This is a genomic window from Streptomyces sp. NBC_00669, from assembly GCF_036226785.1.
Classification (GTDB): domain Bacteria; phylum Actinomycetota; class Actinomycetes; order Streptomycetales; family Streptomycetaceae; genus Actinacidiphila.
This window is the reverse complement of record NZ_CP109018.1, coordinates 7,015,150-7,071,917: the sequence shown is the minus strand read 5'-3', so window position 1 is coordinate 7,071,917 and position 56,768 is coordinate 7,015,150. Positions and strand designations below refer to the sequence as shown.

General features: G+C 73.1%; 51 protein-coding genes (2 of these 51 only partly in view). 34 read left to right on the top strand and 17 right to left on the bottom strand.

All coding sequences use genetic code 11. The features are described 5' to 3' along the window. The 9 genes from OG896_RS29825 to OG896_RS29785 form a co-directional block, all read left to right on the top strand. Positions 1-121: the 3' portion of a leucyl aminopeptidase gene (locus OG896_RS29825; RefSeq protein WP_329370306.1), read on the top strand. Its footprint begins 1,394 nt before the window's first position; 121 of the gene's 1,515 nt are visible here — the last part of the coding sequence; the start codon falls outside the window, past its left edge; it ends in the stop codon at positions 119-121. 247 nt (positions 122-368) lie between these two features. Next, complete coding sequence (gene lpdA / locus OG896_RS29820) at positions 369-1,757, top strand: dihydrolipoyl dehydrogenase (protein WP_329370305.1); 1,389 nt, start codon at positions 369-371, stop codon at positions 1,755-1,757. A gap of 50 nt (positions 1,758-1,807) precedes the next feature. Further along, positions 1,808-3,604: a 2-oxoglutarate dehydrogenase, E2 component, dihydrolipoamide succinyltransferase gene (gene sucB / locus OG896_RS29815; protein WP_329370303.1), complete on the top strand. Its 1,797-nt coding sequence runs from the start codon at positions 1,808-1,810 to the stop codon at positions 3,602-3,604. A gap of 196 nt (positions 3,605-3,800) precedes the next feature. Beyond that, entirely contained in the window at positions 3,801-4,439 is a 639-nt protein-coding gene (locus tag OG896_RS29810) for a GntR family transcriptional regulator (RefSeq protein WP_329370301.1), read from the top strand. Positions 4,440-4,702: 263 nt separating this feature from the next. Next, on the top strand, positions 4,703-7,387 hold the full coding sequence (gene aceE, locus OG896_RS29805; protein ID WP_329370299.1) for a pyruvate dehydrogenase (acetyl-transferring), homodimeric type: 2,685 nt from the start codon (positions 4,703-4,705) through the stop codon (positions 7,385-7,387). Positions 7,388-7,574: 187 nt separating this feature from the next. After that, positions 7,575-8,609, top strand: coding sequence for a GNAT family N-acetyltransferase (locus OG896_RS29800; protein WP_329370297.1), 1,035 nt, complete (start codon positions 7,575-7,577; stop codon positions 8,607-8,609). Positions 8,610-8,871: 262 nt separating this feature from the next. Further along, positions 8,872-9,384 carry a DUF4240 domain-containing protein gene (locus tag OG896_RS29795; RefSeq protein WP_329374368.1) on the top strand — a complete coding sequence of 171 codons (513 nt, stop codon included), beginning with the start codon at positions 8,872-8,874 and terminating at the stop codon, positions 9,382-9,384. Between the two features lie 22 nt (positions 9,385-9,406). After that, positions 9,407-10,321 carry a TIGR01777 family oxidoreductase gene (locus OG896_RS29790; protein ID WP_329370295.1) on the top strand — a complete coding sequence of 305 codons (915 nt, stop codon included), beginning with the start codon at positions 9,407-9,409 and terminating at the stop codon, positions 10,319-10,321. A 280-nt stretch (positions 10,322-10,601) separates the two neighbouring features. After that, positions 10,602-11,858: an FAD-dependent oxidoreductase gene (locus OG896_RS29785; protein ID WP_329370293.1), complete on the top strand. Its 1,257-nt coding sequence runs from the start codon at positions 10,602-10,604 to the stop codon at positions 11,856-11,858. Positions 11,859-12,038: 180 nt separating this feature from the next. On the opposite strand, the gene OG896_RS29780 is transcribed toward OG896_RS29785, so the two are convergent. Further along, positions 12,039-13,691, bottom strand: a complete 1,653-nt coding sequence (locus tag OG896_RS29780) for a regulator (protein WP_329370291.1) — start codon at positions 13,689-13,691, stop codon at positions 12,039-12,041. Between the two features lie 311 nt (positions 13,692-14,002). On the opposite strand from OG896_RS29780, the gene lipB reads away from it, so the two are divergent. The 4 genes from lipB to OG896_RS29760 all read left to right on the top strand — a co-directional run bounded on the left by lipB (position 14,003) and on the right by OG896_RS29760 (position 17,217). Next, positions 14,003-14,779, top strand: a complete 777-nt coding sequence (gene lipB, locus OG896_RS29775) for a lipoyl(octanoyl) transferase LipB (RefSeq protein WP_329370289.1) — start codon at positions 14,003-14,005, stop codon at positions 14,777-14,779. A 167-nt stretch (positions 14,780-14,946) separates the two neighbouring features. Next, positions 14,947-15,936 carry a lipoyl synthase gene (lipA, locus tag OG896_RS29770; protein ID WP_329370287.1) on the top strand — a complete coding sequence of 330 codons (990 nt, stop codon included), beginning with the start codon at positions 14,947-14,949 and terminating at the stop codon, positions 15,934-15,936. A 327-nt stretch (positions 15,937-16,263) separates the two neighbouring features. After that, entirely contained in the window at positions 16,264-16,503 is a 240-nt protein-coding gene (locus tag OG896_RS29765; RefSeq protein ID WP_329374367.1) for a hypothetical protein, read from the top strand. Between the two features lie 33 nt (positions 16,504-16,536). Continuing rightward, positions 16,537-17,217: a DUF4191 domain-containing protein gene (locus tag OG896_RS29760; RefSeq protein ID WP_328463149.1), complete on the top strand. Its 681-nt coding sequence runs from the start codon at positions 16,537-16,539 to the stop codon at positions 17,215-17,217. Positions 17,218-17,489: 272 nt separating this feature from the next. On the opposite strand, the gene OG896_RS29755 is transcribed toward OG896_RS29760, so the two are convergent. Next, positions 17,490-17,957, bottom strand: a complete 468-nt coding sequence (locus OG896_RS29755) for an RDD family protein (RefSeq protein ID WP_328463150.1) — start codon at positions 17,955-17,957, stop codon at positions 17,490-17,492. Between the two features lie 252 nt (positions 17,958-18,209). On the opposite strand from OG896_RS29755, the gene glnA reads away from it, so the two are divergent. Next, the gene (gene glnA, locus OG896_RS29750; RefSeq protein ID WP_329370284.1) at positions 18,210-19,619 is read left to right on the top strand and encodes a type I glutamate--ammonia ligase; all 1,410 of its coding nucleotides are present in this window, start codon (positions 18,210-18,212) and stop codon (positions 19,617-19,619) included. A 283-nt stretch (positions 19,620-19,902) separates the two neighbouring features. Beyond that, positions 19,903-20,766: a PhzF family phenazine biosynthesis protein gene (locus OG896_RS29745; protein WP_329374366.1), complete on the top strand. Its 864-nt coding sequence runs from the start codon at positions 19,903-19,905 to the stop codon at positions 20,764-20,766. Between the two features lie 145 nt (positions 20,767-20,911). Here the strand turns inward: OG896_RS29745 and OG896_RS29740 are convergent, their stop codons facing one another. The 3 genes from OG896_RS29740 to OG896_RS29730 all read right to left on the bottom strand — a co-directional run bounded on the left by OG896_RS29740 (position 20,912) and on the right by OG896_RS29730 (position 22,532). Beyond that, the gene (locus OG896_RS29740; RefSeq protein ID WP_329370282.1) at positions 20,912-21,316 is read right to left on the bottom strand and encodes a VOC family protein; all 405 of its coding nucleotides are present in this window, start codon (positions 21,314-21,316) and stop codon (positions 20,912-20,914) included. Beyond that, a complete protein-coding gene (locus OG896_RS29735; RefSeq protein ID WP_329370280.1) occupies positions 21,313-21,435 on the bottom strand; it encodes a hypothetical protein in 123 nt (40 codons plus the stop codon). Before OG896_RS29735 ends, OG896_RS29740 begins: the two co-directional genes overlap by 4 nt. 161 nt (positions 21,436-21,596) lie before the next feature. Further along, positions 21,597-22,532: an SDR family oxidoreductase gene (locus OG896_RS29730; protein ID WP_329370279.1), complete on the bottom strand. Its 936-nt coding sequence runs from the start codon at positions 22,530-22,532 to the stop codon at positions 21,597-21,599. Between the two features lie 148 nt (positions 22,533-22,680). Between OG896_RS29730 and OG896_RS29725 the strand changes: the two genes are divergently transcribed. The 3 genes from OG896_RS29725 to OG896_RS29715 all read left to right on the top strand — a co-directional run bounded on the left by OG896_RS29725 (position 22,681) and on the right by OG896_RS29715 (position 25,632). Next, a complete protein-coding gene (locus tag OG896_RS29725) occupies positions 22,681-23,352 on the top strand; it encodes a TetR/AcrR family transcriptional regulator (RefSeq protein ID WP_329370277.1) in 672 nt (223 codons plus the stop codon). A gap of 5 nt (positions 23,353-23,357) precedes the next feature. After that, on the top strand, positions 23,358-24,224 hold the full coding sequence (locus tag OG896_RS29720; protein ID WP_329370275.1) for an Fpg/Nei family DNA glycosylase: 867 nt from the start codon (positions 23,358-23,360) through the stop codon (positions 24,222-24,224). A 241-nt stretch (positions 24,225-24,465) separates the two neighbouring features. Continuing rightward, positions 24,466-25,632 (top strand): Gfo/Idh/MocA family protein, encoded by a 1,167-nt coding sequence (locus OG896_RS29715; protein WP_329370273.1) that lies wholly within the window; start codon positions 24,466-24,468, stop codon positions 25,630-25,632. Between the two features lie 230 nt (positions 25,633-25,862). Here OG896_RS29715 and OG896_RS29710 read toward each other — a convergent pair whose 3' ends face one another. From OG896_RS29710 to OG896_RS29700, 3 genes are all read right to left on the bottom strand, one after another. Beyond that, the gene (locus OG896_RS29710; protein WP_329370271.1) at positions 25,863-28,289 is read right to left on the bottom strand and encodes a hypothetical protein; all 2,427 of its coding nucleotides are present in this window, start codon (positions 28,287-28,289) and stop codon (positions 25,863-25,865) included. Between the two features lie 402 nt (positions 28,290-28,691). Beyond that, positions 28,692-29,450 (bottom strand): response regulator transcription factor, encoded by a 759-nt coding sequence (locus OG896_RS29705; protein WP_329370270.1) that lies wholly within the window; start codon positions 29,448-29,450, stop codon positions 28,692-28,694. Then, positions 29,447-30,772: a sensor histidine kinase gene (locus OG896_RS29700; protein ID WP_329370267.1), complete on the bottom strand. Its 1,326-nt coding sequence runs from the start codon at positions 30,770-30,772 to the stop codon at positions 29,447-29,449. The genes OG896_RS29705 and OG896_RS29700 overlap by 4 nt, the downstream gene beginning before the upstream one ends. Positions 30,773-30,905: 133 nt before the next feature. Here OG896_RS29700 and OG896_RS29695 point away from each other — a divergent pair, with 133 nt between their 5' ends. Both OG896_RS29695 and OG896_RS29690 read left to right on the top strand, forming a co-directional pair. Then, positions 30,906-31,862, top strand: a complete 957-nt coding sequence (locus OG896_RS29695; protein WP_329370266.1) for an ABC transporter ATP-binding protein — start codon at positions 30,906-30,908, stop codon at positions 31,860-31,862. Then, positions 31,859-32,731 (top strand): ABC transporter permease, encoded by an 873-nt coding sequence (locus tag OG896_RS29690; protein ID WP_329370264.1) that lies wholly within the window; start codon positions 31,859-31,861, stop codon positions 32,729-32,731. The genes OG896_RS29695 and OG896_RS29690 overlap by 4 nt, the downstream gene beginning before the upstream one ends. A gap of 158 nt (positions 32,732-32,889) precedes the next feature. Here the strand turns inward: OG896_RS29690 and OG896_RS29685 are convergent, their stop codons facing one another. After that, complete coding sequence (locus OG896_RS29685; protein WP_329370262.1) at positions 32,890-33,150, bottom strand: type B 50S ribosomal protein L31; 261 nt, start codon at positions 33,148-33,150, stop codon at positions 32,890-32,892. Between the two features lie 5 nt (positions 33,151-33,155). Next, positions 33,156-33,320: a 50S ribosomal protein L33 gene (rpmG, locus tag OG896_RS29680; RefSeq protein WP_328463179.1), complete on the bottom strand. Its 165-nt coding sequence runs from the start codon at positions 33,318-33,320 to the stop codon at positions 33,156-33,158. 139 nt (positions 33,321-33,459) lie between these two features. On the opposite strand from rpmG, the gene OG896_RS29675 reads away from it, so the two are divergent. The 3 genes from OG896_RS29675 to OG896_RS29665 all read left to right on the top strand — a co-directional run bounded on the left by OG896_RS29675 (position 33,460) and on the right by OG896_RS29665 (position 38,890). Further along, positions 33,460-35,430: an ABC transporter ATP-binding protein gene (locus OG896_RS29675; protein WP_329370261.1), complete on the top strand. Its 1,971-nt coding sequence runs from the start codon at positions 33,460-33,462 to the stop codon at positions 35,428-35,430. Next, a complete protein-coding gene (locus tag OG896_RS29670) occupies positions 35,427-37,355 on the top strand; it encodes an ABC transporter ATP-binding protein (RefSeq protein ID WP_329370259.1) in 1,929 nt (642 codons plus the stop codon). Before OG896_RS29675 ends, OG896_RS29670 begins: the two co-directional genes overlap by 4 nt. A 335-nt stretch (positions 37,356-37,690) precedes the next feature. Further along, the gene (locus tag OG896_RS29665) at positions 37,691-38,890 is read left to right on the top strand and encodes a serine hydrolase domain-containing protein (RefSeq protein WP_329370258.1); all 1,200 of its coding nucleotides are present in this window, start codon (positions 37,691-37,693) and stop codon (positions 38,888-38,890) included. 39 nt (positions 38,891-38,929) lie between these two features. On the opposite strand, the gene OG896_RS29660 is transcribed toward OG896_RS29665, so the two are convergent. Next, positions 38,930-39,562 (bottom strand): NAD(P)-dependent oxidoreductase, encoded by a 633-nt coding sequence (locus tag OG896_RS29660; RefSeq protein WP_329370256.1) that lies wholly within the window; start codon positions 39,560-39,562, stop codon positions 38,930-38,932. A gap of 283 nt (positions 39,563-39,845) precedes the next feature. Further along, a complete protein-coding gene (locus OG896_RS29655) occupies positions 39,846-40,847 on the bottom strand; it encodes an EamA family transporter (RefSeq protein WP_329370255.1) in 1,002 nt (333 codons plus the stop codon). Between the two features lie 45 nt (positions 40,848-40,892). Between OG896_RS29655 and OG896_RS29650 the strand changes: the two genes are divergently transcribed. The 4 genes from OG896_RS29650 (at position 40,893) to OG896_RS29635 (ending at position 43,874) form a co-directional block, all read left to right on the top strand. Next, positions 40,893-41,585: a MarR family winged helix-turn-helix transcriptional regulator gene (locus OG896_RS29650; protein WP_329370253.1), complete on the top strand. Its 693-nt coding sequence runs from the start codon at positions 40,893-40,895 to the stop codon at positions 41,583-41,585. Between the two features lie 167 nt (positions 41,586-41,752). After that, positions 41,753-43,033 carry a serine hydrolase gene (locus OG896_RS29645; protein WP_329370250.1) on the top strand — a complete coding sequence of 427 codons (1,281 nt, stop codon included), beginning with the start codon at positions 41,753-41,755 and terminating at the stop codon, positions 43,031-43,033. 168 nt (positions 43,034-43,201) lie between these two features. Continuing rightward, positions 43,202-43,396 (top strand): helix-turn-helix domain-containing protein, encoded by a 195-nt coding sequence (locus OG896_RS29640; protein ID WP_328463190.1) that lies wholly within the window; start codon positions 43,202-43,204, stop codon positions 43,394-43,396. 7 nt (positions 43,397-43,403) lie between these two features. Then, the gene (locus OG896_RS29635) at positions 43,404-43,874 is read left to right on the top strand and encodes a Clp protease N-terminal domain-containing protein (protein ID WP_329370248.1); all 471 of its coding nucleotides are present in this window, start codon (positions 43,404-43,406) and stop codon (positions 43,872-43,874) included. A 145-nt stretch (positions 43,875-44,019) separates the two neighbouring features. On the opposite strand, the gene OG896_RS29630 is transcribed toward OG896_RS29635, so the two are convergent. Continuing rightward, on the bottom strand, positions 44,020-45,027 hold the full coding sequence (locus OG896_RS29630) for an NADPH:quinone reductase (RefSeq protein ID WP_329370246.1): 1,008 nt from the start codon (positions 45,025-45,027) through the stop codon (positions 44,020-44,022). Positions 45,028-45,192: 165 nt separating this feature from the next. Between OG896_RS29630 and OG896_RS29625 the strand changes: the two genes are divergently transcribed. Further along, entirely contained in the window at positions 45,193-45,639 is a 447-nt protein-coding gene (locus OG896_RS29625; protein ID WP_329370244.1) for a group II truncated hemoglobin, read from the top strand. Between the two features lie 141 nt (positions 45,640-45,780). Here OG896_RS29625 and OG896_RS29620 read toward each other — a convergent pair whose 3' ends face one another. The 3 genes from OG896_RS29620 to OG896_RS29610 form a co-directional block, all read right to left on the bottom strand. After that, positions 45,781-46,149 (bottom strand): hypothetical protein, encoded by a 369-nt coding sequence (locus tag OG896_RS29620; protein WP_329370242.1) that lies wholly within the window; start codon positions 46,147-46,149, stop codon positions 45,781-45,783. Positions 46,150-46,281: 132 nt separating this feature from the next. Next, entirely contained in the window at positions 46,282-47,151 is an 870-nt protein-coding gene (locus OG896_RS29615; protein WP_329374365.1) for a Gfo/Idh/MocA family protein, read from the bottom strand. Between the two features lie 2 nt (positions 47,152-47,153). After that, positions 47,154-47,528, bottom strand: a complete 375-nt coding sequence (locus OG896_RS29610; protein ID WP_329370240.1) for a 5-carboxymethyl-2-hydroxymuconate Delta-isomerase — start codon at positions 47,526-47,528, stop codon at positions 47,154-47,156. Positions 47,529-47,751: 223 nt separating this feature from the next. Here OG896_RS29610 and glnII point away from each other — a divergent pair, with 223 nt between their 5' ends. Further along, entirely contained in the window at positions 47,752-48,771 is a 1,020-nt protein-coding gene (glnII, locus tag OG896_RS29605; protein ID WP_328463203.1) for a glutamine synthetase, read from the top strand. A 158-nt stretch (positions 48,772-48,929) separates the two neighbouring features. Beyond that, positions 48,930-51,050, top strand: coding sequence for a hypothetical protein (locus OG896_RS29600; protein WP_329370237.1), 2,121 nt, complete (start codon positions 48,930-48,932; stop codon positions 51,048-51,050). 48 nt (positions 51,051-51,098) lie between these two features. Here the strand turns inward: OG896_RS29600 and OG896_RS29595 are convergent, their stop codons facing one another. After that, positions 51,099-51,635, bottom strand: coding sequence for a GNAT family N-acetyltransferase (locus OG896_RS29595; protein WP_329370236.1), 537 nt, complete (start codon positions 51,633-51,635; stop codon positions 51,099-51,101). 804 nt (positions 51,636-52,439) lie between these two features. On the opposite strand from OG896_RS29595, the gene OG896_RS29590 reads away from it, so the two are divergent. The 4 genes from OG896_RS29590 to OG896_RS29575 all read left to right on the top strand — a co-directional run. Then, complete coding sequence (locus tag OG896_RS29590) at positions 52,440-53,735, top strand: extracellular solute-binding protein (RefSeq protein WP_329370234.1); 1,296 nt, start codon at positions 52,440-52,442, stop codon at positions 53,733-53,735. A gap of 126 nt (positions 53,736-53,861) precedes the next feature. Beyond that, positions 53,862-54,860, top strand: coding sequence for a carbohydrate ABC transporter permease (locus OG896_RS29585; RefSeq protein ID WP_402445287.1), 999 nt, complete (start codon positions 53,862-53,864; stop codon positions 54,858-54,860). 13 nt (positions 54,861-54,873) lie between these two features. Further along, a complete protein-coding gene (locus OG896_RS29580; RefSeq protein ID WP_329370233.1) occupies positions 54,874-55,779 on the top strand; it encodes a sugar ABC transporter permease in 906 nt (301 codons plus the stop codon). A 150-nt stretch (positions 55,780-55,929) separates the two neighbouring features. Continuing rightward, on the top strand, positions 55,930-56,768 hold the 5' portion of the coding sequence (locus tag OG896_RS29575; RefSeq protein WP_443057173.1) for a glycoside hydrolase family 13 protein. Its footprint extends 985 nt past the window's final position; only the first 839 of its 1,824 coding nucleotides appear in the window; it begins with the start codon at positions 55,930-55,932; its stop codon lies off the right edge, out of view.

Here is a 56,768-nt window from a genome sequence, read left to right as displayed (position 1 = left end):
CGCCGGCCCCGCCTTCCACGAGGGCGCGCCGTTCGGCTACACCCCCAAGGGCGGCACCGGCACGGCCGTCCGCACCCTGGTCGGCCTCGCCCGCACGGCGGCAGAGGGCAACCTCTTCTGACAAGTCGGACCCGTGGCGGCAATTCAAGGCCGACCGGGTGAGATGTGTCACGTACGGCCCTGGGTGATCTGCCCGGGGCCGTACCTGCTACGTCACACCGCATGGCCCGATGCCTCACCGCCCGCCAACAAGTGCGAAGATGTGGGTCGGCACGACAGGGCCCCCTTTGAGACAAAGCGGCCGAACCAAAGCCGCCGTCCGGTCTAGGTGGACCGGCTCCGGCGAACCCATGCATGGAGGACGTGACGTGGCGAACGACGCCAGCACTGTTTTCGACCTAGTGATCCTCGGCGGTGGCAGTGGCGGTTACGCGGCTGCCCTGCGTGCCGCACAGCTTGGACTCGACGTCGCCCTGATCGAGAAGAACAAGCTCGGGGGCACCTGTCTGCACCAGGGCTGCATTCCCACCAAGGCGCTGCTGCACGCCGGCGAGATCGCCGACCAGGCTCGTGAGAGCGAGCAGTTCGGTGTGAAGGCGACCTTCGAGGGCATCGACATCGCGGCCGTCCACAAGTACAAGGACGACGTGATCTCCGGCCTCTACAAGGGCCTGCAGGGCCTGGTGGCCTCGCGCAAGGTGACGTACATCGAGGGCGAGGGCCGGCTCTCCTCCCCCACCTCGGTGGATGTGAACGGGCAGCGCATCCAGGGCCGGCACATCGTGCTGGCGACCGGGTCCGTACCGCGCTCGCTGCCGGGCCTGACCATCGACGGCAACCGCGTCATCTCCTCCGACCACGCCCTGGTCCTGGACCGGGTGCCGCAGTCGGCGATCATCCTGGGCGGTGGCGTGATCGGCGTCGAGTTCGCCTCGGCGTGGAAGTCCTTCGGTACCGACGTGACGATCGTCGAGGGCCTGCCCCACCTGGTGCCGGTCGAGGACGAGAACAGCTCGAAGCTGCTGGAGCGGGCCTTCCGCAAGCGCGGCATCAAGTTCAACCTGGGCACCTTCTTCCAGGGCGCCGAGTACACCGACAACGGCGTCAAGGTCACCCTGGCCGACGGCAAGACCTTCGAGGCGGAGGTGCTGCTGGTCGCGATCGGCCGCGGCCCGGTCTCGCAGAACCTCGGCTACGAGGAGCAGGGCGTCGCCATGGACCGCGGCTACGTCCTGGTCGACGAGTACATGCGCACCAACGTGCCGACGATCTCCGCGGTGGGCGACCTGGTGCCCACCCTCCAGCTCGCGCACGTCGGCTTCGCCGAGGGCATCCTCGTCGCCGAGCGGGTGGCCGGCCTCAAGCCCGTGCCGATCGACTACGACGGTGTGCCGCGGGTGACGTACTGCCACCCCGAGGTCGCCTCGATGGGCATCAGCGAGGCGAAGGCCAAGGAGGTGTACGGCGCGGACAAGGTCGTCACGCTCAAGTACAACCTGGCCGGGAACGGCAAGAGCAAGATCCTCAAGACCGCGGGCGAGGTCAAGCTCGTCCAGGTGCGCGACGGCGCCGTCGTGGGCATCCACATGGTCGGCGACCGGATGGGCGAGCAGGTCGGCGAGGCGCAGCTCATCTACAACTGGGAGGCGCTGCCCGCCGAGGTCGCGCAGCTCATCCACGCCCACCCGACGCAGAGCGAAGCTCTCGGCGAGGCCCACCTGGCGCTCGCCGGCAAGCCGCTGCACTCGCACGACTGACCCTCGAACACGCCACCCATCCGCACAGATCGTTAGGAGCAACCGCAACCATGGCGGTTTCCGTAACCCTGCCGGCGCTCGGCGAGAGCGTGACCGAGGGCACCGTCACCCGCTGGCTGAAGGCCGAGGGCGAGCGTGTCGAGGCCGACGAGCCCCTGCTCGAGGTCTCGACCGACAAGGTCGACACCGAGATCCCCTCTCCCGCGTCCGGCGTCCTGGCGTCCATCAAGGTCGCCGAGGACGAGACGGTCGAGGTCGGCGCCGAGCTGGCCGTGATCGATGACGGCTCGGGCGCCCCCGCGGCGCCCGCGGCCCCCGCCGCGCAGCCGGCCCCCACCCCGGAGCCGGAGCCGGCCCCCGCGCCGACCCCGGCCGCCGCCACCCCCTCCACCGAGGCCGCGGCTCCCGCCCCCGCCCCGACCGCGCAGGCGGCCGCGGGTGGTTCCGGCGCGTCCGGCACCGACGTGGTGCTGCCCGCGCTGGGCGAGTCCGTCACCGAGGGCACCGTCACCCGCTGGCTGAAGTCGGTCGGCGACAGTGTGGACGCCGACGAGCCGCTGCTCGAGGTCTCCACGGACAAGGTCGACACCGAGATCCCGTCGCCCGCGTCCGGCACCCTGCTGGAGATCCTGGTCCAGGAGGACGAGACGGCCGAGGTCGGCGCGAAGCTGGCGGTCATCGGTGCGGCCGGTGCCGCTCCGGCGGCGGCTCCCGCGCCTGCCGCGCCCGCCCCGGCCCCCGCGGCCCCGGCTCCCGCTCCCGCCGCCCCTGCTCCGGCACCGGCTCCGGCCGCGCCGGCTCCGCAGGCCGCCGCTCCGGCTCCGGCCGCCCCGGCGCCTGCCCCGCAGGCCCCGGCTCCCGCACCGGCTCCGGCTCCGGCTCCGGCCGCCCAGCCCGCTCCCGCCGCTCCGGCGGCTGCCGCGGGTGCCGGCGACGGCGCCTACGTCACCCCGCTGGTCCGCAAGCTCGCCGCCGAGAGCGGCGTGGACCTCGGCGCGGTGCGGGGCACCGGCGTCGGCGGCCGTATCCGCAAGCAGGACGTGCTCACCGCGGCCGAGGCGGCCAAGGCCGCCGCGACCCCGGCGGCGGCCGCGCCCAAGGCGGCGAAGTCCGTCGAGGTCTCGCCGCTGCGCGGCCAGACGGTCAAGATGACCCGGATGCGCAAGGTCATCGGCGACAACATGATGAAGGCCCTGCACTCGCAGGCGCAGCTGACCAGCGTGGTCGAGGTGGACGTCACCCGGGTCATGCGGCTGCGCGGGCTGGCCAAGGAGTCCTTCGCGGCACGCGAGGGCGTGAAGCTCTCCCCGATGCCGTTCTTCGTCAAGGCCGCCGCCCAGGCGCTCAAGGCCCACCCGGTGATCAACGCCCGCATCAACGACGACGAGGGCACGATCACCTACTTCGACACCGAGAACATCGGTATCGCGGTGGACTCCGAGAAGGGCCTGATGACCCCGGTCATCAAGGGCGCCGGCGACCTGAACATCGCGGGCATCGCCAAGAAGACCGCCGAGCTGGCGGGCAACGTCCGGGCCAGCAAGATCACCCCGGACGACCTGGCGGGCGCGACCTTCACGATCAGCAACACCGGTTCGCGCGGCGCGCTGTTCGACACGGTCATCGTGCCTCCGAACCAGGCCGCGATCCTCGGCATCGGCGCGACCGTCAAGCGCCCGGTGGTCGTGGAGACGGCCGAGGGCACGGTCATCGGCGTCCGGGACATGACGTACCTGGCGCTGTCCTACGACCACCGGCTGGTGGACGGTGCCGACGCGGCCCGTTACCTGACGGCGGTCAAGGAGATCCTGGAGGCGGGCGAGTTCGAGGTCGAGCTCGGCCTGTGAGCGCCTCCCGCCCCTGAGCGGTACCGCGTCAACGGCGCCCCCGCCCCGTCCACCGGGTGCGGGGGCGCCGGCGCGTCCCGCCGCTGTCCAGGCAGGTCCCGGCCGCCGCGTGGGAGCCGGATACGTCCCGGCGGGCGGCAGGCGCACCGCCGCGTCGTATCGTCATAGGCACGCAACAGTGAAGGAGCGCGCCCCCATGGCCCAAGCCGCCGCCCCTCATCTGGTCGTGCACAGCCTGCGCGAGCAGATCCGCGAGCACATCCTCGACGGCATCGTCAGCGGGCGCTGGAAGCCGGGCGAGCGGATCGTGGAACGGCGGATCGCGGTCGAGCTCCAGGTCAGCCAGACGCCGGTACGCGAGGCGCTGCGCGAGCTGGAGACGCTGCGGCTGATCGAGTCGGCGCCGAACAAGGGCGTGCGCGTGCGCGGGCTCACCGCGGCGGACGTCAAGGAGAGCTACCCGGTGCGGGCCGGCCTGGAGCAGGTCGCGGCGGAGCTGGCGGCCGGCACCCTCGCGGAGGACCCGAGCGCGCTGGAGCGCGAGGTGGCCGCGCTCCGGGCGGCCGACACCGCCCTCGACGACGAGGCGCAGGTGCGGCACACCGTCGCCTTCCACCACGAACTGGTCCGCGCGGCCGACAACGGCGTGCTGCTGCACGTCTGGGAGTCGCTCGGGATCGAGGTGTGGACCACGCTGTCGATGCGGTGGCTGAGCCCGGCGCCGCGCGCGTACGCCGACGAGCACCAGGAGCTGGTCGACGCGTTCACGGCCCGCGACCCCCGGATCGGCGAGCTGATCAAGTCCCACGTGCTGAGCTGCGCCCCGCAGGTGTAGGGCTGCCGAAGGGCCGCGGGGAGCCCCGCCGCCCTTCGGTAGGCTCGGGTCCGTGCCCGTTCCGCCACCGTTTCCAAGGCGAAGCCCGCCTGTCACTGGGTGCCTTAAAGGCTGGCACCCCGTGCCGACCTCCAGTTACTTGCCCGCGGGCCATTGATCGATCATCGATCGAAGCGTAACGTCGGTCAGTGGGGAGCAACCTGTCGTGCCCGACTCACACTTCCCACCCCCTCCCTCCGTTGTCTGGAAGGCGGCACACACCCATGCCTGACGCCGTAGGCCGTACCCGGCCGAGTCAGCTCGACCAGATCCCCGACGTCGACCCGGAGGAGACCGCGGAATGGCGCGCGTCCCTGGACGCGGTCGCCAAGGCCGCGGGTCCGCACAGGGCGGCGTACCTGATGCGCCGCACCCTGGAGAGCGGTAGCGAAAGCGGCCTCGCGCTGCCGACGCCGCTGGAGACCGAGTACATCAACACCATCCCCACCGCCGCCGAGCCCGCGTACCCGGGCGACGAGGCGATGGAGGCGCGGATCACCGCCTGGAACCGCTGGAACGCGGCGGCGATGGTCACCCGCGGCAGCAAGCTCGGCCTCGGCGGCCACATCGCCACCTTCGCCTCGGCCGCCTGGCTCTACGAGACCGGGTTCCAGCACTTCTTCCACGGCAAGGAGGGCGCCGGCAGCGGCGACCAGCTCTACATCCAGGGCCACGCCTCGCCCGGCATCTACGCCCGCGCGTTCCTCGACGGGCGGCTGACCGAGGCCCACCTGGACCGCTTCCGGCAGGAGGCCGGCGGCGACGGCCTGCCGTCGTACCCGCACCCGCGGCGGCTGCCGTGGCTGTGGGAGTTCCCGACCGTGTCGATGGGCCTCGGCCCGCTCTCGGCGATCTACCAGGCGCGCTTCAACCGCTACCTGGAGCACCGCGGCATCAAGGACACCTCGGCCTCGCATGTGTGGGCCTTCCTCGGCGACGGCGAGATGGACGAGCCGGAGTCGACCGCCGCCCTGGCGCTCGCCGCCCGCGAGGGCCTGGACAACCTGACCTACGTCATCAACTGCAACCTCCAGCGGCTGGACGGCCCGGTCCGCCCGAACTTCAAGATCGTGCAGGAGCTGGAGGCGCAGTTCCGCGCGGCCGGCTGGCACGTGGTGAAGGCGCTGTGGGGCGCGGCCTGGGACGAGGTGCTGGCCCAGGACACCGACGGCGCGCTGATCCGGCGGCTGCGGGACACCCCGGACGCCCAGTTCCAGACCTACGCCACCAGCGACGCGGCCTACCTGCGCGAGCACTTCTTCGGCGCGGACGCCTCGCTGCGCGCGATCGGCGGGCGGCTGACCGACGCGAAGCTGCTGGAGCTCTTCCAGACCTCGCGCGCCGGCCACGAGCCGCGCAAGGTGTACGCGGCCTACCGCGCGGCGCTGGAGCACAAGGGCGCCCCCACGGTGATCCTCGCGCAGACCGTGAAGGGCTACACGCTCGGCGCGGGCTTCGAGTCCCGCAACGCCAACCACCAGATGAAGAAGCTCACCGGCGCGCAGTTCCGCACCATGCGCGACCTGCTGGAGCTGCCCATACCGGACAGCGCGCTGGACGCCGACGTGGTGCCGTACTGGCACCCGGGCGAGGACTCCCCCGAGATGCGCTACCTGCGCGAGCGCCGGGCGGCGCTGGGCGGGCCGGCGCCGGCCCGCAAGGTCGTGGCGGCGCCGCTGCCGCTGCCGCCGGAGAAGGCGTACAAGTCCCTGGAGAAGGGCTCCGGCACCCAGGAGATCGCCACCACCATGGCGTTCGTCCGGCTGGTGAAGGACCTGATGCGGGAGAAGGAGACCGGGCGCCGCTGGGTGCCGGTCGTGCCCGACGAGGCCCGCACCTTCGGCATGGAGTCGCTCTTCCCGTCCGCCGGGCTGTACTCCCCCAAGGGGCAGACGTACGACCCGGTCGACCGCGACCAACTGCTGTACTACAAGGAGGCGAAGGACGGCCAGATCCTCAACGAGGGGATCACCGAGGCCGGTTCGCTCGCCGACTTCACCGCCGCGGCCACGTCGTACGCCACGCACGGCGAGCCGATGATCCCGTTCTACATCTTCTACTCGATGTTCGGGTTCCAGCGCACCGCCGACCAGTTCTGGGCGCTCGCCGACCAGCTGGGCCGCGGCTTCGTGATCGGCGCCACCGCCGGCCGCACCACCATGACCGGCGAGGGCCTGCAGCACGCCGACGGCCACTCCCACCTGCTCGCCTCCACCAACCCGGCGGCGCTCTCCTACGACCCGGCGTTCGCGTACGAGGTCGCGGTGATCGTCCGCGAGGGCCTGCGGCGGATGTACGGTCCGGCCGTCGAGGGCGAGGACCAGGACGTCTTCTACTACCTGACGGTGTACAACGAGCCGAAGGTGCAGCCCGCCATGCCCGAGGGTGTGGAAGAGGGCATCATCAAGGGCCTGTACCGCTACCAGCAGGCGGCACCGGCCGCCGCCGACGCGCCCCGCGCGCAGTTGCTGGCGTCGGGCACGGCGATCCACTGGGCGCTGGAGGCGCAGCGGCTGCTCGCCGAGGACTGGGGCGTGGCCGCGGACGTGTGGTCGGCGCCGAGCTGGACGCAGTTGCGGCGCGAGGCGCTGGAGTGCGACGCGGCGCGGCTGCGCGGCGAGGACCGGGTGCCGTACGTGACGCGGACGCTGGCCGGTGCGCCGGGTCCGGTGGTGGCCGTCAGCGACTGGATGCGGGCGGTGCCGGACCAGATCGCGCAGTGGGTCGAGCAGGACTGGACGTCCGTGGGCACCGACGGGTTCGGCCTGTCCGACACGCGTGACGCGGCCCGCCGGCACTTCGGCGTGGACCCGCAGTCGCTCACCGTGCAGGCGCTGGCCGCGCTCGCCCGGCGCGGCGAGGTCAAACCGGAGACGGTGAAGGAGGCCGCGGAGCGCTACGGGCTCTGAGGCACCGAGTGTCCTGACAGGGCTCGCGGCGGGGCCTTCACGCAGTCCCCGCCGCGGGTCCTGACGCGGCGTGTCCGGCGGCCGCCCCTCGGAACGGCGTGTTCCGAGGGGCGGCCGTCGTGACGTGCGGAATGTACCCGCCGGAAGGGATTGCGGGCTGCTACACCAACCGGTTAAGTTCCCCCGGATGCCTACCAAACAACGGCGGCTGACCTCCCCCACCGCTGACGACGTCCGCGCGTGGCACCGGGTGCGGTCCGCGGCGCTCGCTCACGACCGCCCGGGAGACCCGCTGCCGACCCTGGCCCATGTGCGGGCCTCGCTGACCACCGTCGGTCCCGGCAGTCGCTTAGCCCTGTGGCTGGTGCACGGCGCGAACGACGAGGGCGTGGCCACGGCGAAGCTCCGGCTGCCGGCCGCCGAGGGCGGTGGCCGCCTCGCGTCGGTGGAACTGACGGTCCATCCCGCGCACCGCAGGATGGGCATGGGGTCGCGGCTGCTGGCCACGGTGGTGGCCGCGGCGACCGAGGAGAACTGCCGCCGGCTGTCGACGGAAGTGCTGGCCGGCACCCCGGGGGAGAGCTTCCTCGCCACCCGGGAGTTCGTACCCGCGCTGCGGCTGACCTGGCAGCGGCTGGTGCTGGCCGAGATCCCGGAGCGGATCGTGAAGCTGCCGGACGTGCCGCACCCCGGCTACCGGCTGGCGGCCTGGGAGGGCGCGCCGCCGGACGCCCTCGCGGAGTCCTTCGCGGCGGCCCGGGCGGCCCTGGCGGACATGCCGAGCGGCGGCCTGGAGGTCAGCAGGACCCGCTGGGACGCCGAGCGGGTGCGGATGACCGCGGAGTTGGCGGCCCGGCGCGGTGAGCGGCTGCTGAACCACGCGGCGATCAGCGAGGCCGACGGTTCGGTGGCCGGGTACACGAAGCTGACGCTGCCGGCCGAGGCGGACGAGGGTGGCGACGGCGGGGCCGGGGACGCGAGCAGCGCCCGTGCCCGCGCGAAGCAGCTCGACACGGCCGTGGTGGCCGCCCACCGCGGTCACGGGCTCGGCCTGTGGCTGAAGTCGGCGATGCTGCGGCACCTGCTGGACGCGCACCCCGAGGTGACCGAGGTCGTCACCAACACCGCCGACGACAACCGCCACATGCTGGCGGTGAACGCGGCGCTGGGCTTCCGCCCCCTACGGCGCACCGTGGCGTATCAGCTCACGCTGCCGGCGTAACCCCCCGGGGGGGGTGCGGTTCTGTACGTCGGGGGACCTCGCGGCCGGTGGTGGGCCGGTCGCGCGGTTCTCCGCGGCTCTGGTTCCGCGCGGCTCTGGTTCCGCGCGGCTCCTTCCGCGAAAAAGGGGGCATCCGCCAAGGGGCGCGGGGTACCTCGCGACCAGCCACCCATCGGCGGACGGTCCCGCAACCGAACAGCAACCAAGCACCCTGGGGGGTCGCGTTGCACAGGGCACCCTGGGGCGGGAAGCTGTACGCGTGATGGACGAGACGGAGTTCTGGGAGATCGTCGACAGCACCCGCGAGGCGTCGGACGACGATCCGGAGGAGCACGCCGACCTGATGGTCGAGCGGCTGGCCGGGCTCGATCCGGACGCCGTGCTGGACTTCGCCCGGCACTTCGAGACCCGCTTCAACCGGGCCTTCTCGTGGGACCTGTGGGGCGCCGCCGACATCATGCTGGGCGGCGCCGACGAGGACGCGTTCGACTTCTTCCGCTGCTGGCTGATCGGCCAGGGCCGGCACGTCTTCGAGGGCGCCCTGCACTCCCCCGACGACCTGGCCTTCCTGGTACCGGAGTTCGACCCGGAGGCGGACGGCGACGCCGAGGACCTGGGGTACGCCGCCGACGAGGCGTACGAGCAGTTGACGGGTGTGCGGCTGCCGGATCTGGAGCTGCCGCGGCAGGACGGCCCGGAGGGCGAGCGCCCGGAGTTCGACGACGACCAGGCGATGGCGGCCCGCTTCCCCCAGTTGTGGGCGCGCTTCGGGTAGGCCGGCGGCCCGACCGGGCACAATGGCCCGCATGCGTATCGCAGTCACCGGCGCCTCCGGGCTGATCGGCTCCGCCCTCACCGCCTCGCTTGCGGCCGACGGCCACGAGGTCGTCGCGCTGGTCCGGCGCGGCCCGCACGGCCCGGGAGAGGTCCGCTGGGACCCGTCCGCGGGCACCGTGGACCCCGACGGGCTGGCCGGCTGCGAGGCGGTCGTGCACCTGGCGGGCGCGCCGGTCGCGGAGCGGCGCTGGAGCGACAAGCGCAAGAAGGTCCTCCTCGACAGCCGGGTGGACGGCACCGCCACGATCGCGAAGGCGATGGCCGCGCTCGACCCGAAGCCGCGGGTGCTGGTGGCCGGCAGCGCGATCGGCTTCTACGGCGACACCGGGGACCGTTTCGTGGACGAGGACAGCCCGGCGGGCGAGGGGTTCCTCGCCGACCTGGTCCAGGCGTGGGAGGCCGCGGCCGACCCGGCGCGCGCGGCCGGCATCCGTACGGTGCACGCCCGTACCGGCCTGGTGGTCTCCCCGCAGGGCGGCGCGTGGGGGGCGCTGTTCCCGTTCTTCCGGGCCGGGCTGGGCGGGCGGCTCGGCAGCGGGCGGCAGTACTGGAGCTTCATCTCGCTGCGGGACGAGGTCGCGGCGCTGCGGTACGCCATCGACAACGAGGAGCTGTCGGGGCCGGTGAACCTGACCGGCCCGGAGCCCCGTACCAACAGCGAGGTCACCAAGGCGATGGGGCGGGTGCTGCACCGCCCGACGGTGCTGCCGGTGCCGTCGTTCGCGCTGCGCGCGGTGCTGGGCGAGTTCGCCGGCGATGTGACGGGCAGTCAGCGGGTGCGCCCCAAGCGGCTGCTGGACGCCGGGTTCTCCTTCGCGCACCCCGACCTCGACGACGCGATCAAGGCGGCGCTGCCGCCGCGCAACCGGGTCTGAGGGGCGGTCCGAGGGCCCCGGCGCCGTCCGGGCGGGCCCGCGGCCGGAAAACGCACCGGAAAGGGCCGGATCGGACCGGTCCGCCCCGCATCCTTTGCCTTTGATGAGGGCATGACCTTTAGCAGCGTTTCGCGCGAGCCGAGCCCACCTGCCGACCACCTGGTCGCAGTGGGTATATGACGGTGCGTCAACGGATCAGGGCCCCCGCTCGTCGCTCCGGTCCGCCACGCCCGTCGCGCAGACGCCAGCGGGGACCGGACCCGACCTCGGGAGGGGCATCGTGCTCTCACCAGCACGCCCGAAAGGCGTGGCCGCCGCCACGGATGTGATCGTCATCGGCGCGGGCCCGGCGGGCCTGGCCGCCGCACACCATCTGACCGAAGGGGGCCTGAGCGTCACCGTCCTGGAGTCCACCGAACGCGTCGGCGGGCGGATGGCCACCGACACCGTCGACGGCTTCCGGCTCGACCACGGGCCCCAACTGCTCAACACCGCCTACCCCGAGCTGCGCCGCGCCAGCGGCCTGCGCGGCCTGCCGCTGGCCCATCTCGCCCCCGGCGCGCTCGTCCGCTCCGGCGGGCACGCCTACCGGGTCGGGGGCCCGCGCGGCGCCCGCGCACCGCTCGGCTCCGCCCGCGACCGGGCCCGGCTCGGCACCGCGCTGGACCGGCTCGCCGCCACCCCCACCCACCGCATCACCGCGCGCCCCGAGAGCACCGCCGCCCTCGCGCTGGCCGGCCGCGGCTTCGCGCCCCGCACCGTCGAGCACTTCCTGCGGCCGCTGCTCGCCGCGCTGCTGTGCGACGCCGAACTCGGCACGTCCAGCCGGGTCGCCGACATCGTGCTGCGCGGGTTCGCCCGCGGCCGCGCCTGCCTGCCGGTCGGCGGCGCCGCCCGCCTGCCCGAGCGGCTGGCGGCCACGCTCCCGCCCGGCACCATACGGTTCGGGGTCCGCGCCGCCCATGTCGCCGCGAACGCCGTGCACACCACCGACGGCGCCGAACTCCCCTGCCGCGGCGTGGTCGTCGCCACCGACGCCCACGCGGCCGCCGCGCTCCTGCCGGGCCTGCGCGTGCCCGGCTTCCACCCGGTCACCGTGGTCCACCACGCCGCGCCCGCCGCGCCCCTGCGCGAACCCGTGCTCGTCCTCGACGCCGACCGCCTCGGGCCGGTCTCCCACACCTACGCCGCCACCGCCATCGACCCCACCCGCGCGCCCACCGGCCGCACCCTCGTCACCTCCGTCGTCCTCGGCCCCCCGCCGGACGGCTCCGACGACAAGACCATCCGCTCCCACCTCGCCGACCTCTACGACACCTCCACCGACCGCTGGGACCTCCTCTCGCTGCGCACCACGCCCCACTCCGTCCCCGCCATGCCGCCGCCCCACGACCTGCGCCGCCCGGTCCGCCTCCTCGCCGGCCTCTACGTCTGCGGCGACCACCGCGACACCTCCACGATCCAGGGCGCCCTCTTCTCCGGCCGCCGCGCCGCCGCGGCCGCACTCCGCGACCTCGCGACGGGCTTCCCGGCGTGATCCCGGCCCGGGGTGGCGAGCGGGGCGTACGGGGCCGGGTGGACTCACCCGCCCCCGTACGCTCCCAGGTCCCCCCGGGCCGGAAACCTCCCGTGCCCGCCCCCGGAGGCACAGGTGGAGCCGCCCGGCGATGGAGGGAAGGCGGGGGAGGTCAGCGCGGTAACGCGGCCACGCGGTCGATCAGCGCGGTAACGCCGCCACGCGGTCGAGGAACGCGCGGACGGCGACCGTGTCGCGGAAGGGCTCCAACCGCCCCCGGAACTCCCGGACGTACTCGCCCGCGCGGACCGACCGCATCTCGCTCGCCCCGCGAACGACCTCCACCCCGTGCGCACAGGCGACCTCCACCTCGCCCAGCCCGAGCCGCGCGGACGCCAGCACGGTGCGGCAGAACAGCCTGCTGCGCGCGTACGCCGCCGCCCTGAGCTGCAGCGACCGCTCGGCGTACTGCACCGCCGCCCGGTACTGGCGCAGGTCCCGATGGCAGTGCGCGAACTCGTCCGCGAGCTGCGCCTCGTCGAAGAACCGCGCCCACCCGGGCACCTCGTCCCCGCCGCGGGCGGCGGACAGCGACCGCTCGGCGCGCGCCAGCGCCCCCGCACAGGCCCGCGCCTCCCCGATCAGCCCGTGCCCGCGCGCCTCGGCCGCGTGCAGCAGCGCGTGCACGACCGCGGGCGCCCCCGACCCGACCCCCTGCTGGGCGACCCGGGCGAGTTGCACCGCCTCGCGCCCGTGCCCGAGGTAGACGGCCTGACGGCTCATCGTGACCAGGACGTAGCTCCCGTAGACCCGGTCCCCGGCCGCCTGCGCCAGCCGCAGCGACTGCACGAAGTAGCGCTGCGCGAGACCGTGCGCCCCGATGTCGTACGAGGTCCACCCGGCGAGCCGGGTGAGGTCGGCGACGGAGGCGAACAGCCGGCGGCCGAGCGCCTCGCCGTAGGACCCGCGCAGCAGCGGCTCGGCCTCGTGCTCCAGGTAGCGGACGAGGGCCTGCCGGGCGTGCCCGCCGCCGTAGGCGTGGTCGAGGGAGCGGAAGAGGTCGCCGACGGCTCGTACTGCGGCGATGTCGCCCGCGCCGACCCGACCGGGCACGCCGCCGCCGGTCCCGGCTCCCGCATGGCCCCCGAGCAGCACGACCGGCTCGCCCTCGCGCGCCCCGCGGCTCTGCGTCGGCACCCGCGCGGCCCGGGCCGCCCAGGCGCCCTGGACCGCCACGGCCCCGCCCCCGGGCTCCTCCGCCCCGGCCGCGCGCTCCCCGTCGCCGTCCGCCGGGCCCGCCTCCGCCGCCACGGACGGCACCGGGGCCACCGGATGCTGCGGCCCCTGCCCCACCCGCGCGTCGGCCCGCCCGATCAGCCAGTCCCGGCTCGGCACCACCAGCCCCGCCGGGGTGAACGCGATCTTCCGCAACTCGGCCTGGTTCCCGGTGTCCTTGCGCCACAGCCCGCTGACGATGTCCACCGCCTCCTCGGGCGTGGCCGCGTACTCCAGCCCGGCGTAGACCGGCGCGCACGCGTCGAGCCCGAGGTCGGGCGCGGCCAGCCGGCGGCCGAGCCGCTGCGTGAAGACCTCCGCGATCAGCGCCGGCGTGGTGCCCCGGGGTTGCTGCCCGCGCAGCCAGCGGGTGATCGACGTCTTGTCGTAGCGCAGGTCGAGGCCGTGCTCGACGCCGAGTTGGTTGACCCGGCGGGCGAGTCCCGCATGCGAGAAGCCTGCTTCCGCGATGATCTCGGCGAGTTTGGTGTTGGCTCGGTTCTGCCGTTCGGTACGCGCCTGGCGGGGCGCCGCGCTGGTCGGAAGGTTCGGCGTTCGCTGCGTGGGGCGGTCCGTCATCGGCAGTACGGTCCACTTCCTCTGGGCGGTCTCAAGAACGGCGTGAATGTAACGGTCAGTGCCGGGAAGCTCACCGTAAGAGCCGTATATTCGCCCGAATGGACTACAACTGGCCGCATTCCGGACAGTTCCTGTGCGGCGGGATCGCGTTCGCGGCGGCGGTCGGGAAGGGGCCGGCCCCCGGCCGCGCAGGGCCCGCGGCACGGCCGCTTCGCGCGCCGCCGTACAGTGGCTGAGGTGCGCCCGGCCGCACCACCAGCCGTGGCCGGCAACGCGCCTCCGTCGCGTACCGCAGAGGAGTAGGAGTAGCCGTGAGCGAACTGCGCTTCGTCCACCTGGGGTTCGGCGCCGACGCCGTCGAGTACGAGGAAGCGTGGCAGGAGCAGCGCCGTGTGCACGCGGCCCGGTTCCTCGACGAGGTGCCCGACACCTGCCTGCTGCTCGAACACCCGCCGGTCTACACCGCCGGACGCCGCACCGCCGACAACGAGCGCCCCCTCGACGGCACCCCCGTGGTCGACGTCGACCGCGGCGGCAAGATCACCTGGCACGGCCCCGGCCAGATCGTCGGCTACCCGATCATGAAGCTCCCCCGCCCCGTCGACGTGGTCGCCCACGTCCGCCGGCTGGAGGAGGCGCTGATCCAGGTGGCCGCCGACTTCGGCCTGGAGACCTCGCGGGTGGAGGGGCGCAGCGGCGTGTGGGTGCTGGGCGACCCCGTGGAGCAGCGCCCGGGCGGCCTCACCCTGGACTTCGACCCGCGGCTGGCCGACGAGGAGTTCGACCCGCGGCTGAACGGCCCGGAGTACGCCCCCTCCAACGCCGGCCAGCGCCGCGAGGACCGCAAGCTCGCCGCGATCGGCATCCGCGTCGCGAAGGGCGTGACCATGCACGGCTTCGCGCTCAACTGCAACCCCGACAACACCTGGTACGACCGGATCGTGCCGTGCGGCATCCGCGACGCGGGCGTCACCTCGCTCTCGGCCGAACTGGGCCGGGACGTGCCGGTGGCCGAGGTGCTGCCGGTGGTCGAGAAGCACCTCACCGCGGTGCTCGGCACGGCCGTCCCGCTGCCCCGCGCGGTGTGAGCCGACCGGACGGCGTCGGCCCGGCGCGGTGTGTGCCGGGCGGACGGCGGCCCGGCGGGGACGGGAATGCCCCGTCCATGCCGCAGGTTGCATCGATGATGAGCCGTGGGAAGTACGGGCGTACGCTGGTGTTCGCCGTAGAATCGAAGCTTTAGAGGGAGCCGGTCGTGTCTGCAGTCGCACCCGACGGACGCAAGATGCTGCGCCTTGAGGTCCGCAACAGCCAGACCCCCATCGAGCGCAAGCCCGAGTGGATCAAAACCCGGGCGAAGATGGGTCCCGAGTACACGCAGATGCAGAAACTCGTGAAGAGCGAGGGCCTGCACACCGTGTGCCAGGAGGCGGGCTGTCCCAACATCTACGAGTGCTGGGAGGACCGCGAGGCGACCTTCCTCATCGGCGGCGACCAGTGCACGCGGCGCTGCGACTTCTGCCAGATCGACACCGGCAAGCCGCAGGCCCTCGACCGCGACGAGCCGCGCCGGGTCGGCGAGTCCGTGCTCACCATGGACCTGAACTACGCCACCATCACCGGCGTCGCCCGCGACGACCTGGAGGACGGCGGCGCCTGGCTCTACGCGGAGACCGTCCGGCGCATCCACGCGATGACCGCGGACCGCGCGGGCGGCCGTACCAAGGTCGAGCTGCTCATCCCCGACTTCAACGCCGAGCCCGCGCAGCTCGCCGAGGTCTTCGGCGCCCGCCCCGAGGTCCTGGCGCACAACGTGGAGACGGTGCCGCGGATCTTCAAGCGCATCCGCCCCGGCTTCCGCTACGAGCGCTCGCTTGAGGTGATCACCCGCGCCCGCGAGGCCGGCCTGGTCACCAAGTCCAACCTGATCCTGGGGATGGGCGAGGAGCGCGAGGAGGTCAGCCAGGCGCTGCAGGACCTGCACGACGCGGGGTGCGAGCTGATCACCATCACGCAGTACCTGCGGCCCTCCGCGCGGCACCACCCGGTGGAGCGCTGGGTGAAGCCGGCGGAGTTCGTGGAGCTGAAGGAGGAGGCCGAGGAGATCGGCTATGCGGGTGTGATGTCCGGGCCGCTGGTGCGTTCGTCATACCGCGCCGGGCGGCTCTTCCAGCAGGCCATCGACCGGCGGGCCGGCCAGGACGCCCCGGCACACGCCGGCGGTGCGGCTTTCATACGCGATTGACCGGAAGGTCACCGGCTGGTAACACGGTGTGGCGAGACTTGTTCTCGCCGCACCGTTGTCGTGTCGGGCAGCGCGGCGCCGCCGTAGGTCCCGCACCGCACGCGTTCCGTAGCTCCGCAGGGCCCTCCGCAAGTCCCGCACCGCAGGTTTCGCACCGCAGGGTTTCGCACCGCCCGTAGGTCCCGCACCGCCGTACGTCCGCCAGGCCCCGTACTGCCGCCAGACCCGTACCGCCGCTCTTCCCGCTCCGTCCACCGCCTTCCTCCTTCCTCCCGAGGGGACGCCATGTCGTCGTCGTCCGAGCAGGTGCACGTTCCCGGCCGCCTCCTGACCGGCCGCCGGCCCCTTTTCCGCCGCGGTCAGCGGCATGCGCCGGCGGTGCCGGTGGCGGGCGCGCTGCGCGCGGTGGAGACCTTTCTGCTGAGCGGCGGCCAGCAGACCGCCCGCAGGAACGCGTGGGCGGCCGTCGTGGCGGACCGGCAGCGCGCCAAGGACCGGCGCGAGGCCGAGCACGAGATCGCGGCGCTCGCGGGCGCGGAGCGCGGCGGGGCCGCCCGGCCGCGGTGACGGCGTACCGACAGGCCACGTATCCTTTGCCACATGGCGAGGAAGGAAACATCCGAGAGCAGTTCTGGACGGCTCGCGCAGATCGTCCAGACATACAAGATGACCAGGCAGGCCGATTCGAAGATCGGTCTTGTCCTTGCGGCTGTGGGAATCGTCACCTTCGGTGTCATCCTCGCCCTCGGCTTCTTGATCAACCACCCCATCTACGCGGGCATCCTGGGTCTCCTGGTGGGCCTGCTGGCGACCGCGGTGGTCTTCGGCCGCCGTGCCGAGCGGGCCGCCTTCGGGCAGCTCGACGGCAAGCCGGGCGCGGCAGCCGCCGTGCTGCAGAACGTGCGGGGCTGGACCGTGACCCCCGCGGTGGCGATGAACAAGAGCCAGGACGTCGTGCACCGGGCGGTCGGCAAGGCCGGCATCGTCCTGGTCGGCGAGGGCAACCCGAACCGGGTGAAGGGGCTGCTGGCCGCCGAGAAGAAGAAGGTCGCCCGGGTCGTCTACGACGTGCCGGTGCACGACTACATCGTCGGTGACGACGAGGGCCAGCTTCCGCTGAAGAAGATCCGTACGACGCTGCTGCGGCTGCCGCGGTCGCTGAGCGGTCCGAAGACCACCGAGGTGAACGACCGGCTGCGGGCGCTCGGGGACCTGATGAGCAACATGCCGATTCCGAAGGGCCCGATGCCGAAGGGCATGCGGATGCCGCGCGGGCGCTGAGCGCTTCGCCCGTCGGAGCCGAGCGCGTCGCCCGTCGGAAGCCGAGCCGCTTCGCCTGCCGAAGCCGAACACGCCGAAGGGGCGCCGGGGAGATCCCGGCGCCCCTTTTCGTGCGCCCGCGCTGTTCGTGTCGGCGCGTTCCCGTTCTCACGTTCCCGGGGCGCGCTCCCGCGTTCCCGTCCTCGCGTTCCCGTTTCCGCGTTCCCGGGGCGCGCTCCCGCGTTCCCGTCCTCGCGTTCCCGTCCTCGCGTTCCCGTTCCCGCGTCCCGCCGTCAGATCCGGACCTGGACCGCCTTGGCGGCCTTGTCGTGCAGCCCCCGGGTGTCGCGGTCCCAGACCACCGCCGGGACGACCAGGAGCAGCAGCACCGTACGGATCAGCGCGGCGAGCGGGCTGAGCCGGCGGCCGTCAACGCCGATCACCCTCAGCCGGGTGATCAGTTTCCCCGGGGTGCTGCCGACCAGCGCGAGCCCGATCAGGCTGACCGCGCCGAAGACGACGAGCGCCCAGTTGTTCGCGGTGTGCACATTACGGTGAGCGATCAGGCCGTATGCGATCACCACGCACAGCACCCAGTCGATGAAGATCGCCGCGACCCGGCGGCCGATGGACGCGATGGACCCCGGTCCGTCCTCGGGCAGGCCCAGCCGCTCACCGCGGTAGCCGAACTCCACGCCCATCTGTTCCGCGGCCGCGCGCGGCCCGGAGAGCCACGATCCCACTACTTCCCTGTTGTCCACGGCATCCACGGTAACCCCGCGCACGAACGGACCACCGGGCGGGCACCTGACGCCCCTCCCGGCTGCCCTTGCGGGCGCTGGGCGGCGGGCGGCCGGGGGCGATTCCGGGGCATCGCGGTTAACCTCTGCGAAACAAATGGGTCATGCTGGAGAAATCCCTGATCCCTAAGGTCAGGGCAGTGTGCGCCACCGCACTGGCCGCACATCTCGATCGCCAACCCGACCCGCGGGGCCGGGCCTAGGAGGAGTTGGATGTTCCAGAACGCCGACGACGTCAACAAGTTCATCAAGGACGAGGACGTCAAGTTCGTCGACGTCCGCTTCTGCGACCTGCCCGGCGTGATGCAGCACTTCACGGTCCCGGTCTCGACGTTCGACCCGACCGAGGAACTGGCCTTCGACGGCTCGTCCATCCGCGGGTTCCAGGCGATCCACGAGTCCGACATGGCGCTGAGCGCGGACCTGTCGACTGCCCGCGTCGACCCGTTCCGGCGGGACAAGACGCTGAACATCAACTTCTTCATCCACGACCCGATCACCGGCGAGCAGTACAGCCGTGACCCGCGGAACGTCGCGAGGAAGGCCGAGGCGTACCTCGCCTCCACCGGCATCGCCGACACCGCGTACTTCGGTCCCGAGGCCGAGTTCTACGTCTTCGACAGCGCCCGCTTCCAGACCTCCGCGAACGAGTCGTTCTACCACATCGACTCCGAGGCGGCCGCGTGGAACACCGGCGCCACCGAGGACAACCGCGGCTACAAGGTCCGCTACAAGGGCGGCTACTTCCCCGCCCCGCCGGTCGACCACTTCGCCGACCTGCGCGCCGAGATCTCCCTCGAACTCGAAGCGGCCGGGCTCCAGGTGGAGCGCCAGCACCACGAGGTCGGCACCGCCGGTCAGGCCGAGATCAACTACAAGTTCAACACGCTGCTCGCCGCGGCCGACGACCTGATGCTCTTCAAGTACATCGTCAAGAACGTCGCCTGGCGCAACAACAAGACCGCCACCTTCATGCCCAAGCCGATCTTCGGTGACAACGGCTCCGGCATGCACGTCCACCAGTCGCTGTGGCAGAGCGGCACCCCGCTCTTCTACGACGAGCAGGGTTACGCGGGCCTGTCCGACACCGCCCGCTTCTACATCGGCGGCATCCTCAAGCACGCCCCCTCGCTGCTGGCGTTCACCAACCCCACGGTGAACTCCTACCACCGCCTGGTGCCCGGCTTCGAAGCCCCGGTGAACCTCGTGTACTCCCAGCGCAACCGCTCCGCCGCGATGCGCATCCCGATCACCGGCTCCAACCCGAAGGCCAAGCGCGTCGAGTTCCGCGCGCCGGACCCGTCGTCCAACCCCTACCTCGCCTTCTCCGCGCTCCTCCTCGCGGGCCTGGACGGCGTCAAGAACAAGATCGAGCCGGCCGAGCCGATCGACAAGGACCTCTACGAGCTCGCCCCCGAGGAGCACGCGAGCGTCGCCCAGGTCCCGACCTCGCTCCCCGCGGTCCTCGAGGCCCTCGAGGCCGACAACGAGTACCTCCAGGCCGGCGGCGTCTTCACCTCCGACCTGATCGAGACCTGGATCGACTACAAGCGCGCCAACGAGATCGCGCCCCTCCAGCTCCGCCCCCACCCGCACGAGTTCGAGCTCTACTTCGACATCTAAACCGCGAGGTCGGGTGCGCCGGGGTCTCACGGTCCCCGGTCCCGGAGATTCCCCAGGTCGGCACTTCGCCGGCCTGGGGATCTCTGCGTCATGGGGTTCGCATCGCCCGCGCCGCCAGTTCGGTGCCCGGCGAACGATCCGGGACAGCGACGTCCTCGGCCGTGCCTTCCGCGACGGGGCGCGACGCGTTGCGGGCTTGGCGGGTGGCGTGGCGCGGGTTCGGGGTTCGGGGTTCGGGGTTCGGGGTTCGGGGTTCGGGTTAAGGGGAGGGGAGTTGACGGGTGTGCGGGGGTCGGCCGTGGTGATCGTTCGCGCTTGTGTGCGTGGAGGTCGAGGGGGGAGCCCCACCGCGGTGGTGGACGACGTGGCGTTGACCGATGAGGAGCGTCGGCGGGTGGCGGTGACGGCGGGGACGTCGCATGCCGTCTTCGTCTCGGTGGACGACGGTCGGCAGGGCGTGCCCGGGGCGTCGCTGCGCTTCTTCACCGCCGAGGGGGAACTGCCCGCTTGCGGCCACGGAACGGTTGCGGCGTTGGCGTTCCTCGCCGAACGCGCCGGGGGCGTGGAGTACCTGGCCACGCTTCGTACGGCGGGGCGGGTCTTCAACGGCTGGTGTCTACGGGAGAAGGCGCATTTCAGGGCGGCGTTCGAGCCCGGCCCTGTGGACCTGCGCGAGGCCACGCCCGTCGAGCGCGAACTCGTCCTGCCCGCGCTCGGGGTCACCGCGGACTCGCTCGCGCCGGGTATCCGCGTAGCCTCGGTGGGACGGCCTCGGTTGCTGGTACCCATCGCCACGCGGCCGGCTCTCGCGGCGCTCGACCCGGACTTCGTACGGCTCAGGGCCGGCTGTGACCGTCTCGGTTTGCTGGGCTGCTACGTCTATTCCGTGCCGACGCCCGACGGCCGCGTCGCCGCCCGCATGTTCGCCCCGTCGATCGGCGTGGCCGAGGACATCGCCAACGCCAACAGCACCGCCTGCCTGGCCGCTGACCTGGCTGGTCGGGGCATCACCGACATCGCCGTGGACATGGGCGACTCGCTCGGCAGCCCCTCCACGATCACGGCCACCACGCGGCACGGCTCATCGGGTTCGCTGGTACGCGTGGGCGGTGCCGCGCAGATCACCGCGACGGCCCCCTTGCCGTAGTCGAGCGGGAATCCGCGCGTACGGCGGCGGCCCCGTCACCGAGTGGGTTGCCGGGCCGCCGTACGACCGACGGGCTCTCGCCGAAGGTCGTCGGCTCCGCCTGCGAACCGGTGCGCAAGCCGGATGCTCCGGTCGGGGGCGGTGGTCAGGCGATCGCGATGAGTTCGGCCTCGAAGCCGTCGTCGTTCTCCAGGTAGGCGGCGTACTGGTCCGGGCCGCCGGCGTGGGGGTGGCGGTCGGGGAACATCAGGCGCCAGCCGTGGTGGCGGGACTCGGCGGCCAGCGCCTCGACGGTGGGCGGGTCGGCGACGTGGAACGCCAGGTGGTTCAGGCCGGGGCGGCAGCGGTCGTGGGCGGCTGCGGTGAGGGCGGGGGACTGTTCGATGACGAGGTAGGTCGTACCGAGCTGCCAGCTCCGCCCCCGGTCCCAGTGCTGGAAGGGCGTGTGGCCGAGGGCTTCGAGCAGCCAGCCGAACGACGTGATCGCACGGTCGAGGTCGGGGACCCAGAGTTCGACGTGGTGGAGCGCGCCCGGGGTCGGGGCGGTCATGACGCCGCCGACCGGTCGGGCATCGCGGTGGTCCCGCGGTGGCGGTCGTGGCGTCGGTCGCGGTCGTGGTCGTGGTCGCGGCGTCGGTCGCGGTCGTGGTCGCGGTCGTGGTGGCGCACCGGCAAGTCCCCTTCTTCGTCGGCGGGTTCGCCGATCCGGGCGGGCCGGGTTCGCGGGGCGGCCCGACCGGAGTGGCGATTGTACGGCGCCGGGGCCGGGGCTGGAGGTGCGCCGGCGCGTCAGGCGAGGCGGCCCGGGGGCGTCATGCCAACCCGGGGCGTCATGCGAAGTAGTGGCCCTCCTTGAGGTCGGCGATCAGGCCCGGGCGGGTCGGTTCCCACCCGAGCAGGTCGCGGGTGAGCCGCGCCGAGGCGGGCCCGTCGGTGCCCCAGAAACCGCCGAGCCAGCCGACGTACTCCCCGGCCCGCTCGGGCGGGACGGAGACCGCGGGGATGCCGAGGCGTTCGGCGAGGACTTCCGCTACTTCGCGGATCGGTACGCCCTCGTCGCCGACCGCGTGCAGCGCCGACCCGGCCGGCGCGGACTCCAGCGCGAGGCGGAACAGGCGGGCGGCGTCGTCGCGGTGGACCGACGGCCAGCGGTTGGCGCCGTCGCCGACGTAGGCGGCCGCGCCCTTCTCGCGTGCGAAGCCGATCACGGTCGGGATGAACCCGTTGTCGCCGTTTCCGTGCGTGGCAGGGGGCAGCCGTACGACCGAGGAGCGCACGCCGCGGTCGGCGAGGGCGAGCGTGTAGTGGGCGTTGGCGATCCGCGCGTTGGCGCCGGCGATCGGGGCGCCCCGCTCCGCGGCGGGAGCGGCCAGCCCGTCGCGTTCGGTGGCGACGGCGCCGGGCGGGAGCCCGAGCACGCCGAGGATGCCGGAGGCGATGACGAACGGCTTGCCGGTGCCGGCCAGGGTCTCCCCGAAGGTCTCGATCGCCGCGCGGTCGGCGCCGGTGGCCCCGGCGAAGTCGCCCGCGAAGGCGATGTCGTGCTTGAAGGCGAGGTGGACGACGCCGTCGGAGTCGGCGGCGGCGCCGCGCAGGGTGTCGAGGTCGTCGAGCGAGCCGAGGCGGACTTCGGCGCCGGCGTCGCGCAGGGCGCGGGCCGAGTTGTCGGAACGGGCCAGCCCGGTGACCGTGTGGCCGGCGGCGATCAGGTCGGGGACGAGCCCGCGGCCGATCCAGCCCGATGCTCCGGTGACGAAGACGTGCACGGGGAACCTCCAGAGGGTCTTATTATTTGTACGGTCGTGCTAGAAATATTCTGTGTACAGTCGTACCAGAAATGTCAAACCGAGGCCACGCCCGGCGGCGGAAGCGCCGAGGGCGGCGGGGCGGTGTCGGGAGCAACAGGAGGAAGCGATGGCGGGGCGCCCGGTCGACCATCAGCGGCGGGCGGAGCTGCTCGACGCGGTGGTGGACTACACGGTCGAGCACGGGTTCTCCGAGCTGTCGTGGCGGCCGGTCGCCGCCGCGCTCGGCGTGTCGACCACGACCCTGGTGCACCGCTTCGGCACCAAGGAGCAGATGCTGGAGGCCATCCTCGGTCGGCTGCGGGAGCGCATCTTCGCGGCCACCAACGACACCCTCGGCGAGCAGCCCGACCTGGCGACGGCGGTGCGCGCGGTCTGGACCCGGACCTCGGACCCGCGGCGGGGGGCGGAGTTCAGGCTGTTCTTCGCCGTCTACGGGCGCGCGCTCCAGGCGCCGGAGCAGTTCGCGGAGTTCCTGGACCGGGTGGTCGCCGACTGGATGAACGCGCTGTGCGAGACGCAGGGGCCCGGCACCGACCCGGTGACCGCGAAACGCACGGCCACCCTCGTGATCGCGACGATCCGCGGCCTGCTGCTCGACCTGCTCGCCACCGGCGACCGGGCCCGGGTCCAGGACGCGGCGGAGAGCTTCCTCGCCACCCTTGAACGGCGTGACGGGAACGCGCGGGCCGGGGAAGCGCGGGACGGGACAGCACGGGTCGGGACAGCACGGGTCGGGAAGGTGCGGGACGGGGAAACGCGGGACGCGGAGGCATCATAGGGGGTATGCCTGAATTGCCCGAGGTCGAAGCGCTGCGCTGGTTTCTCGATGACCACCTGGTGGGGCGGACCGTCGAGCGGGTGTACCCGCTGGCGGTGAGCGCCCTCAAGACGTACCGCCCGGGGGTCGCGGACCTGGAGGGGCGGGCGTTCGACGCGGTCGCGCGGCACGGCAAGTTCCTCGACCTGGCGGCCGGTGACCTGCACCTGGTGATGCACCTGGCGCGGGCGGGCTGGGTGCGCTGGAACGACAACCTGCCCGACGCGCCGCCCCGGCCCGGCAAGGGGCCGCTGGCGCTGCGGGTACGGCTCGCGGAGCCGGCCGGGACCGGCTTCGACGTGACGGAGTTCGGCACGCAGAAGCGGCTGGCGGTCTACGTGGTGCACGACCCGGCGGAGGTGCCGGGCGTGGCGCGGCTGGGGCCGGACCCGCTGGCGGCGGACTTCACCCCCGAGGCGTTCGCGCGGCTGCTGGCGGGCGAGCGGCGGCAGATCAAGGGGGTGCTGCGCGACCAGAGCGTGATCGCGGGGATCGGCAACGCCTACTCCGACGAGATCCTGCACGCGGCGAAGATGTCGCCGTACAAGCTCGCGGCGAAACTGTCGGGGCAGGAGGCGGCGCTGCTGTACGACATGATCGGCAGCACGCTGCGGGACGCGGTGGAGCGCTCGCGGGGGCTGCCGCTGCGGGATCTGAAGGCCGAGAAGAAGAGCGGGTTGCGGGTGCACGGGCGCAAGGGCGAGCCGTGCCCGGTGTGCGGGGACACCGTTCGCGAGGTGTCGTTCAGCGACTCGGCGCTCAATTACTGCCCGACCTGCCAGACCGGCGGGAAGCCGCTGGCGGACCGGCGGATGTCGCGACTGCTGAAGTAGCGCCCCGGCGGCGCACAGGGTGAGCCGGGCCCGGGTCGGCCCGGGTTGCCGTGCGTACGGCCGTGCGGCCCGATGGGGGCGCCCGCGGCGGTGGGCTGGCGTTGCCGGGCGCAGGACGGGGCGGCGGGACCGGGTGACGGGACCGGATGTCGGTGCGTGGGGCGTTGACCGTATGGTTTTCCAGCAGTGAGGCGGGACGGTGACGTGCCCGCGGGCAAGCGAGCGGCTGGAGGCCGGCGCGATGGGTGACGTGGACACGGCGCCGATACGGTTCGGCATTGTCGGTAGCGGTTGGCGGTCGGAGTTCTTCGTACGGCTCGCCCGGGCACTGCCCGAGCGGCTCGCGGTGGCCGGGGTGGTGACCCGCTCGGCGGAACGGGCCGAGCAGGTCCGCACGGCATGGGGCGTGCCCGCCTACCGTACGGTCGGTGAACTGCTCGCGGCCGAACCGGAGTTCGTGATCCCGTCGGTGCCTTGGGACGTGACTCCCGGGGTGGTGCGGGACCTGGTGGAGCAGGGCGTGCCGGTGCTGGCCGAGACGCCGCCGGCGCCGGACGCGGCAGGGCTCCGGGAGCTGTGGAGCGCGGTGGGCGGCGCCCGCCGCGCCGCTACCGGCGGGGGCGGGGGCATGGCTTCGGCTTCGGCTTCGGCTTCGGCCGCGGACGGCGGCGCGCTGGTGCAGGTCGCCGAGCAGTACGTGCTGATGCCCGGGCACGCGGCCAGGATCGCCCTCGTCCGCGACGGCGTGATCGGCGCGGCCACCTCGGTCCAGCTCTCCTCCACGCACATGTACCACGCGATGTCCCTGATCCGGCACACCCTCGGCATCGGCTTCGGGCCGGCGACGGTGACCGCGCGCGCCTTCACCGCACCGCTGGCCGACCCGCTCTCCCCCAAGGGCTGGTCGGACGACCTGACGCCCAAAGACGCGACGACCACCCTCGCCCTGATCGACTTCGGCGCCGGCCGCACCGGCCTGTACGACTTCACCGACAACCAGTGGTGGAACCCGCTGCGCGCCCGCCGGGTCGTCGTCCGCGGTTCGCTCGGCGAGATCGTGGACGACAGCGTGGTGCGGATGGCCGACCCGCGGACCCCGGTGGAGTCCGCGCTGGTCCGCCGCCGCACCGGCACCGACCTCAACCTCGAGGGCGCCGAGGTGCACCACATCTCCTTCGACGGCCGCGTGGTGTGGCGCAACGACTACGTCGGCGCGAGCCTGTCCGAGGACGACCTCGCGGTGGTGGACCTGCTGTGCCGGACCGGCGCCTGGGTGCGCGGCGAGGGGCCCGAGCCCTACCCGCTGGCCGAGGGCTGCCAGGACCACCTGCTCGCCTTGGCCGTCGAGGAGTCCGCTCGCACAGGGGCGCCGGTGACCACCGCGGAGGAGGCGTGGGCCACCGCCTGAGGGTGGGGCCGGCCGGGCTCGGCGGACTCCGCGGGCTCGGCGGACTCGGCTGCTCGGTGTGGCGGTCGGCTCGGGCGGGCGCCGGTCGGGCCGGTCTTCGCACCGAGCCGGTCGGACAGGCAGGCCTGCGGACCGGGGACATGGCGAGCCGGTGCGCGGGCCCGCACCCGGCCCGCACTCTGCCCCTCCGTAAACTGCCGCGCCCCGCGGCCGAGTTCGGAACCAACGAGTCATGAGCTGCCCGGGGCGAAGTGCACGCTGGTGGTGACATCACCACCCGGGGTGGGGTCGCACTCGTCCACCGAACCGGCGCACGGACCGGTCCAGGTGTCCGGCTGATACGGCTCGCTCACGGTGCCGCCGGCCCCGGACGATCCACCGGACGCACCGGAACCCCCGGACGTGCTCGAATCGCCCGCATCACCGGCGCCGCCTATGCTCCCCGCCGTGCTCGAACCGCCGCTATCGCTCACGCCGGCTGTGGCGCCGGTGTCCCCGGCGGCGCCGGAGCTGTCGGCGCCCGCGGGGTCGCCGTGGGCTTTGAGGGAGAGCGGGGCCCTCGCGTCGAAGTAGCGGACCGTGCAGGGCGTGGGCTGGTCGCACTTGGTGGTGGTTCCGTCGGCGGCGATGTCGACGTAACCGTGTCGCCGGCCGCCGGTGTCCGGGGTGACGGTCACCTTGACCGTGGCGAAGGCGCGGCCGGTGAGACGGGCGGTGCTCCTGCCGTCCTTGCCGTAGCTGACCGTGAGGGTGCCGGCGCGCCTGCCGAGCGCGGTGGGCGCGAACCGCACGCTCACGCTGCAACTGGTGCCCGCCGCCAGCCCTTTGGCCGGTGCCGGACCGCCGCCCGCCTCGTCGTCGAGGAACCCGGGCGACATGCCCTCGCCGGTGTGGCACGAGCCCGTGGTGATGGCGAAGTCGGAGCGGGCGGACAGGCTGATCGCGTCCAGCGGGACCGGGCTGCCGTTCGGGTTGGTGATGGTCAGCTTGGCGACCGGGGCGGCGGCCGAACCCTCGTGCACGTCACCGTAGTCTCCCGTGCCCTTGATCGTCAGGGGTTTCAGTGCGGCGCCCGGGTCGGCCGGGTCGTCGGACCCGGTGGGGAGGGTGCCGCCGGGGGCGTCCTGGTCCTTGGTGCCGCCGTCGATCCGGTGGGCGCCGGGCAGGCCGCCCGACGCCGCCGGGCCGCCCTTGGCCCCGGCCGCCGAGGCGTTGTGGTGCCAGCCCGAGCCGCCCGCTCCGCCCAGGCTGTCCCTCCCGACGGCGCCGACCGCGACCGCCACACCGGCCGCGAGGACCACGGTCGCCGCACCCATTCCCACGAGTGCTCTGCGCCGCCGACGTGCCCGGGCCCGCGCCCGGCGGCTCGCCGCACGGCCCATGCCCGCCAGCCGCCCGCCGAGAGAGGCCCGCGGGACGCCCGCGCCGCCCGCACCTCGCCAGTCGCCGGAATCGTCCGCGACGAGCGCCAGGTTGGCCCGGGTCTCCTCCGCCGCGCTGCCTTCCGCGGCCCTCGCATGGCGGGTGCGCAGCTCCAACGCGTGGGCCAGCGCGTCCCTGGCCGCATCCGGACGGCCTTCCAGGAGGTGGAGTGTGCCTTCCTGGTGGGCGAAGTGGGCCTCCGCCACGACGTCCGGCAGTTCGAGGGCCGCGATGCGCCCGATCTCCAACGTCCGCTGCCAGGACCTCCAGTGCCCCTGGATACACAGCACCGGCTCCACGATCGCGGCGAGCGCGATCACCGTGTCCCACTCGCGGCGGCCGGCCGCCGTGTCCAGCAAGGGCACCGCCGCGTCCGCTGCCTGGCTCGCCTCGGCGCCGCACGGGTCGCGCGCCTCAATCCAGCTGCCGAGGGCCCGCAGCGAGACGCCGAAGTCGAGGTGGCGGTGGAGCAGTCGCAGGTAGGGCTCGGGGAGCCCGGTCGGCAGGCCGAAGCGGTCACCGCGCTTCTCGGCGAGCCCCCGCGCGCACAGCCGGTCGAACCGCTCGGCGCCGGCCGGCACTTCCGCCATCGCCGCGACCAGTCGGGCGGGCAGGTGGGCGCCGCCGAGCAGTGCGAGCACCGCCAGCGCCCGCTTGGACTCCGGGTCGAGCGCGGCGATCGCCAACTCGTCGAGCACCCCCGGGTCCAGCTCGACCTCCTGCGCCAACTCGGCGAAGCGGCGGCCTTCGTACCGCACCAGCGCGGCGGCCTGGCGCAATGCGAGCGGTCTGCCGCCGACCGCGGCCACCAGTCGTCGCGCGTGCGGCAGTTCGGACTCGGAGACGATCCGGTCGAGGTCGCGGGAGAGCAGGGTCATCGCGTCCGCGGAGGTGAGGCCGGGCAGCGGGTGGGACACCCCGAGCCGCCCGATTCCCGGGCGGACCGCGCCCATCAGCACCGCGCACCCGCGTAACGCGTCCCGCAGATCGGCGAGCTGCAACGGGCTGTATCCCACGTCGTCCAACGCGACGACGGCGACGACCTGCTCGAGGGCGCGCCGGCACTCGTCCGTGGTCAACCGGGGTGCTCCCGGCGGGTACTCGTAGAATTCGCGGACCATGTCCTGGAGGAAATCCTCAAGATCGGCGGCACCGACGCGGATATATGCATCCGGCGCGACGGCGCGCAGCAGAGAGGTCTTTCCCGAGCCGCATTTCGCGGTGAATTCGACCATGCGGCGCGATCGCACGGCGCTGCGCATCAGCCCCAATTGCTCTTCCCGCCCCACCAGCGTGCCCACCGCGCCCGTGTGCGGATGGTTCGCCCGCCGCCGCGGCACGCGCTGAGCCGGGTCGGCTTCGCCCTCACCCCCGCCCCGGCCGCCGCCTCGCCGACCGCCTTCGGGCGCGGCGCGCTCCACTCTCACGCCGTGGCCGCGGCCGCCGACCACCACGCGGAACTCTCCGAAAACGAACCCGTCCATTTCTACCCCCGGCACCCCTGGTATCCCCCGTCATCCCCGGCTTCCCGGACGGGAATGAACGCGGTGCTCCCTGCACCACGCGAGAACCACGTTACGGGCTGCGTCCGCCTCCGTGCGCAAAGTTATCCACAGCCCGCAGGAGAAGTCCGATATTCAGCCCACGAGCCCTGTCTCATACGAGATGATCACCAGCTGGACCCGGTCGCGCGCGCCGAGTTTGGAGAACAGCCGCGCCACGTGGGACTTGGCCGTCGCCACGCTGATGAACAGGGTCTGCGCGATCTCGGTGTTGGACATCCCGCGTCCGACAAGCGTCAGCACCTCCCGTTCACGGTCGGTGATGCCGCGCAGTCGCTCGTCCCGCCCGTCCTGCCCCTCTTGCCCGTGCGGCTCGTCCTGCCCTCCGTGCCCGGCCTCCCGGCGCCGCCCGCTCCGACCCGCTTCCCCTCCCCGTGACGGTACGCGTGCCGGTGCGCCGGCGAACGGCGGCCGCCGGGCGAACTCCTCGATCAGCCGCCGGGTCACGGCGGGCGCGATCAGCCCCTCGCCGGCCGCGACGACGCGGATGCCGTCGAGGATGGTCTCCAGTCGCATGTCCTTGAGCAGGAACCCGCTCGCCCCGGCCCGCAGCGCCGCGTACACGTACTCGTCGTCGTCGAACGTCGTCAGGACGAGCACGCGGGTCCCGTCGCCGGCCGCGCCCGTGATCAGCCGGGTGGCCTCGATACCGTCCATGCCGGGCATGCGGATGTCCATCACGGCGACGTCCGGGCGCAGTTGCCCGGCCAGCGACACCGCCTCTGCGCCATCGCCCGCCTCCCCCACGACCTCGATGTCCGGGGTGTCGGCGATCAGCACGCGCAGACCGGTGCGGATCAGCGGCTGGTCGTCGGTGAGGAGGACGCGGATCATCCGCGAACCTGTCCGGCGGGTGAAGCGGGCTCGGTGACGTGCCCGGGCAGGCGCTCCCCGCCCGCGGGACCGGCAGCACCGGCAGGTGCCGTATCCGTCGCCGGTTCCGTACGCTCCCGCGCACCCGCGCGGCCACCGGTCTCCGCGGTCGCCACCGCGCCCGCGTCACCCGCCGGCAGCGGCAGCCGCGCCGCCACCCGGAAGCCGCCGCCCGGGCGCGGGCCCGCGCTGAACTCGCCGTGCAGCAGGCTGACCCGCTCGCGCATGCCGACGATGCCGTAGCCGCCGCTCGCCGTGGGCGGCCGGCCGCCGCAGCCGAGGTCGACCACCTCCACCAGCAGCGCGTCCTGCCGGTGGTCGAGGGTGACCGCGCAGTCCCGGGTGCCCGAGTGCCTGACCACGTTGGTGACCGCCTCCTGGACGATGCGGAAGGCCGACAGGTCGATGTCGGGCGGCAGAGGGCGGCGTTGCCCCTTCCAGCGGACCTCGACGCGTACGCCCACCTCGTGCGTGGTGGTCACGAGGCCGCCCAGGTCGGCGAGGCCCGGCGCCGGGTCGCGGGGCGGCTCGCCACCGTCGGTGTCGGTCTCCCGCAGTGCCCCGAGCAGGCGGCGCAGGCCGGACAGGGTCTCGCGGCTGGTGGCCTCGATGGCGTCCAGCGCCTTGCGGGTCTCGGCGGGCTGGGTCTCCATCACGCGGCTGCCGACGCCGGCCTGGATGGCGATGATGCCGATGCTGTGGGCGACCATGTCGTGCAGTTCGCGGGCGATTCGCAGCCGCTCCTCGGTCACCGCCTGCTGGGTGGCGCGGCGGCGCAGGGCCTCGGTGTGCGTACGGCTCTGCCGGACGGTGTTGCCCACCAGCCAGGCGACGAACGTGATGGCGGTCAGGGCCGCCCACACGGCGCCGTTGTCCTGGCTGACGAGCACGACCACGCAGGAGAGGACGGCGCCGGCCACCGACATGAGGCGCGAGCGCGTCGCGGTGATGTAGCCGATGACGACAGCGGCCAGCAGGAACAGCACGACCGGTGCCTCGGGCACGCCGGTGCCGATGGCGGCGACGGACCCGGACAGCGAGACCACCAGGGCCGCCAGTGGCAGCCGGAAGACCAGCAGGGCGACGAAGGTGGTGGCAAGGGCGGTGACGAGGAGCGAGCCGTCCTCGATGTTGCCGTTGAGGTTGGTGAGGTGGGCCAGTTCGTCGCGGCGCTGAAAGCTGCGCACCAGGACGACCGTCACCCAGAAGACGGCCACCCACACGCCCAGTGGCGGACGCCTGAGCAGGGGCGTACGCGTCGGAGTACGGGGTGCGGCGGGCATGCGCCGATCGTAGGCGCCCGGGGCGGGGCGGCACATTGGCCCGAAGGTGTAGTCCCGGGGGCTGGTGCACGGCCCCGGGAATGCGGCCCGCGGCCCGATGCGGGGCGGGCGGCGCGCCCGGCACCGTGAAGCCATGATCGAAGCAACGCACTTGACCAAGCGCTACGGTGCCACGGTCGCCGTCGACGGCTTGTCGTTCCGTGTACGTCCGGGACGGGTCACCGGCTTCCTCGGCCCGAACGGGGCCGGGAAGTCCACCACCCTGCGGATGATCCTCGGCCTGACCGCCCCCAGCGGCGGCACCGTCACGGTCGACGGAGTGCCGTTCGCCGACCGCCCGCGCGGGCTGCGGCACGTGGGGGCACTGCTCGACGCCCAGGACGTGCACGGCGGGCGCAGCGCCGCCGCGCACCTGTCGGCGCTGGCACGCAGCAACCACATCCCTCGCGGCAGGGTCGCCGACGTGCTGGAGGAGATGGGGCTCGGCAAGGCCGCCGGGCGGCGCATCGGCGGCTTCTCGCTGGGCATGAAGCAGCGGCTCGGCATCGCGGCGGCGCTGCTCGGGGAGCCGCGGGTGCTGCTGTTCGACGAGCCCCTCAACGGCCTTGATCTGGAAGGTGTGCTGTGGGTACGCGGCCTGTTCCGCCGGCTCGCCGCGGAGGGCCGCACGGTGCTGGTCTCCAGTCACATGATGAGCGAGATCGAGCACACCGCCGAGCAGGTCCTGGTGATCGGGCGCGGCCGGCTGATCGCCGACGAGCGCCTCGCCTCCCTGTCGGGGGCAGCGCACGGAGCTGCGGTCGTCAGCGTGCGCACCGCCGACGTGGCGGCGCTGACGGCGCTGCTGGCGGAGGAGGGCGCGACGGTGCGGCAGGCGTCCGAGTCCGAGGAGGCGGTGGAGGTGTCGGGGCTGCCCGCCCGCCGGATCGGCGAACTCGCCGGGCGCCATGGCCTCACGCTCTACGAACTGGCCACCAGGTCGTCGTCGTTGGAGAGCGCCTTCCTGCGGTTGACCGCCGACAGCGTCGAGTACCCGGCGGGGCCACCGGCCCGGACCGGGGCCGGGCACCAGACGGGAGGGACCCGATGAGCTCAGCGTCCCTTGCCGTGTCCGGCGATCCGCTCCTCTCGGCGGCCGGGGGCGGGCCCCGGCCCCGGTTCACCGACCTCGTCGCCGCCGAGTGGATCAAGCTGCGGTCGCTGCGGTCGACGTACTGGGTGCTCGCGTCGTGCGTCGTGGTCGCCGTCGTGGTCAACCTCAACGCCGTCCGCTCTGACTTCACCTACATCGACCACCCGCCGCCACCGATGCCGGGCCGCGGGCCGGTGACGTACGACCCGATCTTCCACGGCCTGAACCAGATCTCCGCCGACCTGGTGATGCTCGCGGCGGCCGTGGTCGGCGCGATCACCGTGTTCGGCGAGTACGCGACCGGCATGGTCCGTACGACGTTCGCGGCGGTGCCCGACCGGCGGGCGGTGGCGCTCGCGAAACTGGTCGTGGTCACCGCGGTCACGCTGGTGATGGGGACGACGGTGTCCACGGTGTCCTTCTTCGGCAGCAACGCGATGCTGGCCTCGCGCCATGTCGGCCTGTCGATCACCGATCCCGGGTGCGTACGCTGCGTCGCCGCGTATGCGCTGATCGCGCCCGTGTGCGCGCTGGTCGGCATGGCACTGGGCGCTGTGTTCCGCCACGCGACCGCCTCCGTCGTCGCGGTGGTGGCGCTGCTGTTCCTGGTGCCGCTGCTGTTCGGGGGCGACCGCTACAAGCTGCTGCGGCAGATCGGGAACACGCTTCCGGGCGACGCGCAGAGTCGGCTGGTCGCCAATCCGGCGGCGCCGATCGACTTCGGGAAGTACCCGGCGTCGGTGCACGGTTCGTGGATCGCGCTGGCGGCGTGGGCGGTCGTGTCGGGGGTCGTCGCCGTGGTGGTGATACGGCGTCGCGACGTCTGAGGACTCCGGGTGCCAGGGCATGCTCCGGGTGCCAGGGCATGCTCCGGGTGCCGGGACATGATGCGGCCCGGCACGTCGGACGTGCCGGGCCGGGTTCCTGCTCCGTCCGAGGGCGGCTTGGCGCGGGTGCGCGCCCCGGCGGTGGGGCGGCAGGGGCCTCACCGCTCTTCGGGTGCCGCGTGGCCGTAGCGGCGGTTGAACCGCTCGACGCGGCCGGCGGAGTCCATGACGCGCTGGGTTCCCGTGTAGAACGGGTGGCTCGCCGACGAGACCTCCACGTCGAAGACGGGGTAGGCACGGCCGTCGGTCCACTCGACGGTGCGGTCGGTGGTGAGCGTGGAGCGGGTCAGGAAGGCGTGGCCGGAGGCGCGGTCGCGGAAGACGACGGGGCGGTAGGCGGGGTGGATCGCAGGCTTCATGGTGTTCAGCGCTCCTCACGGAAGTCGACGTGTCGACCCACGACGGGGTCGTACTTGCGGAGGGTCATGCGGTCGGGGTCGCTCCGGCGGTTCTTGCGGGTCACGTAGGTGTAGCCGGTGCCCGCGGTGGACCGCAGCTTGACGACGGGACGCAGTTCGTTTCTGGCCATGCCCCCACTATACGACTTTGGTTTTCATTTTCAAGGTCTGAGCGGGATCAGTTTCGCGGCGGCGGGTGTGGCCGGTCAGCGATACTGCTTGGCTTCATGGTGCGCGTACGCCACCGGACGGGCCTTTAGGGTCGGTCTGGTGACAGTCGACGCCCCACCGATACCGCCGCAGCCGACCGCTCCCTCTCCCGCCGCGCCCCCGCCGGCGGCACCCGCGGTCGAGTGGCCGTCGTCGCGCGCGCTGCTGTGGGGTGCGCTGCGGGCGCGGCGTCGGGACCTGGTTGCCGCGTCGGCCCTCTACAGCTCGCACCAGCTCGGCGAGTCGATGGTGCCGGTGCTGGTCGGCGCGACGGTGAGCCAGGCCGTCGCGGGCGGCGGGCGGTGGGCGATCGCGCTGTGGCTGGGTGTGCTCGCCGCGGACTTCGTGCTGCTGTCGCTGTCGTACCGCTTCGGCGCGCGGGCGAGCATGCGGGCGAAGCAGCACACCGGGCACGTGGTGCGCATGTGGGTGACGGAGCGGGTGCTGCGCCCTACCGGCGGCATACGGCTCGCCCCCGGCGACCTGCTCACCCGCGCGGCGAGCGACGCCGGCCGGGTCGGCGCGTTCGCCGGGATCGTCGCGCAGACGGTGGCGGCGGTGGCGGTGCTCGCGGTCTCCACGGCGCTGCTGCTGTGGTTCTCGCTGCCGCTGGGAGCGGTGATCCTGCTCGGCACGGCGCTGCTGCTGGTCGTGCAGGACCGGGTCGCACGGCGGTTGCGGCGGCACAGCGGAACCGAGCAGCACGAGGCCGGGCAGGCCGCGGTGCTCGCGGAGGACCTGGTGCGCGGGATGCGCGTGCTCAAGGGAATCGGGGCGGAGCGGACCGCGGCGGAACAGTACGGGCGGGCCAGCCGGGCCGCGTTGGGGGCGTCGCTGCGGGCGGTGTCGTCGCAGTCGCTGCTGTCGGCGGTGGGAACGGCTTTCACCGGCGCGTACTTGACGGTGATCGCGGGAGTGGGCGGGTGGCTCACACTTTCGGGTCGAATGGGTTTGGGGGAGTTTGTGGCGGCTTTGGGATTGGCAAGATTCGTGGTGGGACCGATGCAGGTGGTGTCGGGGGCGAGCGCGGCGTATGCGCGGGCGGTGGCGTCGGCGGGGCGGGTGCTCGAGGTCGTGGGGATGCGGGAGGAAGTGCGGGACGGCTTTCTCCCGGGTGAGTGGGCGGAGGGACAGGGGGCGCGGGTTGTGGTGGCGGGAGTCGAGGTCGGTGGGTTCGCGGGGGTGTCGTTCGTGGCTGGGCGTGGGGAGTTGACGGGGTTGGTGGTCGATGTGCCCGGGTTGGCCGGGCGGATTCCGGGGTTGCTGGTGCGGGAGGGCGAGCCCGGGGCGGGACGGATCGAGATCGGTGGAAAGGAGGTGGGCGAGGTGCCGTTGGAGGAGTTGCGGGCCCGGGTGCTGGTGTCGCCGCATGATGCCGTGCTGTTCCCGGGCACCATCGCGGAGAACATCGCGCTGCTCGCGCCCGACCCGAAGGCCGCGGAGCGCGGCACCTGGGCGGCGTTCGCGGACCAGGTGATCGCCACGGTGCCCGGTGGCGCGCAGGCGCCCGTAGGAGACCGTGGGGAGAGCCTGTCCGGCGGGCAGCGGCAGCGCGTCGCCCTCGCCCGCGCTCTGGCGGCGGCCCCGCCGGTGCTGGTGCTGCACGACCCGACCACGGCCGTGGACGCGGCGACGGAGGACCGAATCGCCGGCCGCCTGCGCGAGTTGCGGGCCCGCGACGAACTGACCTCGCTGCTGGTCACCACCAGCCCCGCGCTGCTCTCCCGCTGCGACCGGGTGTTCTTCCTGCACGCCGCCGCGCCGGAGGAGGTGGCCGCAGCCGGCCGCGGAAGGGACGGCGCCGCGGCGGAGGGCCGCACCAAGCAGGGCCCGACCGGCCCCGGCGACACGGGAGTTGCCGACGGCGGTGCCGTACGACCGCGCGGCAAGGATCGCGACACTGGCGACCCCAGCCCCGAGGGCGAGGGGTCACCGCCCGAACCGGCCGTCACCCTGCTCACCGCGGACAGCGGCACCCATGCCGGCCTGATGCGGGACAACGCCGCCTACCGTGAGTTGCTGACCCGATGAGCGCCGCCGGTTCCACCGTCGCCCCCGCCACCGGCCCGGCCGCCGCATCCGCCGCCGAGCGGCCGCTGCTCCCGGTCGCCGACAGCCGCCGCACCCGCGGGTATCTGCGCGCCGCGCTCCGCCGACGCCGTCTGCTGCTCGCGGCGACCACGGCCGTGATGGTCGCCGAGAGTGCGCTCGGCCTCGTCGGCCCGATCGCCATCGGCTGGGTGACGCAGGCGGTCGTGGACGGCCGCGGCACCTCCGCGGTGATCGGACCGGTGGCCCTGCTCGCCGCCGCGGCCGTCCTGGGCGCGCCGGCCACCTGGGCGTCGAACGTCCTGCTCGCCCGCGTCGTGCTGCCCGAAGTGGCCGACCTGCGTGAGGAGGTGGTCGGCACCGCGCTCGCCCTCCCGGTGGACACGGTGGAGGCGGGCGGCAGCGGCGACCTCGTCTCGCGCGTCTCCGGCGACGTGGAGCGCGTCACCGAAGCGGCGCAGGGCGGATTCGGGAGTTTCGTGACCGCGGCCCTCGCCATCCTGGCCACCCTGGTCGGACTGGCCTCCCTGGACTGGCGGTTCGCGATCGCCGGGCTGCTCGCGGTGCCCCTGCAGGCGCACACCCTGCGCTGGTACCTGCGCACGTCACGCCCGATCTACGCGGCCGGCCGCACCGCCGAGGGCCACCGCACCTCCGCTCTCCTGGGCGCCTTCGCCGCGCTGCCGACCGTGCGGGCACTGCGGCTCGGCGGCCGCCAGTACACCCGCGTCGAGGACGCGTCCCTCGCCGCGGCTCAGTACGAGTTCAAGGCCACCCGCACCGCCACGCGCTTCTTCGGGCGGCTCAACGTCGCGGAGTTCATCGGTCTCGGCGCGATCCTGCTCGCCGCGTCCGTACTGGTGCGGTCCGGCACGGCGAGCGTCGGCGCCGCGACCACGGCCGCCCTCTTCTTCGTGGGGCTCTTCGACCCGATCAACGCGGTGCTCGGCGCGTTCGACAGCGTGCAGCAGGCGGCGGCCGGGCTGGCCCGCCTGATCGGGGTCCTCGACGCGGCGCCCGCGAAGGCGGCAGCGGTGGCGGGGAACGCATCGGATTCCGCGGCGGAGCCCTCGTCGAAGTCCGGGCCGACGCCTGAGCCCGTGCCCGCACCCGGTGTTCCGGCGGGGGAAGTCCGGCCGGGCGAGGAGGCGGGACAGGAGTCGCGCTCCGGGCGGGGGCCCGTCCTCGGACTCGACGGCGCGGACTTCGGCTACGGCGACCGGCCTGACGTCATTCACGACGTGAGCGTGCGCATCGAGCCGGGTCGGCATGTGGCGGTCGTGGGCACCACCGGCTCCGGCAAGTCCACGGTGGCCACGCTGCTGGCGGGGCTCCGTACACCCCGGCGCGGCACCGCGGCGCTGGACGGAGTGCCGCTCGCCGACCTCTCCCCCGCCGAGTTGCACCGCAGGGTGGCCCTCGTCACCCAGGAGACCCACCTGTTCGCCGGCACCGTCGCCGCCAACATACGGTTGGCGCGGCCCGACGCGTCCGACGCGGAGGTCACCGCCGCCCTCGACGCGGTCGGCGCGAGCGGATGGGTCGACGCGCTGCCCGACGGCGCCGCCACCGTGATCGGCGCCGGCGGCCACCACCTCGCCCCCAGCCAGGCCCAACACCTCGCCCTGGCCCGGTTGTTCCTGCTCGACCCGGAGGTGGTCGTGCTCGACGAGGCCACGGCCGAAGGCGGCAGTGACTCGGCACGGCTGCTCGACACCGCCGCCGCCACGGTCCTGCGCGGGCGCGGCGCCCTCCTCGTCGCCCACCGGCTCTCGCAGACCGCCACCGCCGACACGATCCTCGTCATGGAAGGAGGACGGGTTACCGAACAGGGCACCCACGAGGCGCTGCGCGCGGCCGGCGGAACGTACGCGGCCCTGTGGGACGCCTGGTCGCGCCCCAGCTGACACCCACTGACACCCACCCGCACGGCGGTTCGGTTGCGACCAGGAGGTTCCGGCCAGGTGGCCACGGCACCTCGGTTCCGGCACCTCGGTTCCGGCCGCACGGTTCCGGCCACACGGTTCCGGCCGCTGCCCCGGGCACGGGGACGCGCCGTGCCCCTCCCGGACCGCTGACGCTCGCTCAGCCGAGGAAGTGCCCCAGCGTCGGGGGATCTCCCTACCCCTCCCCCGGGTGGCAGCCGCATCGCACATCGGCGGGCGCGGCGCTTGACTCGACGTGTGGTGCCCGTGAGGGACACGGGCGAGCCGAGTGACGGGGGAATGCGATGCGGGTTGCGGTGACGGGGAAGCGGACGGTCGTGGTGGCGTGGGTGGTGGCGCTGGCCGCGTCGGCGCTCGCGGCGGTGCCCGCGGGGGCGGATACGCGTGCGGGCGGCGGTTACTCGGCGGCGGACCTGCGCAAGGACCTCGCGGCGGTACGGGCGGCCGGGGGCGGGGACATCAACGTGGTGGCGCGGGTGGACCGGCGGGGCGAGGGCCCGCTGCGCGCGAGGTACGGCACGGCGGGGGTCGGTTCGAAGGCGTCCGTGCCGTGGGAGCCGGAGTTCAGGGTGGCGAGCACCACGAAGACGTTCACCGCGGTGGTGGTCCTCCAACTCGTCGCCGAGCACAAGCTGTCGCTGGACGACACGGTCGACCACTGGCTGCCCGGGGTCGTCAGCGGCCATGGCAACGACGGCCGCCTGATCACCGTGCGCGACCTGCTCCAGCAGACCAGCGGGATCTACAACTACGTCGAGGACCCGGACGTCCAGGACCGCATGATCAACCACTTCGACGAGAACCGCTTCGACGACACCCCGCCCGAGCAGTTGGTCGCCATCGCGATGAGCCATCCGCCGCTCTTCACGCCCGGCGGCGGCCGCTGGGCCTACTCCAACACCAACTACCTGCTGGCCGCGATGATCGCCGAGAAGGCGAGCGGCGGCCAGGACTGGCGGGAGCTGGTGGAGCACCGGGTGATCGCGCCGCTCGGCCTGCGCCACACCTACATCCCCGGCGCCGACCCGTATCTGGTCGGCCGGCACGAGCGCGTCACGATCACCGGCCCGGACGGCAAGCCCGTCGACCTCACCGACCAGAGCCTCCAGCACACCGCCGACTCGGGGGTCGTCAGCACTCCCGGCGACCTGAACACGTTCTTCCGCGCGCTCGCCTCCGGCACCCTGCTGCCGGCCGCCCAACTGGCCGAGATGCGTACCACGGTCCCCTACGACGACCTGCCCGTGCCGCCCGCCGGCACCCAGGGCGGTTACGGCCTCGGGCTGCGCGTCGTCCCGCTGACCTGCGGCGGTACCTACGACATGCACGAGGGCGACGGTCTCGGCGTGTACACCCGCCCGGCCGTCTCCGCCGACGGCCGCCGCGCGGTGACCGTGTCGATCACGACCACCACGGCCCTGATCGACCAGGACAAGGTGAACCGCGCGGTGGAGACGCTGACCGACCACGCGCTGTGCGACCGGGCGTCGTCGTAACGGCCTTGCGAATGAAGGCGTGTTGGGGCGCCGGCCTGATCAGTAAGCGGCCGTGAACCGGCACTGGTGGTGCTCGGGGTCCTCGGCCTCGTCCAGCAGGACCACCGCGAGGTCTTCGTACGAGAGCGCCGAGACGCCGTGCTGGTCGGTCACCAACTCGTCTGCGCCCAGGCGGTATCGGCCGGTGCGCTCACCCGGCGTGAGGAGGGCGGCGGGGCTGAGGTAGGCCCAGTCGGCGAGGGGCGCGGCGCGGCAGCGGTCGAGCTGTTCGGCGCCCGCGCGGGCGATCGGCAGCCAGTCGGCGGGGAAGTCGGGTGCGTCGGCGACGGTGCCGCCGGACGGGACGGTCAGGGTGCCGGCGCCGCCGACCACCAGCAGCCGCGCTCCGGTGACGGTCACGGCGGCGAGCAACACCTCGGTGGCGAGGACGAGTTCGCCCTCGCGCCCGGGCGCGGGCCGGGTGGCGGCGATCACGACGTCCTGGTCGCGGGCCGACTCCGTTGCCGAGGCGGCGGACAGGGCGTCTCCGACGCGGGCGCGGGCGCCGTCGGGCAGTTCGGCGAAACGGGCGGGCGACCGTACGACGGCGGTGACCGCGTGCCCTCGGGACAGCGCCTCGACGGTGATCCGGCGGCCGGCGGCTCCGGCGGCCCCGAAGACGGTGATACGCATGGCTGACTCCATCGGTTGGGAAGGGGCGGGTGGGGAGCGGAGTTCCGCGGGGGCCGGCCGGTCGAACCGTTCCGGGAGGCCGGGCGGGCGACGTACGGGAGCGGGTTCCGGAGTACGGGAGTGCCGGAGTACGGGAGTGCCGGAGTACGGGAGTGCCGGAGTACGGGAGTGCCGGAGTACGGGAGTGCCGGAGTACGGGAGTACGGGAGTACGGGAGTACGGGAGTACGGGAGTACGGTGCGGCACCGGCCTCCGGGTCGACTCGCCCTCGCGGACGGTTCGTTCAGGGCCCGAACCGCCGACCGGACGGTTGTGGCGCGGCGGCGGCCTGGACCGGACCTCCGGATGAGGCACACGAGACGTGCGAGGTGCGCGAGGCAGACGAGCCGGCCGAAGTACGCGAGGCACCCGAAGCACCCGGGTCCAACGGCTTGGCCCTGGGCCGTACTTGGGCGACCACCAGCGCACCCAGGATCAGCGCGGCGCCCGCCGCCTGCGCAGCCGTCAGCTCCTGTCCCAGCGCCAGCCACCCCACGACGGTGGCGACCACCGGACTGAGCAGGCCGAGGAAGGTCACGTTGACCGCGGGGAGTTCGCGGATGCCGCGGAACCACAGCGCGTACGCGAGCGCCGCACCGACCAGCGCCAGATAGCCGTAGCCGAGGACGTTCCCGGCGGTCGGCGCGGGCGGCGGGCCCTCGACCAGCAAGGCGACGGGGAGCAACAGCAGGCCGCCCGCCACGAGTTGCCAGCCGGTGGCGGCGAGCAGCGGCGCGGGCGCGGGCCAGCGCTTGCTGAGGACGACCCCGGTCGCCATCACCACGGCGCTGCCCAGCGCGGCGGCGATCCCGAGGCCGTCGAGGCGGGCGCCGGACCTGAGCACCAGCAGGCTGACGCCGAGCACTCCGGCCACGCCGGTGAAAGCGGTGCGGGCGGTGAGCCGGTCACCGAGCAGCGCCGCGGAGAACACCGCGACCAGCAGGGGTTGCAGCGCGCCGACGGTCGCCGCTACTCCGCCGGGCAGGCGGTACGCGGCGATGAAGAGCAGCGCGAAGAAGGCGCCGATGTTCAGGGTGCCGAGCACGAGCGAGCGCCACCACCACACCCCGTGCGGCAGCCGGCGGGTGATCGCCACCAGCAGCAGACCGGCCGGCAGCGCGCGCAGCACGCCGGCCAGCAGCGGCCGGTCCGGCGGCAGGTATTCCGTGGTGACGTAGTAGGTGGTCCCCCACACGCTGGGGGCGAGCGCGGTGAGCAGGACGATCCCCGCCCGGTTTCTTAGCACTAAGAGAAAGTATCTCAGCGCTAAGAGATTGGCTAGTGTGATGCCATGACGCACACGGAGCACGGCGACGACGGCGCCGACGGGCAGCCCGGCGAAACAGGACCAGGACCAGGAACGGGAACGGGAACCGGAGCGGCGGCGCCGGAGCCCGAACCCGAACCCGAACCGAAGACGGAGCGCACACCCACACCCGCACCCGCACCCGCTTCCGCGCCCACACCCGCTGCCGCCCGCGACCACGTCGACCTCGTACTCGACCAGTGGTCCCGCCGCCGCCCCGACCTCGACGCCTCCCCCATGGCGGTGATCGGCCGGCTGAAGCGGCTGACCCGCCTGCTGGAGGGCGAGTTGCGCCGCGTCTTCGCGGAGCACGGCCTGGACGCCGCCTCCTTCGACGTCCTCGCCACGCTCCGCCGCAGCGACCCCCCGCACCACCTCACCCCGGCCCAGCTGATGCAGGCCGCGATGGTCACCTCGGGCGCGGTCAGCCAGCGCCTGGACCGGCTGGAGGCGGCGGGTCTGGTCGCCCGCAGCCGCAGCGCGGCCGACGCCCGCGTGGTCCACGTCCGGCTCACCGACCAGGGCCGCGCCTTGATCGACGAGGCGCTCCCGGCCCACGTGGCCAACGAGCACCGCCTGCTCGCCGCCCTCGACACGGACGAACGGGACGCCCTGGCCGACGCGTTGCGCACCCTCTTGCTGTCCCTCGGCGACGGGACCGGCGACGGGACGGCGTGACGCCACCCCGGGGCCGGTGCGCCGATCGTCACGGCGGGGACACCCGGCGACAACACTTCGCGCATAGCGTCGGCCGTTGTCCGCAGGCGCCTCGCGGGGGGCGTGTCTCAGACGATTGCCACCCGGCTCTCAGGGGAACCCCAGAATCCCTTCCTACCGTCGGCGGCATGGAAGAGCACAGACCGTTGGCGGACCGCGAAGGCGGGGGGTGGGCGGCCATGGCCGGCACACACGACGACGGTACGGGCGCGGCGCCGGGCGGACCGGTGGCGAAGGAAGGCGCCGACCGCTCCGACGCCCCGGAATCCACCGGCACCCTGGACGCCGGCGCCGAGGATGCCGACCCGGCCGAAATACCCGACACACCCGCGGCACCCGACGCGCCCAAGGCGCCCAAGGCACCCATCACGCCCACCGCACCCGAGCAGACGGCACCCGATCAACCCGAGCCCGAATCCGACCCCTTCCCCGCCCGCCCCTGGGTCCGCCCCCTGCTGATCTCCGTGACCGCCCTCGCCGTGATGGCCGTCCTCACCCTCGCCACGATCGTGCAGTCCCCTTCCGCGAAGGCGGGCTCCGACACCAGCCCGACCGCCGACACGACCGTGCCGACCGCGACCACCACCACTTCCGCGACGCGGTCGACGCCTCGCGCCACCGCCACCGCCACGACCACCGCCACGACCACCTCGTCGGCCACCGCCACCGCGGCGAAGACCACCACCTCGCCCGACGCCGCCGTGACCACGGCAGTCCGCGCCCTCGGCGTCAGCGGCCACGTGTCCGTCGCGGTCACCGACGCGGACGGCGGCGCCGCGGCCACGTACGAGACCGGCGCCGCCTCGTACGACACCGCGAGCATCGTCAAGGTGGACATCCTCGCCACGCTGCTGCTCCAGGACCAGCACGCCGGCACCCGGCTGACCGCCGCGCAGCGGACCCTGGCGACCGCGATGATCGAGCGCAGCGACAACGACGCGGCGCTCGACCTGTGGCGGACCATCGGGCGGAGCGCGGGGCTGGCGGCCGCGAACAAGACGTTCGGGCTGGACGACACGGTCGGCGGCGAGGGCGACCTGTGGGGGTTGACCCAGACCACCGCGAGCGACCAGATCGCCCTGCTGCACGCGGTGTTCGACAGTGACTCGCCCCTTTCCGCGTCCTCGCGCGCGTACGTCTCCGGGCTGATGAGGTCCGTGATCGACGGCGAGCGCTGGGGCGTGTCGGCGGCCGACTCCGACGACTCCGGCTACGCGCTGAAGAACGGCTGGCTCCAGCGCAGCGCCACCGGGCTGTGGGACATCAACAGCATCGGCGAAGTGACGTACGACGGGCATCGGCTGCTGGTGAGCGTGCTGTCGTCCGGGCAGAAGTCCGAGCAGGGCGGCATCGACCAGGTCGAACGGGTCGCCCGCGCGGCGGCGCAGGCATACGTCGACGCCGCCTGACTCCGCCCCGCACCGCCGCCCCGCGCCGCCGCCCCGAGCCCGCATCCCGCATCCCGCATCCCGCAACAGGCCGCCCCAGGCCGCACCAGGCGCCGCCACGGCCACCACCCCCACCCGTCTGTCAGTCTGCGTTGACACCCCGATACTCGTCAATCTAAACTGACGCGCATGGACCTCACCGCGGTCATCGACTCGGACGACCCCTCCGTCGGCCTGCGTGCCGTCGGCGCCCTGCACCGGCTCGCCGAGCAGGTGGAGGCGACGCACGTGGCACTCGCGAGGCGCGAGGGGTGGTCGTGGGAGCAGATCGGGGACGCTCTCGGGGTGTCCCGCCAGTCCGTGCACGCCAAATACGGGAAGTGAGACGGCCATGTCGGAAAGCAGCACGGCACCACGGCTCAAGCCGGTGCTCGGACTCGCCCGCATCGAAGCCGAACGGCGCGGCGACCGCAGGATCGGCACCGACCACCTGCTGCTCGCGCTGATGCACTTCCCGAAGGAACCGCCCGCGCGGGCGCTGGGGGCGACCCTCGCCGAAGGGCGGTCCGCGATGGACGCGATGGACCGTGACGCGCTCCGCGCGATCGGCGTCCACCTGGACATGCCACTGGCCCCGCCGCCCACACGGGGCAACCGGCGACTGCCGCTCAACTCCTCGGCGCGTTCCGCGGTCGGCGAGTCCAAGCGGTTCGCCGACCGCGAGGGCAAGGGACGGCGGATCGAGCCACGCCACCTCCTGCTGGCGCTGCTCACCGCCCGGCACCCGGACCCGGCGGCGGATCTGCTGAGCGCGCTCTCCCTGGACCCGGACGGGGTCAGGCAACGGCTCGCCGCCACCTGACCCCGTACGACCTCCGCGCGCGCCACGCCGTAAGCGCACCGTCCTCGCGCCCGCCCGCGCGCACCGTCCTCGCGCCCGCCCGCGCGCACCGCCCCCACGCCGCCCGCACGCCCTCCGCGAAACGGCTACACCGCCTGCGAACTCCCTACGACGCCACGTCGATCAGCACCTTGCCGACCGCCCCGTCCCGTACCGCCTCGTGTGCCTCCGCGGTGCGCTCCAGCGGGAAACGGTGGAACGGCAGCCCCACCTCCGGGCCGGCCCGCAACGCGCCGTCGGCGAGCGCGGCGGAGATCGCGGCCACGGCCTCGTCCTTCGCCTCGTCCGGCACCGTGTAGAGCAGCAGCCCCTGCCAGCGCAGGTTCGTGAACATCGAGGGGCGGACCGGCACGACGAACTCCTGGGAGTCGTCCGCGTAGAACGCGATCACCGCGTTGTTCGCGGTGACGGCCGCGTCCAGCTCCACGTTGTGCGCCGGGGCGACCTCGACCACGATGTGCACGCCGTCGGGCGCGATCCGGCGGATCTCGGCCGCCGCGTCCTGCTCGCGGTAGTTGACGACGTGGTGGGCGCCGGCCGCGGTGGCCAGCGCGGCCTTCTCCGGGCCGCTGACCGTGGTGATGACGGTGGCGCCGGCCCAACGGGCGAGCTGGATCGCGGCGTTGCCCACCGCGCCCGCGCCGCCGGCGACCAGGACCGTACGCCCGTCGAGCGCGCCGGGGGCCAGCCGGGTGGGGCCGTACTCCGCCACGGTCAGTGCGCGGTGGGCGGTGATCGCGGGCACCCCGATGCTGGCGCCGAGGTCGAACGACGCACCGTCCGGCAGCGGTACGGCCTGCCGGGCCGGCACCGTGGTGACCTCCTGCGCGGTGCCGTCGGGCCGCCGGTGGGCCGACTCCCACAGCCACACCCGCTCGCCGACCCGCTCGGCCGGTACGCCCGCGCCGACCGCGTCGATCACGCCGGAACCGTCCTGGTTGGGCACCTGTGGCCGTTCCGGCTCCGTGCCCTGCCGCGACTTCCAGTCCGTCGGATTGACTCCGGAGACCCGGACCTTCACCCGCACCTCACCGGGCCCGGGTTCCGGCACCGGCCGGTCGGTGAGGGTGAGTACGTCGGGTCCGCCACTGGTGGTGTAAACGATGGCCTTCATGATCAGTGCAAACTACTCCCGCCGCGCTTCTCTTCCCGGCGCGGCGCGACCACGGAACGGCACTTGCCCTCGTTCGCCCCCTCCTCGCGGAAGCCGCTGCTCCGTTTGGTGCGCTCGCGGCGAAGCCGCGTGCTCCCGGCCCTCCCCGGAACGAGGATGGGACACATGCCCGAGCAGCCGAGCTTCTACGACGCCCTCGGCGGTGCCGACGCCCTGCACCGCCTGATCGACTCCTTCTACGACCAGGTCCTCCAGGACCCCCTGCTGGCACCGGTCTTCGCCGACTTCACGCCCACCCACGTCGAGCACGTGGTGGTGTGGCTGTCGGAGGTGTTCGGCGGCCCCGCGGAGTACAGCGCGAAGCTCGGCGGCCACCACGCCCTGCTCTCCCACCATGTCGACCTCGCGATCACCGAGGAACAGCGGGCCCGGTGGGTGGAGTTGATGCTCGCCACGGCCGCGAGGGAACTGCCCGCCGACGCCCTGCTGCAGCGGCGCTTCGCGGAGTACGTCGAGTGGGGTACGCGCATCGCGAAGTCGGTGTCCCAGCCGGGCGCGACGGTGGGCGACCCGGGGCCGACGCCGCGCTGGGGGTGGGACGGGCTGGACTGAGCCCACCGCGCCCCGTCACCCGCATCCCGTGGCCGACGACCCGCGCCCAGTCACCCGCATCCCGTAGCCGGCGACCCGCGCCCAGTCACCCGCATCCCGTAGCCGGCGACCCGCGCCCCGTGGCCCGTCACCCGCTGTCGGCTACATCGACGGCTCGGGCAGCTCCACCCGGTCCGCCGTCGGGGCGATCCGCGGGCCGCGCGGCACATAGCTGCCCGACGCCCCGCCGTGCCCCCGGTGCACCAGAAGCCCGGCCAGCGGGTCCGGCACCGCGTCGAGCGCGGCCCGGGTGCCGGGGAGCGAGCGCCACCACAGCCACGACTCCTCCGTCAGGAAGGCGACTTCGAGCACGACGCCCCAGCTGTGCGTGTACCACTCCCACTGCGTCGCGCCGTTGGTCACCAGCGACTCGGCGAGCGCCTGGGTGTGGGCGTCGCGCCATGCCGCGGCGGAGATCTCCGCGTGCTCGGCGTCCATGACCTCGATCGACCACCAGTCCGCAGCGTTCATCCTTCGACGATAGGCATCGGCCACGGTGTCCGGTAGGGGTGCAACACGCCCTGACCGTGATCCTTTTCGCCCGGGTGCGCTCTTTGCGCGCACCCGGGCGGAATTGCCCCCTGGAACCGGAGGCCAGAACCCCTACGAGCCGAGCGCTTCCTCCGCCGCGGCAAGGATCTCCGTGACCCGCAGCCCGAACCGGGCGTCGCACGGGTGCGGCTCCGCGGCGGTCAGCGCGTCGATCGCGCGCGCCATCGCGTCGGTCGCCGGGCCGCTGACACCGTCGGGAAACGTCGCGATCCCGGGCGCGCCCCGGAACTCGATCGCCACGCCGGCGCCGGCCGGCGGCGAGGTCAGCGTCAGTACGGAGGTGCTCGACGCGCCGGAGTCGTGCCGCAGCGTCAGGTGGACCAGGTCGCCCGGGCCGCGGGCCGCGTGCACCTCGGTGGCGTCGCCGAGCACCGGCAGCAGCACCGACAGGGCGTGCGGGCCGACGTCCCACAGCCCGCCCTTCTCCCGCCGCCACGGCGAGTCGGCGTACGGGCTGGTGTCGCCGCCGAAGACCGCGCCGTACCAGTCGGCGCGGCCGGTGAACCACTGCCCGGCCGCGGCCTGGCGCTCCAGCCACCCGGACGCGCCGGCGTCGAAGCGCAGCGTGAAGAACACCACTGAGCGCACCCCGGTGGACTCCACGGCCGCGACCACCTCCCGCGCGGCCTCGACGGTCTGCGCGAGCGGCTTGTCCAGCAGCAGGTGGCGTCCGGCCCGCGCCGCCTTCGCGGCCAGCGGTGCCTGGAGGGACGGCGGCAGGGCGATCGCCACCGCGTCCACGTCGTCGATCAGCGCGTCGGGGTCCCCGTACGCGCGCCCGCCGAACTCCCGCGCCAGTTGCTCGGCCGCCTCCGGCCGGCGCCCCCACACCCCGGCCAGTTCCACGCCCGGGTGGGCGGCCAGCGCGGGTGCGTGCGCCTTCGACGCCCACGGGCCGGTCCCGAACAGCCCCACCCGCAGCGTCATGAACTCACCGCCGGCGTCTCGTGGCGGGCGTACGTCTCGCTGTCCAGCTCCCGTACGTCGACCGACATCTGGAGCTCCGCGGCCGGCAGCGGCGGGACGGAGTCGCGCAGCAGTTCCAGCACCGCCTCGGCCAGCTCCCGCCTCACCTGCGGGGTGCGGCCGGACAGGATGCCGGCCTGCACGTGGACCATGGCGTAGCCCGGTGATCCGTCGGCGATGTACGTCTCGTCGAGCCGGACGAAGCGGGTCTTGCAGCCCGCGGCCCGGCCGCCGGCGATCCGCACGAGGGCTTCGTGCAGGCCCTTGGCGAAACGGGGTCGGTCGAAGGTGTCGGCGAGTTCGGCGGAGTACTCCACGATGCTGTGCGGCATGTCACCGACCCTACCCGGGCCGGGTGCCGGCCCGGGTAATGCGGGCACCCTCTGGGACGGGCGGGGCGGATGAGGAGGTTCCCGCTGGTCACGGCGGTCAGTTCACACGTGGTTAACACCTGGGCAACGGATGGGAAAACCGCCGTTGGGACGCTGCGTACCGGCCCGATCAGCGCGGCTCGGGGCCGCACCCGCGCTCACGTTCGTTAAGGATGGCGTCACCGTGACCTACAAGGCTGAGTACATCTGGATAGACGGCACCGCGCCGACGGCCAAGCTCCGCTCGAAGACGAGGATTCTCGCCGACGGCGCCGAGCTGCCGATCTGGGGCTTCGACGGCTCCAGCACCAACCAGGCCGAGGGTCACGCCTCGGACCGCGTACTCAAGCCGGTCGCCACCTTCGCCGACCCGATCCGCGGCGGCGACGACAAGCTCGTGCTGTGCGAGGTCTTCGACATCGACGGCACCCCGCACGAGTCCAACACGCGCGCGGCGCTGCGGGAGATCGCCGAGAAGTTCGCCGACCAGGAGTCGCTGTTCGGCATCGAGCAGGAGTACACGTTCTTCCAGGGCTCGCGCCCGCTCGGCTTCCCGGAGAACGGCTTCCCCGCGCCCCAGGGCGGCTACTACTGCGGCGTCGGCGCCGACGAGATCTTCGGCCGCCCGGTGGTGGAGAAGCACCTCGACAACTGCCTCGCCGCGGGCCTGGGCATCTCCGGCATCAACGCCGAGGTGATGCCGGGCCAGTGGGAGTTCCAGGTCGGCCCGCTCAGCCCGCTGGAGGTCTCCGACCACCTGTGGGTGGCGCGCTGGCTGCTCTACCGCACCGCCGAGGACTTCGGCGTCTCCGCCACCCTCGACCCCAAGCCCGCCAAGGGCGACTGGAACGGCGCGGGCGCGCACACCAACTTCTCCACCAAGAAGATGCGCGAGAACTACGAGGCGATCATCGAGGCCGCCGAGGCGCTGGGCCGCGACGACAAGCCGCTGGAGCACATCAAGAACTACGGCCCCGGCGTCGAGCACCGCCTCACCGGCGCCCACGAGACCGCCCCGTGGAACGAGTACAGCTACGGCGTCTCCAACCGCGGCGCGTCGGTGCGCATCCCGTGGCAGGTCGAGGTGGACCAGAAGGGCTACATCGAGGACCGCCGCCCGAACGCGAACATCGACCCGTACGTGGTGACGCGGCTGATCGTGGACACTTGCGGCAGCGCGTTGGAGAAGGCCGGCCTGGTCTGAGACCGGGTCCGTACCACTCCGGCCCGCGAGGGGGCGCCTCCGCCGAACCGGCGGGGGCGCCCTTGCCGTTGTCCCTCCGGCGTCCCGCCGCCGCGGCGCTCACACGATCGGGTGACGCCGCCGGGTGACCATCGCACTGACGGCTCGTTCGACACTGCGTGAAGACGCAAGCGGCATCCGAGACCTCCGCATCCTCCCGCGGCTCGTCCGCCACCGTGTCGGTGGCGCAGGCCGAGGCGGCCCTGATCGAGCACTACCCGCGGCTGGTACGGCTGGCCTACGTGACGCTGCCGGCCGGCCTCGGCAAGCACCGCCGGGCGATGGCCGCGCACCGGCTGGTGCAGTCCGCGCTGCCGACCTCGCCCGCACCCTCGCGGCAGGGCGGCGCGTACGGGGTGCTGCGGGTGCGGGTGCTGCGCGCGGCACTGGAGTTCGGCGACCAGGGCCGGCTGCGGGCGGCCCTGGAGGGCGTACGGATGCCACGGGTGGTGGGGCTGCGGGCGCACCCGCAGGCGGGCGGTGACGGGGAGTTGGCGCTCTACCGCGCGCTGTCCGCGCTGCCGGCCCCGGCCCGGGCGGCGTACGCGCTGATGTCCGCGGAGGCCCTGGGCGAGCCGGACGCGCGCGGCGTGCTGGACGCGGCGGGCGTGAGCGACCCGCGCGAGGCGGTACGGGCGGCGGCCGGCGTCCGCATCCCCGCGCAGGCGGCCGCGGGCGGCACCGGTACGGGCGCCATGCCGGGCATGGTGACCGGGGTCGTGACGGGTGCGGGCGTCGACGCCGGTCCGGGCCTGGACCTGGGCCTGGGCAGCGGCGCGTTCACCGGTGCCGGGACCCGCTCCGGCACGACGGCGGCGGGCCCGGCCGCGGGCCGACGGCTGATGGCGTCGGGCGAGTTCGACGCCTGCACGCTGCAACTGCGCCCCACCGACCTGCTGCGGCGCCGCCGCCGGGGACGGATCGGCGGCGGCGCGGCCGCGGTGGTCGCCGCCGGCGCGCTGCTGTTCGCGATCGCCGGCAGCGGCTCCTCCTCGCAGCACTACGCGGCTTCCGGCACGCCCGCCGCCGACCCGCACGCGCTGGACCCGGCCTCGCTGGTCCGGGTGCCGGCCACCCAGTGGAAGGCCACCGCCCGGCTGGACTTCTCGGCCTGGCCGGCGCGCGGCAACCGTACGAAGGACACCGCGCTGCTCGGCCGGGCGCTGTCGGTGTGGGCGAACCCCGGGGCGTCGGTGGACGTCAGCTCCACCGCGGGCACCCCCAGGAGCGGCCCCGCGCAGCCGCCGCAACTGCTCTTCGCCGGGGACGAGGACGCCGCGACCGTGGTGATCTTCTACGACGGGCTGCGGGTGGTGCGCTACGCCCAGCCGAGGACCGGTTCCGGCCGGGCCGCGCTGGACTTCGCGCAGGCCGAGGACGCGGATCTGACCACGTCGGCGGCGCTGCTGGTGGACCGGGTGGACGGCAACGCCCGCTTCCTGACCGCGCCGTGGGTGGCACAGACGCAGGTCAGGGACCTGTTCAAGCCGGACCAGGCGGCCACCGACCTGCACCGTTCCGCGGACGGCGTGACCGACCCGGTGCCGATGCCGGGCGCGGGCGCGACCGCGGGGACCACCGGTTCCGCGGCGTGCGGGACGACCTGGCCGGTGATGCAGTTGCGCTCCTCCAGCTCGATCGCCGAGAAGCACTCCTTCCTGCTCACCGACCTCGGCGACCTCGCGCCGGTGCACCTCACGTACACCCCGCCGCCGTCCGTGGGCGAGGCGGCGCCGCCGGTGGAGGCCACCGGGCCGAAGGCGCTGGTGAGTTGGGCGCACAGCGCGTGCCGGCTGGTCGAGCTGCGCGGGCAGGGCGTGAAGGCCGTCAACGACTGGGAGTTCGCGGACACCGCGCTGCCCGAGGGCGCGGGCGACGCGTCGTGGACGTGCGACCGGGCGGACACCTGGCGGGGGCCGGGCATCGCGCTGGTCCAGTTCGTGCCGCCCGCCGCGAAGGCCGACGAACTCGGCACGCTGGCCGGGCAGCAGGCCGACGGGAACGCGTGCAGCCGCTTCGACCAGCATGTGATGGCCGGGGTGATGTGGAAGTCGCCCGCGGACCACTGGTACCTGCTGGCGGCCGGCAGCCGTGACACCGCGTCGATCAGGGCGACGCACGGGGTGAACGCCACGTCCGAGGGGCCCTTCCTGGCGACCCCGGCCGCGCGCGGCACCCGTGCGGCCCTCACCGGGCGCCTCACCGACGGCAAGCCGCTGGCGCCGCTGGGCAACGACTAGGACGGGCCGGGGCCGGGCGAGCCGAAAGGGGCCGGAGCCCGGGTCGGGCTAGGACGGCTGGGAGGGCGCCGGGCTCGGGGTCAGGACCGGGGGCTGGGCCGGGAGTTGCGGCACCAGGAGCCGCATCGTCACGTGGTCGTCGTCGCGGCCGTCCTCCTCCCAGCCCTGCCGGGCGTAGAAAGCGCGGGCGCGGGCGTTCGGCGCGAAGACCTCCAGGCGGGCCACGGCGACCTTGGCGGCCTGCCACTCGGCGACGCACGCCTGGTGCAGCGCGGTGCCGGTGCCGGTGCGCCACACCTCGGGGTCGATGTGGAAGTGGAACAGCTCGTCGCCGTCGAACCGGGCGCCGAGCACCGCGAACCCCACGATGTGATCCTGCCGCGTCGCGCACAGCACGGTGCGCTCCCGCGAGACGATCGCCTGCGCGGTCCCCGCCCGCTGCCGCTCCAACTCGGCCGGCCCGCTGTAGACCTCACTCGCCAGGTGTCCCCCGTAATACGTGGCCCTGGCTCGGGCGTGGACTCCACAGATCTCGTCCAAATCCTCGATCGAGGCGTGCCGGATCTCGAGTTGCGGGGTGCTCATGGGTACATGGACGCGCAAGATGCCCCAAAGGTTCCCCCACCCGGGGCATGGGTGACACGCCTCACTTGCGACGCCCCCGTGAAGGTCGTGCCCGCAACACGCAGCCCCTGTGCGGATGTTGTGCAGACCCCGCTCCCCGGAAAGCTCACAGCGAGCTCCCTTCGGCTCTTTCCGGCCAGGAAGTTGGCCGATTCATCCGGTCAAATCACTCCATCGGGTGATCAACTCCCGATCAGCAGCTTGCATCCGAACGGCTCTCATATGGTCACTCCATGGTCACTTCCCGACACGAAGCGTCGCATCGCATATTCCAGGACCGCCCCGAACTCCTCACCCCCGTCTTCGGCATCCTCGGCGTGCGGATTCCGCACCAACCGGCGATCGAGGTCCTGCCGACCTCAGCACCGTCGACGAACTCTTCACGAACGCCGGCTGAGCCGGACTCACCCACCAACCCTGCACACCCCCTTCGCCGGACCCGGGCTTGGCCTCGGTCCGGCGGAGGTGTTCGAGGGGTGGGGTGGGGCGGCAACCGGGTTGCTGCAAAAGGGCGTAAGCGTTTTCGGGTGGGCAGGACGCGGAGGGGTCGCCGGGGGCGCCGTCGGGGGCCGGGAGCCCTCGGGTGGGGGCGGAGGGGCGGTGGATCGGCGGTGCAGGCTCTTGCAGAAAGTTTCTTGCAGCCTCTTTCGCAAAGTGTTGCACCGCTGTTACGGTCCTGCCCAGCCCGAGCGGAAACGGCCTGTGGGTGGGGTCGTTCGACGTCGGATCGGGTGAACGGGCACTTCCCTCATCAAGGAGTCAGGTATGCGACGCGGCATATCCGTCGTGGCGATGGCCGCGGCCATCGTCCTCGGTGCCACCGCCTGTGGCGGCGGCAGTGGCAGTGGCAGCACGCAGGACAGCGGCAAGGCGAAGGACCCCGCCCAGGTGTCGGGCACGGTCACGTACTGGGACACCTCCGACGCGAAGGTCGAGGCACCGGCGTACAAGGCGCTGATCTCCGGCTTCGAGAAGAAGTACCCCAAGATCAAGGTGAACTACCAGAACGTGGACTTCACCACCGTGGAGCAGAAGTTCAAGACCGCCGCGCAGAGCGGCAAGGGCGCGCCCGACGTGATCAGGACCGACGTCGGGCTGATCCCGGAGTACGCCTCGCTGCACTACATCGCGCCGCTGGACGGCACCACCGCCCTCACCGACACGGGCGACTTCGTGGCCGGGCCGCTCAACACCACGAAGTACGAAGGCAAGTCGTACGCCGTGCCGTCGGTCACCGACACCCTCGGGCTGCTCTACAACAAGAAGCTGTTCGCCCAGGCCGGCATCGCCAAGCCCCCGACCACCTGGGACGAGATGGTCGCCGACTCCGCGAAGATCAAGGCGAAGACCGGCGTCACCGGCACCTACATGAACCCCGACTCGTACTTCCTGCTGCCCTTCCTCTTCGGTGAGGGCGCCGACCTGGCCGACCCGTCCGCGAAGAAGGTCACCGTCAACTCCCCGGAGGCGGTCAAGGCCGTCACCGAGGCGAAGAAGATCTACGACACCTCCTCGCTGAAGATCGACTTCGCCAACGCCTACGACAACATGCAGACGTCGTTCAAGACCGGCAAGGTCGCCATGCTGATCCAGGGCCCCTGGTCGGTCGGCGACGACCTGACCGGCTCGGCCTTCAAGGACGGCGGCAACCTCGGCTACGCGTCGGTGCCGGCCGGCTCCACCGGCAAGCCGCTCGCCCCGACCGGCGGCCAGGACCTGGCCGTCTACCAGGGCTCGAAGAACCTCCCCGCGGCCTACCTGTTCACCCAGTTCATGACCTCCACCGCCAGCCAGGAGCAGATCGCGGTGAAGAACGGGACGCTGCCCACCCGCACCTCGGCGTACACCGCCGACGTGCTGAAGAGCCCGCAGATCGCCGGGTTCAAGCCGATCCTGGACACCGCCCGGCCGCGGGTCGCGCTCCCGCAGGTCGGCAGCCTGTTCACCCCGCTCCAGCAGGAGTACATCAAGATCCTCCAGGGCAAGGCCACCGTCCAGGGCGGACTGGACGACGCGGCCAAGCAGTTCGGCAAGCTGCTGCCGGACTACTCGGTGCAGTAGCACCCACCGGCTCCGGGCCGGCCGGCCGGGGTCTCGCCCGCCGCAGCACGCGGCGGGCGGGCCCACGCGCCCGACCGGCCGGCCCGGTCCTCCACCCGCCCCAGGCAACGACAGAGCCGAGGAGAGATGACCACCGCCACCGTAGAACGGGCCGAGCGCCCCGGCCGCCCCGCGCGGTCCAAGGAGCCCAGGCAGGGCCTGCTGACGTCGATCGCCCGCTCCTGGGACAAGCACTGGTACGCCTGGGCGATGGTCGCCCCCGTGGTGATCGTCCTCGGCGTCCTGGTGCTGTACCCGCTCGGATACGGCGTCTACCTGTCCTTCACCAACGCCACCGCGCAGAACGTCGCCACCGACATCGGCCCCGTGCACGTGCCGGCCAGCTACCACTTCGTCGGCCTGCACAACTACTGGCAGATCATCTCCGGCCAGGACGGCGACTTCTACCCGCGGCTGGAGTGGACGGTGATCTGGACCGTCGCCTGCGTCGGGATCACCTACTCCATCGGGCTGGGCATGGCGGTGCTGCTCAACCGGCCGATGCGGTTCCGGCTGCTGTACCGGCTCGCGCTGATCCTGCCGTGGGCGGTGCCCGCCTTCGTCGGGGTGTTCGCCTGGCGGCTGATGTTCAACTCGCAGTACGGCGTCTTCAACGACGTCATCAACGTCGTCGGGCTGCCGTCCCAGGACTGGCTGGGCACGCCGTTCGCGCAGAAGGTCGCGGTCATCATCGTCAACGTCTGGTGCGGCGTGCCGTTCATGATGGTGGCGATCCTCGGCGGCCTCCAGTCGATCCCGGGCGAGCTCTACGAGGCCGCGGAGATGGACGGCGCCTCCCCGTTCCAGCGCTTCACGAACGTGACGGTGCCCGGGCTGCGCCCGGTGACCAGCACGGTGATCCTGCTGAGCACCGTGTGGACGTTCAACATGTTCCCGATCATCTACCTGCTGCTGGGCAGCAACACCAGCGGCGACACCGACATCCTCGTGACGTTCGCCTACGAGAAGGCGTTCGTCGGCATCTCCGACTACGCCGGCGCCGCGTCGTACGGCATCGTCATCCTGCTGATCCTGGTGGCCTTCTCCACCTTCTACCGCAGCCGCATCAAGACCGAGCAGAGCTGAGGAGCCGTCACCCATGAGTGCCACCATTCAGCGCGGCCGGAACCCGCGCAGCCCGGTGCGGCCCGGCCGCGGACAGGACGGCCGCACACCGCGTGGCCGCGGAGAGCGCGGCACGGGCGCCTCGCTCGCCCTGCACGCCACCCTGATCGCCGCCAGCGCCGTCGCGGTCTTCCCGGTGCTGTGGATCGTCTTCATCTCGCTCGGCCCGGACAGCGCCTGGCAGCAGCCCGGCCAGGTGATCCACCATCTGGGCCTGGACAACTACCGGTTCGTGCTGCTGCACAGCGGCTTCCCGCACTGGATGCTCAACTCGGTGATCGTCGCCGGCGCCACGATGCTGCTGGGCGTGTTCATCGCGGCCAGCGCCGGCTACGCGATCTCCCGGATGAAGTTCCCCGGCCACCGGCAGCTGATGTGGATCTTCCTGGTCACCCAGATGTTCCCCGTCGCGGTGCTGATCGTCCCGCTGTACAACCTGATGGCCCGGCTGGACCTGCTCGACAGCTACCTCGGCCTGGTGCTGGTGTACTGCACCATCGCCGTGCCGTTCTGCGCGTGGATGCTCAAGGGCTACTTCGACACCATCCCGCGGGAGATCGACGAGGCGGGCCGGATGGACGGCCTCAGCCCGTTCGGCACCTTCTGGCGGCTGATCCTGCCGCTGGCCCGGCCGGGCCTGGCGGTCACCGCGTTCTACAGCTTCCTCACCGCGTGGGGCGAGGTCGCCTACTCCAGCCAGTTCATGAAGACGCACTACACCCTGGCCGCGGGACTGCCCACGTACGCGTCCAGCATCCGCGCCAACTGGGGTGCGATGACCGCGGGTTCGGTGCTCATCGCGATACCCGCGGCCGTCGTTTTCCTGCTCGTCCAGCGTCACCTGGTCACCGGTCTGACGGCCGGCGGCACCAAGGGCTGACGCGCCCAGCACCCCGCACCCGACCCGGACCCAGCGCCCGGCACCCCGACCCCGGACCCCGGGCCCCGCATCAGCGCCCGGCACCCCGGACGCACACCCGCGCACGTCCGCACGCCACTTAGTCGTTCCCCCGAACCCCAAAGGGAATCAATGAGCCAGCACCTCACCGACGCGCCCAGCACCGCCGCCGCGACCGACGCAGACGCCGGGCGCGGAGACTGGTGGCGCGACGCGGTGATCTACCAGGTCTATCCGCGCAGCTTCGCCGACGGCAACGGCGACGGCATGGGCGACCTGCCGGGCGTCACCGCCCGGCTGCCCTACCTGCGGGACCTCGGCGTCGACGCGGTGTGGCTGTCGCCGTTCTACGCCTCCCCGCAGGCCGACGCCGGCTACGACGTCGCCGACTACCGCGCGGTCGACCCGATGTTCGGCAACCTCACCGACGCCGACGACCTGGTGCGCGCCGCGCACGCGCTGTCCCTGCGCGTCATCGTGGACCTGGTGCCGAACCACTGCTCCGACCAGCACGAATGGTTCAAGCAGGCGCTGCGCGAGGGCCCGGGCTCCGCGGCCCGCGACCGCTTCCACTTCCGCGCCGGCAAGGGCGCGCACGGCGAACTGCCGCCCAACGACTGGGAGTCCATCTTCGGCGGCCCGGCCTGGACCCGCGTCACCGAACCGGACGGCACCCCCGGCGCGTGGTACCTGCACCTGTTCGCCCCCGAGCAGCCGGACTTCAACTGGAACCACCGCGCGGTGCACGACGAGTTCCGCTCGGTGCTGCGGTTCTGGCTGGACCTGGGCATCGACGGCTTCCGGATCGACGTCGCGCACGGCCTGGTGAAGGCCGAGGGCCTGCCCGACATCGGCCACTCCGGCCAGGTGGCGCTGCTGGGCACCGCCGCGATGCCGTACTTCGACCAGGACGGCGTGCACGAGATCTACCGGGACTGGCGGCAGATCCTGGACGAGTACGGGCCGGTGGG

Excerpts from the sequence above, each read along its gene's own strand:
- OG896_RS29800 (WP_329370297.1), top strand. The coding sequence starts at position 7,575 with ATGCCTACCAAACAACGGCGGCTGACCTCCCCCACCGCTGACGACGTC.
- glnA (WP_329370284.1), top strand. The coding sequence starts at position 18,210 with ATGTTCCAGAACGCCGACGACGTCAACAAGTTCATCAAGGACGAGGAC.
- OG896_RS29595 (WP_329370236.1), bottom strand. The coding sequence starts at position 51,635 with ATGAGCACCCCGCAACTCGAGATCCGGCACGCCTCGATCGAGGATTTG.
- rpmG (WP_328463179.1), bottom strand. The coding sequence starts at position 33,320 with ATGGCCAGAAACGAACTGCGTCCCGTCGTCAAGCTGCGGTCCACCGCG.
- OG896_RS29630 (WP_329370246.1), bottom strand. The coding sequence starts at position 45,027 with ATGAAGGCCATCGTTTACACCACCAGTGGCGGACCCGACGTACTCACC.
- OG896_RS29720 (WP_329370275.1), top strand. The coding sequence starts at position 23,358 with ATGCCTGAATTGCCCGAGGTCGAAGCGCTGCGCTGGTTTCTCGATGAC.
- OG896_RS29685 (WP_329370262.1), bottom strand. The coding sequence starts at position 33,150 with ATGAAGCCTGCGATCCACCCCGCCTACCGCCCCGTCGTCTTCCGCGAC.
- OG896_RS29640 (WP_328463190.1), top strand. The coding sequence starts at position 43,202 with ATGGACCTCACCGCGGTCATCGACTCGGACGACCCCTCCGTCGGCCTG.
- aceE (WP_329370299.1), top strand. The coding sequence starts at position 4,703 with ATGCCTGACGCCGTAGGCCGTACCCGGCCGAGTCAGCTCGACCAGATC.
- OG896_RS29740 (WP_329370282.1), bottom strand. The coding sequence starts at position 21,316 with ATGACCGCCCCGACCCCGGGCGCGCTCCACCACGTCGAACTCTGGGTC.
- OG896_RS29670 (WP_329370259.1), top strand. The coding sequence starts at position 35,427 with ATGAGCGCCGCCGGTTCCACCGTCGCCCCCGCCACCGGCCCGGCCGCC.
- OG896_RS29590 (WP_329370234.1), top strand. The coding sequence starts at position 52,440 with ATGCGACGCGGCATATCCGTCGTGGCGATGGCCGCGGCCATCGTCCTC.
- OG896_RS29780 (WP_329370291.1), bottom strand. The coding sequence starts at position 13,691 with ATGACGGACCGCCCCACGCAGCGAACGCCGAACCTTCCGACCAGCGCG.
- OG896_RS29585 (WP_402445287.1), top strand. The coding sequence starts at position 53,862 with ATGACCACCGCCACCGTAGAACGGGCCGAGCGCCCCGGCCGCCCCGCG.
- OG896_RS29610 (WP_329370240.1), bottom strand. The coding sequence starts at position 47,528 with ATGCCGCACAGCATCGTGGAGTACTCCGCCGAACTCGCCGACACCTTC.
- OG896_RS29710 (WP_329370271.1), bottom strand. The coding sequence starts at position 28,289 with ATGGTCGAATTCACCGCGAAATGCGGCTCGGGAAAGACCTCTCTGCTG.
- OG896_RS29725 (WP_329370277.1), top strand. The coding sequence starts at position 22,681 with ATGGCGGGGCGCCCGGTCGACCATCAGCGGCGGGCGGAGCTGCTCGAC.
- OG896_RS29715 (WP_329370273.1), top strand. The coding sequence starts at position 24,466 with ATGGGTGACGTGGACACGGCGCCGATACGGTTCGGCATTGTCGGTAGC.
- OG896_RS29700 (WP_329370267.1), bottom strand. The coding sequence starts at position 30,772 with ATGCCCGCCGCACCCCGTACTCCGACGCGTACGCCCCTGCTCAGGCGT.
- OG896_RS29810 (WP_329370301.1), top strand. The coding sequence starts at position 3,801 with ATGGCCCAAGCCGCCGCCCCTCATCTGGTCGTGCACAGCCTGCGCGAG.
- OG896_RS29695 (WP_329370266.1), top strand. The coding sequence starts at position 30,906 with ATGATCGAAGCAACGCACTTGACCAAGCGCTACGGTGCCACGGTCGCC.
- sucB (WP_329370303.1), top strand. The coding sequence starts at position 1,808 with ATGGCGGTTTCCGTAACCCTGCCGGCGCTCGGCGAGAGCGTGACCGAG.
- OG896_RS29690 (WP_329370264.1), top strand. The coding sequence starts at position 31,859 with ATGAGCTCAGCGTCCCTTGCCGTGTCCGGCGATCCGCTCCTCTCGGCG.
- OG896_RS29790 (WP_329370295.1), top strand. The coding sequence starts at position 9,407 with ATGGCCCGCATGCGTATCGCAGTCACCGGCGCCTCCGGGCTGATCGGC.
- OG896_RS29625 (WP_329370244.1), top strand. The coding sequence starts at position 45,193 with ATGCCCGAGCAGCCGAGCTTCTACGACGCCCTCGGCGGTGCCGACGCC.
- OG896_RS29645 (WP_329370250.1), top strand. The coding sequence starts at position 41,753 with ATGGAAGAGCACAGACCGTTGGCGGACCGCGAAGGCGGGGGGTGGGCG.
- OG896_RS29705 (WP_329370270.1), bottom strand. The coding sequence starts at position 29,450 with ATGATCCGCGTCCTCCTCACCGACGACCAGCCGCTGATCCGCACCGGT.
- OG896_RS29580 (WP_329370233.1), top strand. The coding sequence starts at position 54,874 with ATGAGTGCCACCATTCAGCGCGGCCGGAACCCGCGCAGCCCGGTGCGG.
- OG896_RS29635 (WP_329370248.1), top strand. The coding sequence starts at position 43,404 with ATGTCGGAAAGCAGCACGGCACCACGGCTCAAGCCGGTGCTCGGACTC.
- OG896_RS29795 (WP_329374368.1), top strand. The coding sequence starts at position 8,872 with ATGGACGAGACGGAGTTCTGGGAGATCGTCGACAGCACCCGCGAGGCG.
- OG896_RS29660 (WP_329370256.1), bottom strand. The coding sequence starts at position 39,562 with ATGCGTATCACCGTCTTCGGGGCCGCCGGAGCCGCCGGCCGCCGGATC.
- OG896_RS29760 (WP_328463149.1), top strand. The coding sequence starts at position 16,537 with ATGGCGAGGAAGGAAACATCCGAGAGCAGTTCTGGACGGCTCGCGCAG.
- OG896_RS29620 (WP_329370242.1), bottom strand. The coding sequence starts at position 46,149 with ATGAACGCTGCGGACTGGTGGTCGATCGAGGTCATGGACGCCGAGCAC.
- OG896_RS29650 (WP_329370253.1), top strand. The coding sequence starts at position 40,893 with ATGACGCACACGGAGCACGGCGACGACGGCGCCGACGGGCAGCCCGGC.